Here is a 57671-nt window from a genome sequence, read left to right as displayed (position 1 = left end):
GCAGGCTGTCTTCACGAATCAACTGGTCGGTAATTTCCCGCTTTACGGATTTAATCCCATAGACAAAATCCCTTACCGTCCCTTTATGCACCACCAGCTCCACCGACGGCTCATCCTGTTGCAACAGGCAACGGATTTCTACGTCCATATTGTATTTTTCGGTCAATTCGTTTTTCAATTCCTGCATTGCCGGAAGCGCCGTATTTTTCATAAATTTGATGATATCGACTTCCTGCGTCTGATTCATCATTTGGCCAAGGCGTTCCCTCCAATGATCGCCCGACCAGAAAATACTGCTCGGATTGACGGCGGTTGCAAAATAGTTGGCATCGTTGTTCAGGGCTTTCCACAAAGAAACCATCATAAAAATCATCAACACCGCAAACGGCAGAGACGCAATCAGGGTCATGGTTTGCAAAATAGGCAACCCCCCGGCACCCAGCAACACAATAGCCACAGCCGAAATCAACACACCCCACATAACCGATTGCCACTTGGGCGAAGCCAGCCCTTTATCGCGCGAAGCAATATTGTTTAGCACATAAATGCCCGAGTCGGCAGAAGTGATAAAAAACAGCGCAATCACCAGCAATGCCACCAAGCTGCTGATGACCGGCCACGGCAGATAATTCAAAAAGGCAAACAACAGTTTTTCAGGCTCGTTGGTCAAGGCAGACAACGCGCCGTTTGCCACATGCGTGTCCAGCCACAAGGCCGAATTGCCAAATACAGTAAACCACAAAATACTCATCAGGCTAGGCACTGCCAATACGCCAAAAATAAATTCGCGAATGGTCCTGCCTCGTGAAATTCGGGCAATGAACAAACCGACAAAAGGCGACCACGAACACCACCAAGCCCAATATAACACCGTCCAGCCGGTAAACCATTTTGTATGCTCAGGCTCGTAGGTATATGACTTAAAGCTGAACGAAACGAAGTTACTCAAATAAGTGCCCAAATTGTCGCTGAATGCGAAAATCAAATACGTCGTCGGCATATTAAACAAGACAAACAACAGCAATGACAGTGCCAATACCAAGTTGGTTTCACTCAAAATTTTGACGCCTTTGCCCACGCCCGAAGTTGCGGAAAATATGGCAATCGCCATCACAACAACGATAATGCCGACCTGCAAAACATAGCTGTTGTCCTGCACCCAGCCCATCTTCAACAAACCTGAACCCATTTGTGCCGCGCCAAATCCCAAGGTTGTGATAATACCGAACAAAGTCGCAATCAAAGCCATCACATCAATGGCATCGCCCATTTTGCCGTTGATTTTGTCTTTTAAAATCGGATAAAAGCAGGAGCGCAACGCCAGCGGCAATTTATAGCGGAAACCGAAATACGCCAAGGCAAGCGCAATGATTCCGTAGATTGCCCAGGCATGAATCCCCCAGTGGAATACCGTATGCAGAATCGCCTCTTGCGCATTGCCTTTGGCAATCGGGGAAGAAAAATGCGATAAAGGCTCGGCCACACCAAAAAACATCAAGCCCACGCCCATGCCGGCCGCAAACAGCATGGCCAACCATGATAAAAACGAAAACTCAGGTTCGTCCTCGTTTGTACCCAGCCTGATACTGCCGAAGCTGCTGATGGGAAGCGCCAATAAGAAAATAAGGAATACAGAGAAAGTCAGAATGTAAAACCAACTGACATTTTGAAAGATAAACTGCTTCATTGCATTTAACAAAGCCTCAGTATTTTGAGGCCAAACCAAAGCAGCTGACAAAAGCAAAAGGACGAAGAAAAGCGTAATACCGACCACGCTTGGATTGAAAGAAGATTTGTTTTGAATAAATTGTTTGAATTTCATATCGGTTCCGTAGTTGATACAGCGCATATTTGAAGAACAAACGGGCTGCCGATTGATAAAGAAAGAAACGTTTCCGTATGCCTTCTCAAACTATTACAGAATGAGAGATATTTATTCTAATAATTCTTAAATTATATCACAAAATCAATAAGTTATTAAAATAGATGAAAATTATATTTAAAATCATGATGTTATACAATAATAAAGGCCGTCTGAAACACGATTGTTTCAGACGGCCTTTACATTCAAATCAGTTAATCAGTCTGCTTCCTGATTCAACTGCTTCTTCAGCCTCCTCATCGCCTGTCGGCGGCGTTTCCATCAAATCAGGCAACACCAGCTCGCCCAATTCAGTCAGCGGCGGCAATTCTTCCAAACTTTCCAAACGCAAATCGCTTAGGAATGTTGCTGTTGTCGCCCACAAAGCCGGACGGCCGACAGAATCACGGTGGCCGATGACTTCAATCCAGCCCCTATCCTGCAAGGTTTGCATGACATTTTGCGACACCGCCACACCGCGTATGCCTTCAATATCGCCACGCGTTACCGGTTGCTGATAGGCAATAATCGCCAGCGTTTCCATCACGGCACGGGAATAACGCGGCGCGCGCTGCTCTTGCAGGCTGCCCAGTCGTTCAAAGGCGGCTTGGGCGATTTGGAAACGCCAGCCCTCATGGGTATGCACCAGTTGCAAAGCCCTGCCCTGCCAGCGGGCCTTCAGTTGCGCCAACACGTCAATCAGCTTGTCTTGCGACAACGGCGGCACGCACAATTCGCGCATGGCTTTTTCGTTTAAGGGTTCGACTTGCGTCAACAGCGCCGCTTCAATCAGCGCATCGGGAGAAAGTTTTTCAGTCATAATAAAATCAATGTTCAGACGGCATAAACAGCCAAAAGCCGTCTGAAAGATAATATGGTCAACGGTTTGTTACGCGCTCAAATGCGCTTTCAGTTTTTCTTCGTCCAAAAACCAATGGCAGATTTCGGTATCGCCATCCAGCAAAACAGGCACCAGCTCATTGTACTTTTCTTCTAAAACCGGATCTTCATCAACATCGACAACATCCAGCCCAAATCCAAACTGCTCCTGATAAGGCTTTAATTGTTCGCGCATTTTGTGGCACAGGCTGCAATATTCCCGAAACATCAAGGTCAGTTTCATGGCGGTTACTCTCGGAGGGACAAAAGCGGCCATTGTATAGCAAAATGCCGCCAAACCATACAGGCATAACAAAGGCCGTCTGAACAGGCGCGAGATAACGCCTTCAGACGGCCTTTGTGTGTATTCTGAAATTAAGACTGAACGTTAATACCTGCAGTCACGGTATTTTGGGCACTGCTTGCTGTCAAAAATGACGCTGCCAATTCGCCGCAGCAACCGCAACAAGTCGCCACGCCTAATTGAGCCTGCAAATCGCTCATGGTGGTTGCACCGGCGGCGATGGTCTCTTTGATGTCGTGGTCAGTAATGGCGTTGCAGATGCAGACAAACATGATGTGCTCCAATAATTTTGTTACCCTCTGTAATTGAGAGTAGGATTTATTCTTGAACGTAAATATAAATAAAAACGGTTTGCATTGCAATATTGGCACTGTCCTTTTGTTTTGAAATTTTTCTATGTAAATTTGTATTTTGATTGTTATTTTATAAATAGTAAACTTTATAACCGTTCAGACGGCCACGATAACAAAAGGCGGCATCTTCGAGATGCCGCCTTTATTTATGAACGGGAATGGTGTTCATCGACCATGTTTTTCAAACGGATATTGGCAACATGGGTATAAATCTGCGTGGTGTTGATATCGGAATGTCCCAACATCATCTGGACTGAGCGCAAATCGACGCCGTGATTGACCAAATGCGTGGCAAAAGCATGGCGCAAACCGTGCGGACTGAGCGAAGCAATACCGACCGCTTCGGCATATTCTTTGACTATCATCCATGCAAGCTGACGGCTGATGCCGTTGCGTTTCTGGCTGACAAACACTTCGTCGCAGATTTTGTTTTTCAGCAACAACGGGCGCGATTCGTTGCAATAGCGTTCCACCCAATACGCCGCTTCCTGCCCTAGCGGAACCAGACGCAATTTGTCGCCCTTGCCTATGGTGCGGATACTGCCGCGATGTAAATCGATATCGCTGAGTGTCAATTTGACGGCTTCGGTCACGCGCAAACCTGTTGCATACATGACTTCAAGCAAGGCTTTGTCGCGCAGCCCGTGCGGCGTTTCCACATCAGGTGCAGCAAGCAGCGCGTCGATTTGGGCTTCGGTAATCAGCGTGGGCAGTTTGCGTTCCGATTTCGGCGCCTTGAGAAAACGGGTGGGATTGTCTGCTCTTTGGCCTGTTTCTTCCAACCAGCCGTACATACGCTTGCAAGCCGACAATGCCCGCGCTTGGGACGTGCTTTTTTCCCCCTCCGCATACACGGCATCAGACAGGGCAAATTCATCAGCACTCAACCAATCCTGCCCGCACTCGGCCAAACGCGCTGCGATTTTAACCAAATCACGGCGGTAACTTTGCAGCGTATTGTGGCTGAGCCGGTCTTGCAGCCAAAGGGATTCAAGCAGCTTGTCTATTAAATCGTCCATACTCATCAAACTGTATTGAAAGGCCGTCTGAACGGCATAACTTTACATCCGTTCAGACGGCCTTAGGTTTTCAAAGCCCTATCAAAAGACTTGAGAAATTGTATCCAACACTTCCTGCGCGTGTCCGGCCACTTTGACTTTGCGCCATTCATGAGCGATTTCGCCGTTTTCGTCCAGCACAAAGGTGCTGCGCTCGATGCCGAGGGATTCTTTGCCGTAAAGCTTTTTCAGCTTGATCACGTCAAACAGTTTGCAGACGGTTTCTTCTTTATCGCTCAACAATTCAAACTGGAAACCTTGTTTGGTGCAGAAATTCTGATGCGATTTGACACCGTCGCGCGAAATGCCGACAACGGTATAGCCCAATGCTTTGAATTGTTCCAATCGGGCATTGAAATCCAAGCCTTCGGTGGTACAGCCGGGCGTGCTGTCTTTAGGATAAAAATAGACAACCAACGGCAAATGTTCGGCGGAGTTAAAATCGCTACCGGAAGAAGATGGGAGTGTGAATTGATATTTTGACATATTATTCCTTTCAGACGGCCTAAACCTAGCCTACGTTTATTTTTCGCTTAAATTCAAATAACTGCGCGTACCTTGAAAATCTTCCAATGTACGCAACAAAAGCTGGAAGTAGTCGTCATTGCCGGCTAAATCCAACTCATCGGCATTGACAGTCAGCAAAGGCGCGCTTTGATACAAATGGAAGAAATGACTGTATTCGTCATGCACCCGTCCCAAATAGCCTTCGGGAAACAAGCTGATAATGCCTTCGTGACGTTTTTGCAGACGTTTGCGGTTGTTTTCGACAGCGGTTTGCAGATAAATCACCACATCGGGCTCCGCGTATTGCGGCAGAATGCGTTGCTTCATATCGGCAAAAAGCTGCTGCTCGTCATCATTCAAAACGATGGGCGTAAAAATACGGTCTTTTTCCGGCAAAAAATCAGCCACAACCATTCCGCCTTGCGCGCATTGGTCTTCAATAATATTCACGCTTTCAGCGCGGCGCATCAGGAAGAAAAGTTCGGCAGCCAAGCCATTATTGGAAACATTGCTGTAAAACTTCATGAGAAACGGATTGTGATCTGGATTCTCCGACAACAGCAACGCGCTGAAATGCTCTGCCAAGCGGCGGCTCAAAGCGGTCTTGCCGCTACCGATGGCGCCTTCGACAACAATATAACGAGGATTCATAGTAACTCTTTTTAATGTGTCTCCCAACAATATTTTATAGCAAAAAAGGCGTGTCCAACACGCCCTTTCTTGTTTTCGTCCGTTTTTTCAGACGGCCTTTATTCTTTCAACAGGTGAATACCCTGCTCACCCAAAGCCTGAGCCAAATCAGCCGCACGTCCATGCTCGCCCAACTCGAAATCCGGAAGGATTTCGGCCAACGGCAACATAACGAAACTGCGCCCATGCGCGCGCGGATGCGGCAAGGTCAGATGCGGGTCATCGCTGCGGATACCGTCAAAATCGATAATGTCCAAATCCAAGGTGCGCGGCGCATTGCGGAAGGTACGTTCGCGCCCAAATTCGGCCTCGATGCGGTTTAACTCTGCCAACAGCGCTACGCCATCCAATGATGTTTTCACGGTACAAACGGCGTTCACAAAATCGGGCTGATCGTCATAGCCGACCGGCGCAGTCAAATACAGGGAAGATGTTTTTTCGAGCCGAACATGAGGATGCGCGGCCAATTCGGCCAAAGCGGCGCGAATCTGTTCGGCAGGATTGGCGAGATTGCTGCCCAAAGCGACAACGGCAAAATGCGGATACATTTCAGACGGCCTCTTTTAAAACGGCAGCGTTTTGGTTTTGGCAAGGAAAACAATCGTGGCAACACACGACATGGCCAAAACGTAGACGATATAGAATTTCGGCGAACGCGGACGCGAACGCATCATAATCATGCCCAACACAATATAAACCAGCAACAGCAGGATTTTCATACCGAGCCACGGCGCATTGAACGGCGAAAAATGAGTAATCTTCATCAGCCACAAGCCGGTAAACAGCAACATGGTGTCGTTCAAATGCGGCATGGCTTTCCAAATGCCTGCCAACGGTTTCTCAGGATGACGCCAGAGCAGGAAAAAACGGATGTTGAACAACAGGATGGTAATGGCAACGAAAATCTGATGGCTGTATTTTACAAACAGATATTGCATGGCAGTTTCTTATGTTGAGGGTTGAAAAACAAAGCAGCTATTTTACCGCAAACATCTATTTCTGACGCAACTTTTCAATCGCCAGCAGATAGGGAGGCGCATTGCGGCGGTTGACAAAGCCATAGCGTAACACGGCAAAGGCTTCCTGCGGCAAAGTTTCCGTCCATTGCACAATCGCTTCAGCCTCTATTCGGCCGGCTTCATGTCCAGGATACAATACCGCCACGGCAAGCCCGCCCTCTTTCAGCAAACCCAAAGTATCCGTCAGCGCACGGATACTGCTTGCTGCTTCAGTTGTACAGCTTTTATCGCCTCCCGGCAGCCAACCGAAATTAAATACTGCGGCATCTAAAGGCTCGTCGATATAAGACAAAAGGTTTTCATGGCCGTCATGTATCAGGGCTACCCGACCATCTACGCCGTTTTCTTTCAGACGGCCTTGAGTCTGCGCCAGTGCCTTGAGTTGCACATCAAATGCCCACACCCTACCCGTCTCGCCAACCGACTGCGCCAACAGCAAAGTATCATGCCCGTTTCCGGCCGTCGCATCCAAAGCGCGGCCGCCTGCTTTTAAGGCTTGCTGTAACAGGGAGTGGGCAAAGGGAAGAATGTTCTCAAGCAGCATGATAAAGGTCGTCTGAAAATAAAAATACCCTACCGCAAAAGCGGTAAGGTATTGAAAAACAGGAATGCGTTACATCATTTATTCGGCAGGTTGTTGCACAGTCTCAACTTGAACCGGAGCAGCTGCGGCAGCGGCTTGAGGTTGTTTGTTTTCGTGTTGCAGGCTGACTGCGCGTGCAGGAACGATTGTTGAGATAGCGTGTTTGTAAACCATTTGAGTGACGGAAGTATTACGCAGCAGAACAACGTACTGGTCGAATGATTCCACTTGGCCTTGCAGCTTGATGCCGTTTACCAAGTAGATCGAAACCGGAACGTGCTCTTTACGCAACGCATTCAAAAAAGGATCTTGTAACATTTGTCCTTTAGCTGTCATATTCTTGAGCTCCATTATTATGATTGTAAAGACGCCAAAATCGGCGTTTGATGGGATTGTAGCCCCGAATAGGATAAATTACCAACTATTTTTTTCTATCACACCATTTAGGAATCCAGCAATAAGGGAACTTCACGTCAAACCGACTGTTTCATTTCCATATTCACAACAATCCCAAATCCAAATTGGATGTTTTTTAAAATTCGGCAAATCCTATCGAAAATATGCCATGAAGCTCTAACGAGCTGTTTTTCATTAAAAAAAGGCCGTCTGAAATTGTTCAGACGGCCTTTATGCTTATTTGCTGAATTGTTTTTTCACGCTGACTTTGGTTTTCTTCTTGAAGCGGTTTTTCTCTTCCTTGCGGCCTTCGCGTTTCTCAATACGGTTGCTCAAGCTGACACGGCGTAGCGGTTTTTTCTTCGGTTTGTCTTCCGCATTTTCATACGGGTTTTCCGAAACATTGTATTGAATTCTGAGCGGCGTACCTTGCAGATTGAAGGCTTTGCGGAACGTTTGGGTCAAATAGCGCGTATAGCTGTCAGAAATGGCGTGTAGCGAATTACCGTGTACCACAATCACCGGCGGATTCATGCCGCCTTGGTGGGCATAACGCATTTTCGGACGCACCAAGCCAGCACGCGGCGGCTGTTGACGCTCGATAGCGCTTTGCAATACGCGCGTGATTTTTGGCGTCGGCATCTTAATCATCGCCGCATTGTAGGCAGCCTGAATGCTTTCAAACAAACCGTCTATACCGCGTTCTTTCAATGCAGAAATAAAGTGGAACTTAGCAAAATCAAGGAAATACAGTTTGCGGTTGATATCGCGTTTCACTTGCTCACGGCGCTCTTCGCTGATGCCGTCCCATTTATTGACCGCTACGACCAAGGCACGGCCTGCTTCCAAAACGAAACCTGCAATCGTCGCATCTTGATCGGCGATATCTTGTTGCGCGTCCAATACCAAAACGGCAACGTTTGCCGCTTCAACCGCCTGCATAGCTTTGATAACGGAGAACTTTTCCACCGCTTCATCCACTTTGCCGCGACGGCGCACACCTGCGGTATCGATGATGGTAAACGGTTTGCCTTCGCGCTCAAAATCAATGTGGATGCTGTCGCGCGTCGTACCTGCCATATCGAAGGCAATCACGCGCTCTTCGCCGAGAATGGCGTTTACCAAGGTCGATTTGCCGACATTTGGACGGCCGATTACAGCAAAAACAGGATGTTTCGCTTCTTCCTCTTCCTTTTCAGGCTCAGGGAAGGTTTCCAAAATATCTTCAATCAGATAATACACACCATCGCCATGCGCACCTGAAATAACATAAGGGTCACCCAAAGCAAGTTCGTAGAACTCAGCGGCAAGTACAGCCCTATTGCCGCCCTCGCCTTTATTCACAGCCAAATAAACAGGACGCGGACTTTGGCGCAAACGGTCGGCAATAATTTTATCTTGCGGCGTCAAACCGGTACGGCCGTCCACTAAAAACACCACTGCATCGGCCTCATCGACAGCCTGCAAGGTTTGTTTTGCCATTTCGTGCAAAATGCCGCTATCGACAACCGGCTCAAAACCGCCGGTATCGATGACCAAATAAGGTTTGCTGCCGACTTTGCCATGACCGTAATGGCGGTCACGCGTCAGGCCGGGCAAGTCATGCACAAGCGCGTCTTTGGTGCGCGTCAAACGGTTGAATAAGGTAGATTTGCCGACATTGGGGCGGCCGACAAGCGCGATGGTTGGTTTCATGTGGAGTCTTTCTGTGTCAAGTGCCGCCTAAAAACGGGAGCGGAACACAAGCAGGTGTTTTAAAAACACGGTTGATAAGGATAAGTGTAGGCCGTCTGAAAAGTCATTGCAACTTCAGACGGCCTTGATTTCAAACAAACTTATTTCAAGCTGTCGATTTTCATTTGCAGCAATTCGCGGCCTACTGCGGTTTGCGGCATTTTGCTCAAAGCAGCTTCGTAACTTTGTACGGCTTCTTTGGTTTTATTTTGGGCAACGTAAACATCGCCTTTGGTTTCCAGCATCAAAGGCTCGAAGTCAGCCTCAACCTGAGTATTCAGGGCATTGATGGCGGCATCGTATTTTTTCTGCTGCAACAGGACAACGCCCAAACGCTGCGCTGCCAAAGCTTGAACCAGCGGTGCATTTTGGTTTTTCAGCACCCAATTCAAATGACCTTCCGCTACATCATAACGGCCGGCATCGAACTCAGTCGCCGCCACCATCAACGTAGCTTGGGCTGTCGAAATAGAATCAGGATAGTTTTTTTGCAATTCGGCCAAATCGGCGTTGATGGCTTTAGGGTCGGTTTTTTGCTGCGCCTTTTCCACCATTTGCGCCAATACGGCGGCGGCTTCCTGATCTTTTGAAGCTTTTTGGCCTTGGTAAATGGTGTAACCCAAATACCCCAAAGCCGCCACGATCAGCAAGGCAAAGATCCAACGGCCAGTGCGTTTCCAAAAATATTTAAAGTTGTCTAACTCTTGTTGTTCTTCCAAATGGGCTGCCATTTATGCGTTCTTCCATTGTTGAAAAGTGTCTGTCAAATCAGCGGCGGCAACGGTTTGTTGTTCGTGTTTGCCCTGCATATCTTTCAGGGTAACCGTACCGTTTGCCAGCTCATCCTGAGCCACAATCAGGGCAAAGCGTGCGCCACTGTTGTCTGCTTTTTTCATTTGCGCCTTCAGGCTTTGATAGCCGGAATGCTGCATCACATTGAAACCTTGAGCACGTAGAGCTTGCGCGTATTTCATCACCTGCAAGTCCGCACCTTCGCCTTGGTGCATTGCATAGACATCAGGCGCAGCGTTCACTTCCAGAGAGCCATATTCGCTCACCAAAAGCAGCAGGCGCTCAATACCCATTGCAAAGCCGATAGACGGCGCAGGTTTGCCGCCAAGCTCTTCAATCAAACCATCGTAACGGCCGCCACCGCACACAGTCGCTTGCGCGCCGAGTTTGTCGGTCGTCCACTCAAAAACCGTCTGATTGTAATAATCCAAACCACGGACCAAGCGCGGATTTTCAATATATTGGATACCCAAACCGTCCAACATCGCCTTGAAGCGTGCATAGTGGTTTTGCGAAGCCTCGCCCAAGTAATCCACCAAACGCGGCGCCGCATTGCAGATTTCCTGCAAATCAGGGTTTTTCGTATCCAAAACGCGCAAAGGATTGGTTTTCAGACGGCGTTTGCTGTCTTCATCTAGTTGCGCTTCATAGCGGGTCAAATATTCAACCAATGCCGCACGGTGTGCCGCGCGTTCCTCACGGTTGCCCAAACTGTTGATTTCCAAAGTCAGGTATTCGCGAATACCCAATTTTTCCCACAAGTCGGCAGACATCGCGATAATTTCCGCATCAATATCCGGCCCTTCAAAACCCAAAGCCTCGATACCAACCTGATGGAACTGACGATAACGGCCTTTTTGCGGACGCTCGCGGCGGAACATCGGCCCCATATACCACAGCTTTTGCGGGCTGTTGTAGAGAAGATTGTGTTCGACCACAGCACGCAGACAAGAAGCCGTACCTTCAGGACGCAAGCTCAAACTCAAAGAATCGTTTGAATCGGAGAAGGTGTACATTTCCTTGCCGACCACATCGGTTTCCTCGCCGATGGAGCGGACAAACAAACCGGTTTGCTCGACAATCGGCGTACGGATTTGCTGATAGCCGTAAGCGCGTGTCCAACGGCCGACCGTATCTTCAAACGCCTGCCAAAACGCAGCCGTCAGTTTGAAATCTTTTTGTTCGACAGGTAAAAGGTCGTTCATACCTTTTACAGATTGAATTTTTTGTGCCATTTCAATATGGGATAAGCGAAAATCAAATAGTTGGGCATTATAGCTGATTTTTAAGGGTTTGTGAGGTTGGAAACAAATCAAAAGGCCGTCTGAAAATTGGTTTTCGCATTCAGACGGCCTGTAAAGCAGATTACAGAATCATATTCAATGATTCCAACACTTCCCCTGCTTTTCAACTTAAATTTCTTAGAGACATATTCAATATAGATTCAATGCCGTTATACTTGGATTCTTTTCATCCCGTCCATATGCACATCATAAAAACACTGCACTCTCTTTTTGTTATCGGCTTGTTAACTACTATCTTCCCCTCACAAGCGACGGCTGCAAATAACGCCACAAACAATCAAACGAAAATAGATTTAGTCAAAAAGGTTTATCTGTCTAAAGTGGATTTAGGCTCTGAACATAATCGTGTTACTACGCCTGAACTACAAAAAATCATCCGACAATTCAATAAATTCGACACAAATATCCGTAAGCAACCCGATATGGAGATGGGATGTGACATGCCGATACATTACTACTTAGGCTTTGGTCAAGATCATCCTGATAACTTCCATAAAACCTTGCAAGTCAAAGTCACTTCTCCCCATACCGTCCGGGCAACATTTAAACAATTTGACGGCCATAGGGTCGGTGCAGATTTCACGTTGAAATGTACAGAAAACCGTTGTTTGATAGATGATTTTAAGATGATTGGCGATCAAACCGGCATCAAAACCGATTACAAACTTGTTTTGCGCAAACAAAAATGTGAGTGAGCCGACAAAACAAAAGGGCTGCCCAAACAAATGGAGCAGCCCTTTGATTTTGAAATCAAGGTCGTGAAGGATGCGGATTTAAGCGGACAGGCGGCAAATTAGGTTTTCCGTATTGGGAAACAGCTTGTCTGCCTGAAGCCACTTTCCCTGACTGCATGACGCCGCTATCGTTGCGTATTGGATGTGCGGCATACTCATCTTGATTTAATTGTGAACCTTCTTCATTGACTTCATGCTCTGCCACAAGTTCATACTCATTATCGTATGCCTTACTCTTGCCAAGCCGAACTTCCCCTCCCGCCATAGCGGATACGGAAAACGCGGATAACATGATGATTATGCCGATTTTTCTCTGCATAATATTCTCCTTTTCTCAAATATTGCTTCTTTATCATTTCTTTAATTTATGCCACAAAAGCAAGTTCAAACAAAACCAGTTTCTTTGGTCGGTTGAAGAATCTATTTAAGCACAAAACCGGCATCACTACATATCCGTTATTAGAAGTTTATTTTCCATATAAACAAGGCCGTCTGAAAAAATCCTAAAAAACGAGTACAATCCGCCGCATGAAAAAACGTACTAGTCCCCTACCCCTTTTAGACGGTGTCAAACCCAGCTACTTAGTTTTGCCACATAAAAAGCAATTTTACGGCTTGCCTCTGCTGCATTTTTTATGCGCTCATTTTCCCTTTGTCGGCGAAGAAAACTGGCGACGGCGGCTGAACAGCGGTTTTGTGGTGGGTGCGGATGGCGTACCGTTTGATGAAAATACTTTGTTTGAGCCCGGCAAGACGATGTTTTATTACCGTGAAACCAGCCGTGAGAGCGAGCCGCGTATTCCGTTTGAAGAAAAGATTTTGCATATTGACGAGCATTTGATTGTGGTGGACAAACCGCATTTTCTGCCCGTCATCCCCAGCGGCAGGTTTTTGCGAGAAACCTTGCTCACGCGCCTACGTCTGCGGCCTGAATTGCAGTATTTGAATGTTGAAGACATTACGCCGATTCATCGCTTGGATAAAGATACGGCTGGCGTTATGCTGCTTTCGCTCAACCCTGCCACGCGTCGCGACTATCAGACCATGTTCCAAGAAAAAAACGTCCGAAAAACCTATGAAGCGGTGGCGCCGACGAGGACGGATTTGGACTATCCGCTGGATATTTCGTCCCGAATGGAACGCGGCGAAAAATTCTTTCTCACGCGGGAAACGGAAGGCGAACCCAACGCCCACACAACCATCGAGCTTATCGAAAACCGCGGCGCATTCAGCCTCTACCGCCTCACGCCGCACACCGGAAAGAAACACCAGCTGCGCGTGCATATGATGAGTTTGAACATGCCGCTGATGAACGATGCGCTTTACCCTACCCCATTGGCGGCCGGTGATGAAGACTACGACAAACCTTTAAAACTTTTGGCCAAAAGAATAGAGTTCACCGATCCTGTCAGCGGAGAAATCCGCGTATTTGAAAGCGATTTTGCGCTGTAGTTATCCAGCCTAATAAAAAAGGCCGTCTGAAAAGTTTCAGACGGCCTTTTTGTCACAAAATCATTTGATTAGTGATGAATGCAGCTGCACTCTTTATTCATATCAATCACCATACGGCCGGTAATTTTACCTTCGCGCATTTCTTGGAAGATGGCAGGTGCTTCATCCAAAGCACGCAATTCGACTTTAGGCACAACCAAACCTTCTGCGCCGAATTGGAATGCTTCTTCCAAATCTTTACGGGTACCGACCAGAGAGCCGACCACTTCGATGCCGTCCAATACCAAACGTGGGATAGACAAGTCCATAGACTCAGGTGGCAAGCCAACTGCAACGACACGGCCGCCGGCGCGGACGCAGTTAACGCCTGAATTAAAGGCAGCAGCGGATACGGCTGTTACCACGGCTGCGTGTGCACCGCCGGTTTTCTCTTGGATGACTTGAGCCGCATCTTCTTTGGCGGCATTGATCACCAAATCAGCGCCGGTTTCTTTGGCAAAAGCCAGTTTTTCATCGTTGACGTCAACGGCAACAACGTGCGCGCCAAACACTTTTTTCGCGTATTGAACCGCCAAGTTGCCCAAACCGCCTGCGCCGTAAATCGCAATCCATTGACCCGGACGAACGCCGGAAACTTTAATCGCTTTATAAGTGGTCACACCGGCACAAGTAATGCTCGAAGCTTGCGCAGGATCCAAGCCTTCAGGAACTTTGACCGCATAATCGGCACTCACGATACAGTGGGTCGCCATACCGCCGTCGGCAGTATAACCTGCGTTCAATACGGAGCGGCACAAGGTTTCGCGGCCGGTATTACAGTATTCGCAAGAACCGCAGCTTTGGAACAGCCATGCGATGCTGACACGATCGCCGACTTTCAGATTTTTCACACCGTCAGCAACTTCTTTAACCAAACCGATGCCTTCGTGTCCCAACACGCGACCCGGTTTGTCGCCGTAATCGCCTGCTGCAACGTGCAAGTCGGTGTGGCACACGCCGCAATACTCGACTTCTACCAACGCCTCGCCGTATTCCAGCGGACGCAGTTCGCGTTCAACAACTTCTACATCACCTGCTACATCTTTATTTACTACCACAGCATGCATTTTCATGAGAGAGTCTCCTAGGGTGTTGAAAAACTGTTTAGCTATAAATGAGAATACTCCCCATGTTCGAAACCGTCAACCCATAATCTTTTTCAAAACAACGAGTTATGATGTTATACCATAACAAATCCTATTCAAACCATCTGAATCTTTAAATATATTAACAAATGCACTTTCATTTCAATCAAATCCTTTATTTTTCAGACGGCCTGCTACATGAAATAACATTACAAATGTAAATTTTGAGAACATTATCATTTTTAGTACTTGAACTTAAAAAGAAAAAAGCATAAGCTGTTTTTATGGCGCAGAAATACGCCTTCCCATTCATTAAGGAGACAGTATTATGGCAAAAGATTTAAATGTGTTTGATAAAGAATATGGTCTTTTAATCAACGGCGAATGGACGAAAGGTAGCGAAGGCAAACTTTTATCCTCTTACAACCCTGCCAATGGCGATGAATTGGCCAAGTTCACAGACGCAACCGACGCCGATGTCGATGCTGCCGTGGCCGCTGCCCAAGAAGCGTTCAAAACATGGCGCAAAACCACGACTGCCGAACGCGCGGCCATTTTGAACAAAATCGCCGACGTGATTGACGAAAACGCAGAATTGTTCGCCCTGCAAGAAACCTTGGACAACGGCAAACCGATCCGCGAAACCCGCGCCGCCGACGTACCATTGGCTTCCGACCATTTCCGCTATTTCGCCAGCGTGATCCGCGGCGAAGAAGGCACTGCGACCCAACTTGACGCCGAAGACTTATCCATCGTTCTGCGCGAACCGATCGGCGTTGTCGGCCAAATCATTCCTTGGAACTTCCCATTCTTGATGGCCGCATGGAAAATCGCTCCGGCATTGGCCGCAGGTTGTACCATCGTCATCCACCCTTCTTCCAGCACTTCATTGAGCCTATTGTCCCTCGCTCAAAAAATCAACCACTTGCTGCCTAAAGGCGTGTTGAACGTGATTACCGGCCGCGGTTCCAAATCCGGCGAATACATGCTGCACCACAAAGGCTTCAACAAACTGGCCTTTACCGGTTCAACCGAAGTCGGCCGCCGCGTCGGCATCGCCGCTGCCGAATTGCTGATTCCGTCCACTTTGGAATTGGGCGGCAAATCTGCCAACATCTTCTTCGACGATATGCCTTTCGACAAAGCCCTCGAAGGCGCGCAAAAAGGTATTTTGTTCAACCAAGGCCAAGTCTGCTGCGCCGGTTCGCGCATTTTTGTACAAGAAGGCATTTACGACAAATTCGTCAATGCTTTGGCTGAAGAATTCAAAAAAATCAAAGTCGGCCTGCCTTGGGAAGACGACACCCAAATGGGTTCGCAAGTCAACGCCGGTCAACTCGAGACCATTTTGAAATACGTCAAAATCGGCGAACAGGAAGGCTGCCGCATCATTACCGGCGGTAAAAAAATCGAAGGCGCATTGGGCAAAGGCGAATTTGTCGAGCCTACTTTGATTGAAGCCAGCAGCAACGAAGCCCGTGTTGCCCAAGAAGAAATCTTCGGCCCGGTTGCCACCGTGATTAAATTCAAAACCGAAGAAGAAGTCATCAAAATGGCCAACGACAGCGAATACGGCTTGGGCGGCGCAGTGTGGAGTACCGACATCAACCGCTGCCTGCGTGTTTCCAATGCATTGGAAACCGGCCGCGTTTGGGTGAACTGTTACAACCGCCTGCCTGCCGGCGCGCCGTTTGGCGGCTACAAAACTTCAGGTATCGGCCGAGAAACCCACAAAATGATGCTCGCCGCCTACACCCAAGTGAAAAACATCTACATCAGCACCCGTGAAGAACGCGAAGGCTTCTATTAATCCGCCGTTCCACATTAATCTGATTTAGAAAATATAAAGGCCGTCTGAAACCTGTTTCAGACGGCCTTGTTTTATTCTGTTTTGCAATAAATGCTTCATATCTTTCTCAAAAAAAGCCCCATTACTTTCTCTCCGGCCACCGCCAGCAAGGCTCCGGTCACAACTACCATGGCACCCACATAGCTGACGATATTCATATCTGAAGCGGCAAAATAATCGGGGGCGAGATGATGGCCGATGGTGGAAAATATCATGGTGAATACGGGAATCAGCGTGGTGACGATACTGACTTTTGAAGCGTCCCAATGGTTGAGCGCTTCGCCGAATGAACCGTAGCCGATCAGCGTGTTCAGGCAGCAATAGATAAAGCAACCCCATAAAAACGGATTGCCGATATGGGCGATTTGCGACGGTTCGGCAAACGGCAGGAAAACAAAGCTGCTGCAAAAATAGATCATGAGCAGGATTTGTTGCGAATTGAAATGTTTGGACAGAAGTTTTTGCACCACGCCGTAGCACACCCAGATCATACTGCCCGAAGCCGCCATCATTACGCCGACCGCATAGCTGCCCAAGCTGAAAAGTTCGCCGAATTTGTCGTTGAAAAACATGACCAAACCCGTCAGCAAAAGCATCAAGCCGATTTTTTGCCAATGCGTAAAGGCTTCTTTAAACACGCCTACGCCGACCAAAATCATGGTAAAGGGAGAAAGCTGCCACAACACCTGCGTGGTTGTCGGAGAAATATAGTGCAAGCCCATGGCAACAAGCACAAAGTTGGCGGAAATACCGATAATGCCCAGCATCAATAAAAATAAGGTTTGCTTGGAAAATTCCGACGGCCTCGGCAGCTTGCCGGTCAGCCCCAACAGCACAAACAACACCAGCGAAGCCACTAAAAAACGTATCCACACCAGCGTGGGCGCATCGACGGCTTTTAATGCCTGTTGGGCGATGACCGGCAGCGAACCCCAAGTCATGGTGGCAAGCAACGCCAATGAAAAGCCGAGCCAAGGTTTTTGTTTCTTCATTTTTCAGACGGCCTTTGTTTACGCGGCTTCCCAGTAGTCGATATAAAGCTGCAATTCGAGATTGTTCCGCCATTCGTTGGCAACGGGGCGGTACACCGTGCGGATGTATTCTGGAATGTCTTCGCTGCAACGCCAGAACATGGCTTCAAATTCGTAGCCGTCTTTTTGCAGCCAGACTTTTTTGTGTTTGCCTTCCGCACCCAACGGCTGCTGGCGGACAACATGAAATTCGTCAGTAAAACTCGGTGGCGCGAAGCCCTGCCCCCAAACGTGTTTAGCAAGGTTTTGCGCCTGTTCCAGCGTAATGTCGCGTGCAGGCAGGCTGCCGTCGGTGATGAAGGTTTGCGACAAATCGTCTTCGCACACCATCTCGCGCACGGCTTCTTCAAAGGCCGTCTGAAACGCGGGGATATTGTGTTCGAGTATGCTCAAACCCGCCGCCATCGCGTGTCCGCCGAATTTCAAAATCAAATCGGGATAGCGTTTGGACACCAAGTCCAAAGCATCGCGCAAGTGCAGATTGGGAATGGAGCGTCCCGAACCGCGCACTTCGCCGTAGTCGGCAGGCGCAAACACGATAGTAGGACGATAAAAACGGTCTTTGAGGCGGCTGGCAACGATGCCGACCACGCCCTGATGGAAGTCGTCGCGATACGCCACCAAAGTCGTCTGACCTGAAGGCAGGGTTTCAGGAAAAGCATTCAGCGCGTCTTGCAGCATAGACTGCTCGATTTCGCGGCGCTCGATATTGAGGTTGTTTAACTGCGCCGCCAGTTCCTGCGCCTCGGCATTATCTCGCGCCAACAGACAGGCAATGCCGACCGACATATCGTCCAGCCGTCCGGCCGCGTTGATGCGCGGCCCCAACGCAAAGCCCATATCAAAAGGCTGAGCCTTGCGCCAATCGCGCCGTGCCACTTCAAACAAGGCACGGATACCGGGGCGCATTTTACCCAAACGCATCCGTTTCAGACCTTGCGATACGAGGATACGGTTGTTGTGGTCTAGAGTGACGACGTCAGCGACGGTACCGAGTGCAACCAAATCCAAGAGGTCGCCCAGATTCGGCTCTTTCAGGCCGTCTGAAAAATAATTGCGGCGGCGCAGTTCGGCACGCAAAGCCATTAATACATAAAAAATCACGCCCACGCCCGCCAAGCTTTTGCTTTGGAAACCGCAGCCTTTTTGGTTTGGATTGACGATGATGCAGTCGGGCACGGTCTCGGCAGGCAGATGGTGGTCGGTTACAATCACATCCAAACCCAATTCCTGCGCGCGCGCCACGCCTGCAATGCTGGCGATACCGTTATCCACCGTCACCAATAAATCCACACCTTGCTCTGCCGCGATTTCAGCCAGCTCGGGCGTTAAGCCGTAGCCGTGTTCAAAGCGGTTGGGCACGAGAAAATCCACTTTCGCCCCCATCGCCGCCAAACCGCTCATACCGACGGAACACGCCGTCGCACCGTCGGCATCGTAGTCGGCGACAATCAGGATTTTTTCCTGACGCTCAACCGCATCCGCCAAACGGCCGGCGGCGGCTTCGCAGTTTGTCAGCGTTTGATACGGCAAAAGAGCTGCAAGCTTGTCGTCCAACTCGGCCGGACTTTGTACATCACGCGCAGCACACAGCCGCGCAATCAAAGGATCGGTACCGGCAGTGAGCAAGTCGTTAAAAACAGTCGGATTAATGGAACGTGTTTGGATTTTGACGGACATGGTGTGTGGGATTAAATAGAGAGAAATTAATATTTTTGAAGCGTTTATTTTAAGGGCCAGGCCGTCTGAAACCTGCAATCCGTTTTCAGACGGCCTTGGATATTATTTACGTGAAGCATCGATAATTTCACCGATCACGACATATGAGCCTGCTATCACTACACCGACTGCATCCAAAGCCAATGTGAATGGCGTTTTCAGGATATTCCCCGTCAACTTCCGAACGTCGGTGCTTTTTTTGGTTTCCACATAATAAATTCTGACCGGGACGGCAGTGTCAAAACGGCGGTCTTCGGCAACATTTTTCGGCGTCGCATAATAATGACCTTCGGTAGAAATACACCGTGTGTAGACAGTTTTACCATCGAGTTCAACCGGCTTGAACGCCAGCTGTTTTAACTTGGCAATCTCGGCAGCTTTTTGAGTATCGTAACGCAGGCAAAAATTCGAGCGGAAAGTTTGCGCTTCAGGGGATTTCAATTCAACAGGCAAAGCCTCATACACCTGTTTTGAATTTTGCCGAACCATTTGAAATCGTTTGCTCAGCTTAGCATCCAAAACCGCCTTCAACTTAGCCGAATCTTTAGGATTAACGACAAACCAATATTTTCCGCCCATCATGACCAAGCTGCCTGTTTCCAGTTGCGTATTGTCTTTGGCAACCACGCCAAATGCGTGAATATTGTCTTTGGCAACGGTTTTTTCAGTTGTGGTTTGATGGAAAGGGCTATTTCTTTCCCAAAGATCGGTAGTACATCCATTGAGGGTCAATACACCAACCAGCAGGGCGATTGCAGAGTGGCGAAATTTCATGGTCATCCTCCTTCGGTATTACGATACAGGCCGTCTGAAACCTGCAATCGGTTTTCAGACGGCCTTAAGGTTTATTCCTCCCAATCCTGCCCTTCTTCCGAAGCATCGGATTGACCGGCCTCCATCACTGCTTTAATTTCTTGGAACAGCGCGCGGAAGTTTTTCGGCGGTTTGTTTTGTTCCTGCTCTTTTTTGGTGTTGCGGATCAAGGTGCGCAATTTGCCGGCGTCGGCTTGCGGGAAATCGGCCATAAATTGGGTAATCGCGCCATCGTCTGCCAACAGTCGGGTACGCGCCTGCTCGACGCGTTGCAAAAAGGCATTGTGCGCCGTATTGTCGCCGCGCAGTTTGGCCAAATAGGCTTCGATGGGCGCAGGGTCGGTATCGCGCATCAGGCGGCCGATAAATTGGGCTTGACGTTTGAGCGCGCTGTTAGACGTGATTTTTTTATAGGTGGCAATCGCCTCGAACAGCTCTTCGTCCAAGCCGATTTTTTTCAGCGTATCGCTGGAAAGCTTGGTCAATTCCATACCCAAAGCCTGCAAATCGTTCATCTGCTTTTTCATTTGGGTTTTGCTGACCCATTCGTCTTCTTGTTCAAACATTGTGTTTCCCTGATTTTCTGAATCTGCCTATTTTATCAGTTTTCAGACGGCCTTTCCGTGCGATTTTTGCAGAGGCCGTCTGAAACGGTTAAAATGCCGCAAAACCCTGTCAGGAAACCTTTTTATGCTGTTTAACCACACACCGGACGAGCTGTTGCGCTTGTGCGGACACACGCTGGATTTGGCCAAACAATCCGGCGCCACCTCGGCCGAAGCCGATTTCAGCGAGTCGCTCGGTCAAAGCGTCAGCGTGCGCTTGGGCGAAATCGAACAAATCGAGTTCCAACAAGACAAATCTTTAGACATTACGGTCTATGTCGGTCAACGCAAAGGTCGCGCCAGCACTGCCGACTTTTCCGAACGCGCCCTGCAAGATACGGTCAAAGCTGCCATCGATATTGCACGCTATACCGCCGAAGACGATTGCGCCGGCCTTGCCGACGCTGCCTTGATGGCAACCCATATCGGCAACCTCGACCGCTACCACGAATGGGATTTGAGTACCGAATCCGCCATTGATTTGGCCAAGCAATGCGAACAGGCCGCGCTGTCAACGGACAAACGCATTGAAAATTCCGAAGGCGCATCGGTTCATACCGGCCATTACCAATACGTCTACGGCAACACCCACGGCTTTGCCGCACATCAGCAAAGCACGCACCACAGCATTTCTTGCAGCGTGGTCGCCAGCGACGAGCATGGCATGCAGCGCGACTATTGGTACGATTCTTCCTGCCGTCACGAAGACATGGACGCGCCCGAACTCATCGGTAAAACCGCAGCCGAACGGACTTTACGCCGTCTGAACAGCCGCAGCGTTCCGACCGGCAGCTATCCCGTACTGTTTGACACCACTGTCGCCGTCGGCTTAATCGGCCACCTTATCGGCGCACTCAGCGGCGGCGCGCTCTACCGCCAAAGCAGCTTCCTGATTGACAGCATCGGCAAACAGGTGCTGCCCGAGTTTCTCAGCCTGCGCGAAGAACCGCATATCCTACGCTCGTTCCGCAGCACTTATTTCGATGCCGAAGGCGTCGCCACGCAGCCGCGTTTTGTGGTGAAAGACGGTATCGTCGAAGGCTATTTCCTCAGCAGTTACAGCGCGAAAAAGCTCGGTATGCAGACAACGGGCAACGCCGGCGGCGCGCACAATCTGTATCTGAACCATACCCACGCCACGCAGGCCGACCTGTTGAAAGAAATGGGGACAGGTTTGCTGGTTACCGAATTGATGGGGCAAGGCGTCAACGGCATTACCGGCGACTACTCGCGCGGCGCGGCCGGATTTTGGGTGGAAAACGGCGTCATTGCCTATCCGGTTCAGGAAATCACCATTGCCGGACGTTTGCAGGATATGTACCGCGACATCATCGGCGTGGCAGACGACGCATTACGCCGTTCGTCCAACCAAATCGGCTCCATCTTGGTTTCTAAAATGACGGTTGCCGGCAATTGATTGAACTAAATATACAAAAGGCCGTCTGAAAGATATCTTTTCTTTTCAGACGGCCTCGCCGTTATCTACTTCCATAAAAACACATCATGCATATTGTCGTTATCCCCTCTTGGTATCCTTCTTCCGAAACCGACGTGGACGGAATCTTTTTCCGCCTCCAAGCCCAAGCCCTGCAACGCGAAGGCATGAAAATCGGCATGGTCGTACCCATGTTCCGCTACTTGAGAAGCCAGCCGAAAACCATCTTCTCGCGCTTCTACGGCCTGCGCCGCCATCAGCAAGGCGGACTCAACACTTACGCCTACGACAGCATGTATTTCTTCCCGCGCTGCCCGGTTGTCGACATCGACCGCATCCGCTGGGTCAATGCAGGCATGAAAGCTTTTGAAGCCTATATCGCCGACAACGGCAAACCCGACGTAATTCACGCCCATTGCGTCAACTATGCCGCCATTTTGGCCTGCGCCATCTTCAAAAAATACGGCATTCCCTATGTGATTACCGAACACAGCAGTGCCATTTCACGCGGCCTTGTCCGCAAAAACCAATGGCCGTCCATGCACGAAGCCGTGCGCCACAGCGCGGCACGATTCGCCGTCAGCCGTGATTTCTGCCGTATTCTCGAAAACACCTACGCCGGTACAGACTGGCAATACCTGCCCAATATGCTGGGCGGCAATTTTGAACAGGATTTCGAGTTCCCCGAGAAAAACAATCAAGACTTCACCTTCTGCAGCGTCTCCCACCTGCGCCACCTCAAAGGCCACGACCTGCTCCTGCCTGCTTTTGCCGAAGCACTCAAAACCTATCCGCAGCTCAAACTCAAAATTGGCGGCGGCGGCGCAGAAGAAGGCCGTCTGAAACAATTGGCAAGCGACTTGGGCATTAACCACGCTGTTACCTTTACCGGCGCATTGACCACCGACCAAACCCTAGACCTTATGCGCCACAGCAACGCATTCGTCCTCGCCAGCCGTACCGAGACCTTCGGCGTCGTCTATATCGAAGCACTGTCGCAAGGTTTACCCGTTATCGCCACACGCTGCGGCGGCCCCGAATCCATCGTCACTTCCGACAACGGCCTGCTGGTGCCAATCGAAAACATACCGGAACTGACCAAAGCATTGCTCACCCTCTACGAAAACCATGCACAATACGATCCCGTCCGCTTGCGCCAAGATTGCCTGCAACAATTCGGCAGCCGTGCCATTGCGCAACATCTGATCGACACCTTCCAAAAAGTGCTTAATAAGTAGACATAAACCATACAGGCCGTCTGAAATCCTTCAGACGGCCTGCCTGCTTCCAACAAGACAAATCTAGTGTAAAATTAAGACAATAACCAAACTTTTTGATTTAAAATCAGTCCAAAGAAAAACTGTTACCTATAATAATATCCCCACAAACATTATGCGCTATTACGGAACGATTACTCGCTGGAACAACAAGCGCGGCTTCGGTGCCGCTACCATAGAAGACACAGGCCAAGAAATCTTTCTTGCCCTTGCCGCCTTCACTACCCTTACCCGCCTTCCGGCTGAAGGGCAACACATCTCCTTCAACATCACAGAAGGCCGGCGCGGCCGCAAAGAAGCCGAAAACGTCTGCTTCGCCCTCGATTGCGCCGACTGCTTCGATGTCCTCGTCCCTCCCCCCGAAAAACCCCTTGCCGGCAAACAAGCCATCGTCGGCCTGATTGCCGTTATCTTCGTCTGCAGCATTTTCGCCGCCTTGTGGTACGGCCTCCACTTTTCCGACAACACACCGGAAGAGCCAGCCGTCAAAAAACAAGAAACCATGGTTCACGAAGTAGCCGCCAAAATCGAAGCCGAACGCAAAGCATGGCGCGATGCCGTCAACGGCAGCAACCAACGCTCGGGACAGTCTCAACGCGCCAAAGATAATACTTCAAAACAATAACGCTTTATCCAATACAAAAAGGCCGTCTGAAAAAATGGGAAGATGAAATTATAGATTTCTTCCTCATTCTTTCAGACGGCCTTTGTTCTTACCTCAATTCGGCTCTGCCATTTCCAACGCCTGTTTGATGTCCACGGCGACGACGCGCGAGACGCCTTTTTCCTGCATGGTTACGCCGACGAGCTGCTCTGCCATTTCCATGGTCAGGCGGTTGTGGGAGATGTAGAGGAACTGGGTTTGCGCCGACATTTCTTTGACCAGGTTGCAGAAACGCGAGGTGTTGGCGTCGTCCAGCGGGGCGTCGACTTCGTCCCAAAGGCAGAACGGAGCGGGGTTGAGGCTGAACAGGGCGAACACGAGGCTCATGGCGGTGAGGGCTTTTTCGCCGCCGGAGAGGAGGTGGATGGTGCTGTTTTTCTTGCCGGGCGGACGCGCCATGATGGACACGCCGGCGGTCAGGAGGTCGTCGCCTATCATTTTGAGGGTGGCTTCGCCGCCGCCGAACAGGGTCGGGAAGAAGGTTTGGACTTTGTCGTTGACGGCGTCGAAGGTTTCTTTGAAACGCGCTTTGGTTTTATCGTCGATTTGGGCGATGGCTTCTTCCAAAAGTGCGATGGCGGCCTGCACGTCTTCGCTCTGGCTGCGGTAGTAGCCGTCGCGTTCGCGCGCTTCTTCGAGTTCTTGCAGGGCGGCGAGGTTGACGGCACCGAGGGCTTCGATTTGCTGGGTGAGGCTGCCGATGCTGCTGTTCAATACTTTCGGCGATTCTTTCGCCAAGGCTTCGAGCGCATCCAAATTGGCGGCACGTTCGGTCAGGTTTTGATGGTAGCGTTTGGCGTTGATCAGGGCTTCCTGCTGCTGCAACAGGGCGGTTTGGGTGGCTGCCTGAAGCTGCGGCAGCTTAGTTTGCAGGGTTTGTACGCGGGCGTATTGTTCCCTGCCTTGCTCCTGAATCTGCGCAAGTTTTTCTTGTACGACAATATATTCTTCATCCAAGGTCTGTACGGCTTCGCTCAATTCTTCAAGCTTGATGTGCTGCTCGTCGTTTTGGAACTCGGTTTCATAGGCGAGGGCAAGTTCTTGTTGGCGTTCCTGCCAGTCGAAGGTTTGCTGTTCAAGCTGGGCGATTTGCTGCTGGTAGTTTTGTTTTTGCTGGTTGAGCTTGTGGACGGCGACTTCGGCAAGCCCGTATTGGCGGTTGGCTTCCAACAGGGCAAGCTGCGCCTGTTTCAGACGGCCTTGCTGCTCTTGGCGGCTATGTGCGGTGGTTTGCTGTTGGTGTTCGAGTTCGGCGGCGGCTTCCTGCAAAGTAACGATGTCGTCTGAAAGCCCGTCGGACGTGTGTTGCAATACGGTCTGTTCTTTCGCCAACTGCGCCAGTTCGCGCTCGATGTGTTCGCGGCGGATTTGCCCTTGGTTGGTGCGCGCCAAGAGTTCGGCGGCGCGTTGCTGCGCTTGACTGTATTGGCGCGTGTGCTGCTGTTGCTGCTGCATCAGGTTTTTGTGCTGCGTTTCGGACGAGCGCACGGCAACCTCCGCCTGTTTGAACGCGGCTTCGGCGGCAGAAAGTTCGGGGGCGAGGCTTTCCAGTTCGGACGCGATGCCGTCGAGACGCGCTTTTTGGGTAATCAGGCTTTCCTGCGCAGGTTTGGCATAAAGCAGGACGCTGACTTTATCGACCTGATGGCCTTCGGGCGTAAGCCAGATTTGATGTGCGCTCAAATCGCTTTGATGCGCGAGGGCGTAGCTCAAATCGGGCGCGCACAATATGCCGTCAAGCCAGTGGTGCAATGCCGTCTGAAACGGCGGCTGCGCTTGGATTTGGTTCAGCAATGCCTGTACGGGCAGGGATTTCTTGATACCGCCGGAGAGGTCGTCTGAAAGCCATGCAGCCTGCCCCTGCGGCAAAGGCGTGGGGGGAACGAAGCTGTGCGGTACGGAGCGGGCGTGCAGGCGTTCGGCAAGGATGACGGACAAGGCGTGCTGCCACTCGGCGGGTGCGATGATGTGTTGCCACAGTTGCGGCGCGGTGGCGTGGTCGGTTGCCTGCCAGAAGTCGGCGGCTTCCTGCTGTTGCGACAGGATTTGCGACAACGCCTGCTGCTGCGCCTGCAAGGTGATGTGTTGCTGCTTCAGGCTTTGGAAGCGGTTTGAGGCCGTCTGAAACGCTTCGCGGGCGGCGTGTAGGGCTTCTTCGGCGGCAATGATTTGTTCTTCGTAATGCTCTTGCTGGCTTTGCAACAAGGCGGAGGCTTCCTGCGCGGCGGCGGTCTCGGCTTCGTCGGGCAGGTTCAGGGCTTGGTTTTCCTGTTTCAGACGACCTTTGCGCTCTTCGTGTTTGGCAACGGTTTGTTCGGCATGGGTAAGCTGCTGCTGTTTCAACGCCAGTTCGCGGCGGATGCGGTTTGCCTCGTCCTGCTGGGTTTGGAAGGCGGCGTTGAGCGTGGCTTGTGCTTCTTCCAATTCGGGCAGACGCTCTTCGTGTTCGGCAACCTGCATCGCCCATTCCGCCAACTCGGTTTGCTTTTCTTCGACCTGCAACTCGTTTTCTTCCAGCTTGACGCGGATTTGCTGCTGTTCTTGATGGATGCGCTGCAACTGCGCCTGCGCTGCCTGCTTGTCGCGTTCGATGCGTTGGTGCAGGTTTTGCTGATGGCGGATTTGTTCTTCCAAACGGGCAATCTGCTCGCGCAACACACCGCGTTTGTTGCTCAATTCATGTACCGCCTGCTGTTGCGACTGTTCGGCGGTCTGCAAGGTGTGTACTTCGTCGTTTAATGCCTGAACCTGCGCGGCGGTTTCGTCCTGCTGCGCCTGCAAAGACTGATGCTGCGCGGTCGCTTTGTCGGCAGCGGCAAGCGATTGCTGCCATTGGGCGTAATCGAGCAAATCCTGTTGCTGGTTCAACTGCGCGGTCAGGGATTTGTAGCGTTCGGCGGTTTCCGCCTGTTTCTCGAGCTTTTCCACCTGACGCGCCAACTCGTTCTGCAAATCGCCCAAACGCTGTAAATGCTCGCGTGTGCCTTTCAGACGGCCTTCCGTCTCCTTACGGCGTTCCTTATATTTGGACACGCCCGCCGCCTCCTCGATATAGGCGCGCAACTCCTCCGGCCGCGCTTCGATGATGCGTGAAATCATCCCCTGCTCGATGACGGCATAACCGCGCGCGCCCACGCCCGTACCCAGAAACAAATCAGTAATGTCGCGGCGGCGCACGGTCTGATTGTTGATGAAATAAGTCGATTCTCCCTGACGCGTTAGCTGTCGCTTGATGCTCACCTCGGCATACTGCCCCCACGCCCCCTGCAAACTGTGGTCGCTGTTGTCAAACACCAGCTCCACCGAAGCCCTCGGCGCAGGACGGCGCGTCGCCGCACCGTTAAAAATCACGTCCTGCATACTCTCGCCGCGAAGCTGCTTCGCCGAAGCCTCGCCCAACACCCAGCGCACCGCGTCAATCACATTCGACTTGCCGCAGCCGTTCGGCCCGATGACCGCAACAAGCTGCCCCGGCACATGAATCGTAGTCGGGTCGGTAAAAGATTTGAAGCCGGAGAGTTTGATGTGGGTAAGGCGCATGGCAATGTTTCGAATCGGAAAAGAAGGCGTATTTTAACGGAAATACGCTTATCCGTTGAGAGAAAAGCATCCATAAAGTCCGACTGCTTTTTTATCTTCAAAAGGCCGTCTGAAAAGTTTGTTAAAAAGAAACAGACTAGCTATAGAACTCACTAAAATATTCAAAATAAATTCATATAAAACAATTAACTAAGAAAATATCCACCCAACCATCTTCCCTTTGATTAATTTTTGTACAGAAATGCAAACAAACTGTTTATTTTTTTATGATTTATGGTTATTATCAGATATTAAAGGTTTAAAAATCAGATAAACGATCTCTCCGACCTTTTAATCAAGCGAATAACCATACAGGGAATCTCATGTCAAACATCCAAACCAAACTTAAAACCATCGTTTTTACAGCCATCAGCGCAGCCATCTTGTCCGCATGCGGTGGTGGCGGAGGCGGCGGTTCATCTGCTTTAAGCACCGGCGCAACTCCTACCAATAATACCGGCAACTCTGCTGGCAACAATGGCAATCCTGCCAACAACAGCAATGCCAACACTCCGAAAGCTCCGTCTACTACGCTTACTAACAGTGCCGACAACCTTGCCGAACTGACCGATGAAGCTCCAATCGATCCGGCCAACGTTACCCAGCCTTTGCACACACATTTCATCTCTTCCAAAGGTGCACAGCAATCCAACCCTAACGTACAAATCCGCAAAGATGCCGCAGGCAAAATGTTCCAAACGGACAATCAAGACCGCAACCAAAATGGTCTGATCAGTTCTATTGACTTTAACAGCAATGATGAAGTCAAAATGGACGGCGTTGTATTATTTAATAAGACCTCTAATGGCAACGCAACCCAACCTACATGGACAAGTTACGCTTCTGTTATTGCCAAAGTATATTCAAAAGGCAATACTCAAACTGATGTCAGCGAACAAACGGGCAAGGAGAAAAATACCGAATTCGCATACGGCAAATCAACTTTGGATGACAAAATTGCTGAAGATTATAAAAAATTAAAGGCTGAAGAAGAAAAGCTTGAAAAAGAAGAAAATCCAGAAGCAGGTCCAGTTAACAATAAAAAAGTAACGGAGATCAAAGCAAAGATTGAAGAATTAAAGACTTCACACGCTAAAAATCTTGAAAATCGAACTAAACTAGCAGAAATTAATGAGAATGTTAGCAATAATCTAGCCTATTTCCGTCCAGACCAAGATGGCTTGGTATTCGACAAACAATTCGACGGTGTCTATGTCATCAATTTTGGCGATGGCACAGAAATTGTGTTGCATGATCCTTCTGCGGCCGGCTGGACATATCAAACCTTCGCGCATTACACCGACCCTAAAGGACATGTATACCAAGGCTACCAAAGCCTGGGCGATGAAACTGTCTTCACGACCCTGCCTGCTAAAGGTACAGCCACCTACAAAGGTATTTCTACTGCCTATGTGGTTACCGATAATAACAATCGTCAGTTGACTTCCAATGTCATGGCTATCGTTGATTTCGGCCTCAAAGGTATCCGTTTTGAAACATCAAACTCACACTTCCATACTTTGGAAAATGGTAAGCGCGTATCCAAAGCAGATAAAAACTACGATTTCAAAGGTACGGCAAGCTGGAAAGACGGCAACCTCTTCTCCGGCAAAGTCAGCACGGCCGATGACAAGTTAAGTGGCAACCTGAACGGCAAATTTTACGGCCCCAATGCTGCAGAAATTGGCGGCACTTACGGCTTGAAAAACAAAGATGCAACCGAACACTTAATCGGTGGCTATGGCGCGAAACGTCAATAAATCTACCTAAATAAAAAGGCCGTCTGAAGTTTCAGACGGTCTTTTGTTTTTTAACTTGGATTACACCGATACGGCTGCTTTGATGTGCGGATGCGGATCGTAGCCTTCCAATTCGAAGTCTTCAAATTTGAAGGCAAACAAGTCTTTGACTTCAGGGTTGATTTTCATGGTCGGCAGTTTTCGGAAATCACGGCTTAATTGCAGCTGGGCCTGCTCGATATGGTTGCTGTACAAATGCGCATCGCCAAACGTATGGATAAACTCACCGGCTTCCAGGCCGCACACTTGCGCCATCATCATGGTCAACAATGCGTAGCTGGCGATGTTGAACGGTACACCAAGGAAAATATCGGCGCTGCGTTGGTAAAGTTGGCAGGATAGTTTGCCGTTGGCAACGTAAAACTGAAACAGCGCGTGGCAAGGTGGTAAGGCCATTTCGTCGACCAAAGCCGGATTCCATGCCGATACAATCAGACGGCGCGAGTCGGGATTTTTCTTGATTTGTTCCACCACGTTGGCAATTTGGTCGATATGGCGGCCGTCGGGAGCGGGCCAACTGCGCCATTGGTAGCCGTAAACCGGGCCTAAATCGCCGTTTTCGTCCGCCCATTCGTCCCAAATGGAAACGTTGTTGTCTTTCAGGTATTTGATGTTGGTATCGCCTTTGAGAAACCAAAGCAGCTCATGAATAATCGAACGCAGATGCAGTTTTTTGGTGGTCAACAGCGGAAAGCCTTCACTCAAATCAAAACGCATTTGGTAACCGAACACGGACCGCGTGCCGGTGCCGGTACGGTCGGATTTGTCGATACCATTGTCGAGAACATGGCGCATAAGGTCGTGATAGGCTTTCATGTGTTTCCTTAATGTATGTGTTGTGGGAATTTCGTGTGTATTGTACCGAATTTTCAGACGGCCTGCCTCTCTGTCTTCAATGGGGCAACCTTCCCCATATTCGCGTAGTACACTCATTAACAATGTTGACAATTTAGCGCTAATTTACATAAATTTTTGAGCTGAATTAAATTTTTACAAAAAAATTTCAACATTTTCTAGTTTAATTACTAAGCATTTTATTTTTATTAGAATATATTTAATAAAATATTTTTAAATATTTTTGATTAAATTTGAAATATAATTCCATTTTTACAAATTGGTAAAAAAATAATGTCAACAATCCAGGCAAAATTCTTCTTGGCAAGTAAAATTTTTACAGCTATATTTCAAAACATAAATATTGAAATATCTCACTCAATAGGAGTAGAAAAATGACCGACCTGAACACTCTATTTACCAATCTCAAACAACGCAACCCCAACCAAGAACCCTTCCACCAAGCCGTTGAAGAAGTGTTCATGAGTTTGGATCCGTTTTTGGCAAAAAACCCGAAATACACCCAACAAAGCCTGCTTGAGCGTATTGTTGAGCCAGAGCGCGTGATTATGTTCCGCGTCACTTGGATGGACGACAAAGGCCAAGTCCAAGTCAACCGCGGCTACCGCATTCAAATGAGCTCCGCCATCGGCCCTTACAAAGGCGGCTTGCGCTTCCACCCTACCGTCGATTTGGGCGTATTGAAATTCCTCGCTTTTGAACAGGTCTTCAAAAACGCACTGACCACCCTGCCTATGGGCGGAGGCAAGGGCGGTTCCGACTTTGATCCTAAAGGCAAATCCGATGCCGAAGTAATGCGCTTCTGCCAAGCCTTTATGACCGAACTCTACCGCCACATCGGCGCCGATACCGACGTTCCTGCCGGCGACATCGGCGTAGGCGGCCGCGAAATCGGCTATCTGTTCGGCCAATACAAAAAAATCCGCAACGAATTTGCTTCCGTCCTGACCGGCAAAGGCCTCGAATGGGGCGGCAGCCTGATTCGCCCTGAAGCCACCGGCTACGGCTGCGTGTATTTTGCCCAAGCCATGTTGGAAACCCGCAACGACAGCATTGAAGGCAAACGCGTGTTGATTTCCGGCTCCGGTAACGTGGCGCAATACGCTGCCGAAAAAGCCATCCAACTGGGTGCAAAAGTATTGACCGTTTCCGACTCCAACGGCTTTGTCCTCTTCCCTGATAGCGGTATGACCGAAGCGCAACTGGCCGCTTTGATCGAGCTGAAAGAAGTACGCCGCGAACGCGTGGCCACTTACGCCAAAGAACAAGGCCTGCAATACTTTGAAAACCAAAAACCGTGGAACATTGCGGCCGAAGTTGCCCTGCCTTGCGCCACCCAAAACGAATTGGATGTAGACGCTGCCAAAATCCTGCTGGCAAACGGTTGCTATGTGGTTGCCGAAGGTGCGAACATGCCGTCAACTTTAGGCGCAGTCGAACAATTTATCAAAGCCGGCATCCTCTACGCTCCGGGCAAAGCCTCCAACGCCGGCGGCGTAGCAACTTCAGGTTTGGAAATGAGCCAAAACGCCATCCGCCTGTCTTGGACCCGTGAAGAAGTCGACCAACGCCTGTTCGACATCATGCACAACATCCACGAATCCTGCCTGAAATACGGCAAAGTCGGCGATAAAGTAAACTATGTCAACGGTGCGAACATTGCCGGTTTTGTCAAAGTAGCCGATGCTATGTTGGCACAAGGTTTCTAAACCTCTATCCAGCCAAACCAAAGGCCGTCTGTTTTCAGACGGCCTTTTTCTTTTCATGCAAATTTTATACGCCCAAATAACCTTCCCTGCTGGAAAGCCATCTTGCCAAATGCGCTTCGACGATTTCAGGGTTTTGTTCGATTAACATGGGCGCGATTTCGCGCGCTTGTTCCAAGAGGTGCAGGTCTTCTTCAAGATTGGCAAAACGCAGCATGGGGACGCCACTTTGGCGCGCGCCGAGAAATTCGCCGGGGCCGCGAATGTTGAGGTCTTGGTGGGCGATTTCGAAGCCGTCGGTGTGTTCGTAGATGACTTTCAGCCGCGCTTTAGCGAGTTCGCTCAAGGGTTCGGCAAACAGGAGGACGCACACGCTTTCTGCCGCGCCGCGCCCTACCCGCCCGCGTAATTGGTGCAGCTGCGCCAAGCCCATGCGTTCGGCGTGTTCGATCACCATCAGGGCGGCGTTGGGTACATCTACGCCGACTTCGATGACGGTGGTGGCGACCAAGACGTTCAGATGGCCTGCGGCAAACTGAGCCATGACTTCGGCTTTTTCGGCGGCCTTCATGCGCCCGTGTACCAAGCCGATGTTGAGTTCGGGCAAGGCTGCCTGAAGCTGGGCTAGGGTTTCGGTGGCGGTTTGCAGTTGCAGGGTTTCGCTTTCTTCAATCAGCGGGCAGACCCAGTATGCCTGCTGTCCTTTGCGGCAGATGTTGAGGACGAAGCCTTCGACTTCGGCGCGGCGGATGTTGTTGACTAGGCGGGTTTTAATCGGGGTGCGCCCGGGCGGCAATTCGTCGATGACGGACACGTCCAAGTCGGCGAAGAAACTCATGGCGAGCGTGCGCGGGATGGGCGTGGCGGACATCATCAGCTGGTGGACGTCGCGCCCTTTGCTTTTGAGGGCGAGACGTTGGGCAACGCCGAACCGGTGTTGTTCGTCCACAATCACCAAGCCCAGATTTTGGAACTCGACGTCGTCTGAAAACAGGGCGTGCGTGCCGACGGCGATTTTGACGGTGCCATCGGCGAGTTTGGCTTTGGCTTCATCTTTGGCTTTTTTGCGCTGGCTGCCGGAAAGCCAAACGACTTCAAGGCCTAACGGCTCAAGCCATTGTTTGAACTTGATAAAATGCTGTTCTGCAAGGATTTCAGTTGGTGCCATTACAGCCACCTGCGCGCCAGATTCAATGGCGGTCAAAGCAGACAAGGCGGCAACGATGGTTTTGCCACTGCCGACATCGCCTTGCAGCAGGCGGTGCATGGGGTGGGTTTGCGCCATATCGCGGCAGATTTCGGACACGACTCTTTCTTGGGCATCGGTCAGGGCAAACGGTAAGGCGTGGCGCAAGGCTTGAGTCAATATGCCGTCGCCGCCCAATGCCGTGGCTGAGCCGCTGACACGCTTCTGCCGCGCCAAGCGCATGGAAAGCTGTTGCGCCAAAAGTTCGTCGAATTTAAGCCGCTGCCATGCGGGTAGCGCGCCGTCGGAAAGCTGGTGGATGGTGAAACTCGGCGGCGGCGAATGCAAAAGGCGCAGGCTTTCGGCAAGGTGCGGTAGTTTCAGACGACTCAATAAGGCATCGGGCAGCGTGTCGTGTAGCGGCGTAACGTCCAACGCCGTCTGAATGATGCGACGCAAAGTGGGCTGGTTCAAACCATTTACGGTCGGATAAATCGGCGTGAGGCTTTCCGCCAAACCGCTGCTCTCGGCATCGCGGATTTTGGGATGAATCATCTCGTCGCCGTGAAACCCGTGTTTGATTTCGCCCACGGCTCGGATGCGTTTGCCGACCGCCATCTGTTTCTGGTTGCTGGCGTAAAAGTGGATGAAACGCAAAAAAAGGACGCTGCCGGAACCGTCGGCGATTTGGACAATCAGCTGCTTGCGCGGTTTGAACGTGACTTCCTGATGGATGACCTCGCCCTCAACCTGACACGGCACGCCGATCGGCGCATCCTTAATCGGCATGATGTGCGTCTCGTCCTCGTAACGCAGCGGCAGGTGCAACACCAAATCCCATGCGGTATGGAGGTTGAGTTTTTCGAGCTTCTTAGCAGAGACATCGGTAATTTTGAGCTGTTTTTGGGTTTCGGGCGTCATCTTAAAAGGCAGCTGATTGAAAGTTTGCTGTATTTTATCCGAAAACAAAAAGGCCGTCTGAACGCAATGTTTCAGACGGCCTTCAAAGCTGAATACTTGAAACGAATTAATATTTGAAAATACGCCGGCTATCGAATCAACTTCAGCCATTGTTAGGAAACAGCTTTCAAAAAAGAAGGATATTCAACCCATACTTTTATGAATTTAGCCAATAATGTTTACATACCCAATCATTATCCATTCTCTCTAGAAATGCCAATCCAATTTCAGTTTAACTGTCCGCGGTTCGCCATAGAAATTGTTTTGACCTCGCGTACGGTTGTAGTTATTTTCAAAATACGTCCTGTCAGCCAGGTTAGTTCCTATCAGGCTGATTCTGCCGTGTTTGTGAAAGTCATATTGAACAAAGCCATCTATAAGTCCGTAGCCTCCTTGGCGAATATTGTAAAGGCTACTTGTACGACTTTGTGCAGATATTCCGCCACCCAAGGTTAACTTAGTTTGAGGCAAGCGGTAGCTTGTACCGAGGCGGAACATATGTACCGGCGTGAAGTTACTGAAGTTATACGGGTCGGCAGTCGTATTTTTCTCCAACCGCTCCGCATTGACTTCTGCCGCATTTTTATACTTACTTTTGTTATATGTGTAGCCAACAAAAATACGCCAGTTTTCCGACAATTCGCCAGCCAATTCAAGTTCTGCACCGCTGCTCTTAACCTTACCCACAGGTTTAGCGATGGTTTGGAATGAGCCTCCGTTACTACTAGTATCAGGAACAAATCCGAAATCGACAACGGTACGGTTTTTCTGCTGTAAAACAAACAAGGCAAGCGAAGCATTCAGACGGCCTTGCAAGAACGACCCTTTCCAACCTATTTCATAGTTAGTCCCGATGAGTGGTGGAAGAACGGATTTGCTGGTTACATCAACGTTATCCTGTTGTTTAAAAATCTTAGTATAGCTGGCATACAAGCTTTGTTGCGGTGTCAGGTCGTAGGTAATGCCAGCATATGGCGTAAACCTATGGCTTTGCATTTTTGAGGTGTAATGCTCTTTGTCGATTTTGTTACTGCTCTCAGTTTGGAATGCCGTAGCAGGCTGGCCGTAGCGTACAGGCATTTCTTTGGCTTGTGTGGTTTCATAGCGCGTATAGTGCATACCACCCAAGAGATGCAGACGGTTGGTCGCATTAAAGCGCGTGCTGACAGTCAAAGAATGTGTTTTATTCGTGTTAAGGTATTTCGAATAATTGTATAACGCCGGAACATGATCATCTGCAACCTGAACAGTTTTCCACAGCGGTATTTTCAGATATTGGTTTGCCCATTTCAAATTTCCCTCTTCATCCCGCTCCTGTATTTTGTTTCCATTTGCATCCAATTCATAAACAGGATCTTGCACCATTACGCGCTCACCATTGTCGTTGACTGTCCAGACAGGCTTGCCCTCCGCATCCAAACGGGGAGTATATTTGGTAACATGCGCGCCACTGCATTCCGGCACATAGATTTTGTTATTACCTTTTTCGTTATAAATATGCCAATCTGGTTCGACAATGCCTTTTTCTAAAGGATTACGCTCCGGACCATCGGGATGAATGCCGCAACTGCCTGCACCTGCATAACCTTGAGGACGGACAAAATAACGGTTTTGATATATTTCCGTATAGGCAGAACGGATTTTTTCATTGTTATACGCATAGCCGACAAAGAAATCATGTTCACGCCCAAGCAGGCGGTAGTTACCTGTCAGATCCAGCTTAAAGCCCCATTGCACATCATGTTTGGTATAGTGCAACGGCATGAAGTTGTAACGGCGGTTGTATGTGTGGCGAAGATTGTATGCTGAGTCGTATAGACGGTTGGGAAACAGGCCTTCTGCATTGTTAATAATGCCTTGCTTTGCAAGCTCCTTATCAACAAACTCTTTTTTATCTACTTCTACACCCGGATCCTGCCAGTCGTTGCACAGGAAATCCAAACCAATGTCCTGCATACATTGATCAAAACCTGCCCGACGTGCTGCCGCTCTTTGGGAGCGATATTGTTCAAAAGCAGATGCATCGAAACGATGGGCAACATAATCTGCTTTTTTCTCTTCATATGTTTTAGTGACACCATCACGATATTCTTTTAATTTTGCCAACGCCTTGTCTTTAGGCTCAAAAGGAATAACCTCCCCCTTCTCGGTTAAGAAACCCGTTGCCTCAGATGCTGAAATACCTGCCGCGTGTTCGTTTTTCAGAAAAAATTGTCCGACTTTGGCATCTGAATCATTATGCGTATAAGAAATTTCTGCATTGAGTTGCCATCCATTGTCAAAGACATGTTTGAAACCGGAAAAAATATTGTATTTATCAGCATTCAGGCGTGACCATGAGGTTTCACCCAAATAAGTTTTACGTGGCAATTTCAAAGGATTGTTACAGGCAGGACTGGAGCTGAAGGCCGCAGTTTTTTGATCCTCACAAGGTAAAATCACGCCGGCAAAATCGGGAATGTCTTTATTTTTCTGATAAGTGCCGCCCAATGTCAGCATACTGTTATCACTCAAATCCGTATCGATCACGCCATAAACCATGTCTTTCTTGTTCCATACACCCTCTTTAAAAGAACGGTGGTCCTCATGAACACCAACCAGCCTACCGCGTACCGTATGTTCATTATTCAAGCTTCCAGATACATCCAAAGCCAAACGCTTGCTGCCCCTATGGTCAGTGCTGATTTCACCTGTATGCTTAAACAGAGCTGTTGGCCGCTTACGGATTAAATTAATGGTTCCACCCGGTTCGGAATTGGATTGAGTAAGACCGGTTGCACCTCTAACAACCTCAATGTGATCATAAACAGCAAGGTCTGTGCTCGGTGAGACATCGATTTTTGCCGTATAGCCCGAACGTCCAGACACATTCGTGGTAATACCGTCTTCACCAATCTGATCAACATAGAAACCACGAGACAAAAAACGAGTTTGTAGACCCGAATCCCGAACCACGTTGATTCCCGTAGTGTTTTTCATTGCCTCTTCTAAAGAATATATTGCTTTATCATCTAGCTGCCGACGCGTCATTACGCTCACCGACTGCGGCGTATCCTTACCTGAAATACGCAAGCCAGTCGCCGTTGCCATCGTTCCGATTGTATAAGACTGACTGCGCTCGGTATTCCTTTGTGCCTGCCGTTTGCCACTGACCTTGACCGTATCCATGTCTACATGTTCCACTTCTTGATGTCCCGTATCTGCAAAAACAGTTTGGCAAGGCAGCACTAATAACAAACAAATTGTTTTCATTTGAAAATCAGGTTTCACAACTATTTCCTTAATTAATAGAATCTATTTATCTGCTAGATAAAAATTACAATTTATTGATTTTAAATGGTATATAACCTATAAAATTTAAAATTAGATCGTAATGATAAACGATATCATTATATACTTATTGCATTAATATATGAACTTTTTGTTATAGATTTTTTCTTATGTCCTGATTTTTAGATAAAAAAAGGCCGTCTGAACGCAATGTTTCAGACGGCCTCAATTTAGGTATAACGCGATTAAGCGTTAGCTTCCTGTTGTTGTTGGTAGATTGCTTCGAAGTTGATCGGAGCGAGTAATACAGGTGGGAAGCCGGCGCGGGTTACGCTGTTGGAAATGGCTTCGCGTGCGTAAGGGAACAGGATGTTTGGACAAGCAACGCCCAGCAGCAGTTGTACGTCTTCTTCAGGAATGTTTTCCAGACGGAAGATGCCGCTTTGGGTAACTTCGTTCAAGAACATGGTGCGCTCTTCGTTCAGTTTGGCAGTCACGGTAACGGTAACGTCAACGCTGTAGAAGCCGTCTTCCAGTTTGGTGTTGCCGGTAGAAACGCGCATATCGACTTCAGGCTCGCCTTGTTCCAAGAAGATTTGTGGTGCATGAGGCACTTCCAAAGACAAGTCTTTTACATACAGACGCTCAACGCTGAATACGGGTTGCAATTCTTCGCTCATTTTATTTTCCTAAGTTAAGGGTTAAGGATTCAGTAATTCGTCCAACTTGCCTTCCTGCTGCAAGCGGTACAAATCGGTAAAGCCACCGACATGGGTATCGCCGATAAAAATCTGCGGCACGCTGCGCTGGCCGGAAAGCTGCTGCATTTCGGCAAAAACTTCCGGATTGCCGTCGATGCGGATTTCGTTGATTTCTTTCACACCCACCGCCTGCAACAGCCTTTTCGCCATGGTGCAGTACGGGCAATATGGACCGGTATAAACAGTAACGGTTTGCATGATTTCTTCCAAAATACCAATGTTCATGACTATATGGGCATAAGCGTTATTTTACAAGTGTTCCCGCCGTACGGTTGTAAAAAACATTCAGACGGCCTCTTGGCCATAAACATTTGTGCAGATGCGGAAAAACCATAATTAAAGTATGATAAGCGCTTTCGCAGAATGACTTTTGCCATTTGTTTTTTGGAGAAGGACACATCGCAAAAGTTTTTCTATTCAAAATCAGGTATCCCCATGCTTTCAGGAATTCCCATCCCCAAGGACGCCGTGCGTCCGTCCGAAACCGTCCTCGTCAACATCACGCCGCAAGAAACGCGTGTGGCCGTTTTGGAAGAGAACAATATCTGCGAGCTGCACATCGAGCGCAACAGCGGCCACAGCTTGGTCGGCAATATTTATTTGGGCGTCGTCAAACGTGTCCTCCCCGGCATGCAAAGCGCGTTCATCGATATCGGATTGGAACGCGCCGCATTTCTGCATATCGTCGACGTCCTCGAACAACGCCGCAATCCGGACGAAACCCAACGCATCGAACACATGCTCTTTGAAGGCCAGTCTGTCTTGGTTCAGGTCATCAAAGACCCCATCAATACCAAAGGCGCGCGCCTATCCACCCAAATCTCACTGGCCGGCCGTTTCCTCGTCCATCTTCCGCAAGAAGACCACATCGGCATTTCCCAACGCATTGAAGACGATGCCGAACGCAGCAGTTTGAGGGAGCGCCTCAACAATCTGCTGCCCGAAAACGCCTGCCACGGCTACATCATCCGCACCAACGCTGAAAACGCCTCCGATGAGCAACTGCAATCAGACATCAACTATCTGACCAAAGTGTGGGAACACATTCAAAAACAAGCAAAAATCCAGCCGCCCGAAACCCTGCTCTATCAAGATTTGCCTTTGAGCCTGCGCGTTTTGCGCGATATGTTCAGCCTCGATACGCACAAAATCCTGGTCGACTCCACTGAAAACCACCGCCGCATGACCCAGTTTGCCGAACAATACGTTCAAGGTGCATTGGGCAGAATCGAACTGTTCAAAGGCGAACGCCCCCTATTTGAAACCCACAACATCGAGCAGGAAATCGCCCGCGCCCTGCAACCGCGCGTCAACCTCAACTTCGGCAGCTACCTCATCATCGAGTCCACCGAAGCCATGACCACCATCGATGTCAACACCGGCGGCTTTGTCGGCGCGCGCAATTTTGATGAAACCATCTTCCGCACCAACCTCGAAGCCTGCCACACCATCGCCCGCGAACTTCGCCTGCGCAATCTCGGCGGCATCATCATCATCGACTTCATCGATATGGCGCAGGAAATCCACCGCGAAGCCGTCCTGCAAGAGCTTGCCAAAGCCCTCAGTTTCGACCGCACCCGCGTCACCCTCAACGGCTTTACCAGTTTGGGCCTTGTCGAACTGACCCGCAAACGTTCGCGTGAAAACTTAAGCCAAATCCTCTGCGAACCCTGCCCTTCCTGCCAAGGCCGGGGCCGTCTGAAAACGCCGCAAACCGTGTGCTACGAAATCCAACGCGAAATCGTCCGCGAAGCGCGCCGCTACGATGTCCAAGCCTTCCGCATTTTGGCCGCTCCGAATGTCATCGACTTGTTCCTAGACGAAGAATCACAATCGCTGGCAATGTTGATAGACTTTATCGGCAAGCCGATTTCACTGGCAGTCGAAACCGCCTACACGCAGGAACAATACGATATTGTGTTGCTGTAAAGATAAGAAGGCCGTCTGAAAACTTTTCAGACGGCCTTCTTGTTTGAGCAAATAAAGATTACGGTTTCACTACTTTACCGTTGATTTTGACGGAAGTCAGTTTCAGGTTGTAGGTTTTACCATCATCGGTATAGCTGATTTGCGCAGGGATATTGTCGATATCGGAAGCAAACGAGTAAGTAACGGTATCGTCACCGCGGCGGACGCGATATTTGCTTACAGGCGTTGTACCGCCGTTCAGTTTATAGCTTTCGCTGCCGATTTTGTTCATGCTGCCGACGGTGTACAGTTTTTTACCGTTGGTAATTTTCAAACCTGACGGCAGGCGCACGTCATTGGCGGCCAGTTGCCATGCCAAAGTGAACAAGTCCATGGCTGGGCCGGATTTTTCGGTTTTCAAATCACCTGCTTTGCCGTAAGTGATGTTGCCGCCGGAGAATTTGGCCTCGGCATACAATTTACCGCCGCGTACATCTTTGTAGTAAGACGGATGCAGGGTCGTGCCGTTGATGCTGCCGCCGGATTCAAAGCGGATATTGTAAAGCGGTACTTTGATGGTAGAGACGATTTTGTATTGGTTGCCGCTGCGTGTAAAGGTCATGGTCGCAGGAATACCGTAGCTGCCTGAGTATTGTAAAACGGCAGATTGCGGCAATTCAGCGGCTTGCGCGCCGACGGAGGCTGTGAACAGGGAAAGTGTCAGCAAGGTTGTTTTAATCGGATTCATGATGTTTTCCTTGTGTGTATGGTGTTTCAATCAAGCCAGCAGGCTTTGACCGGCGGCATTGTGTTGTGCATTCAAAACGCGGTTGCCTTCGATTTTCAGACGGCCTGCAACAAAATCGGCAACGGCTTGCGGAAACAGCTGGTGTTCAACCGTCAGCACGCGTGCGGCAACGTCGTCGGCAGTATCGCCGTCCAAAATAGGCACAATGCCTTGCGAAATAATCGGGCCGCAATCCAGCTCAGGGGTTACGAAATGGATGGTGCAGCCTGCCACTCGGCAACCTGCTTCCAATGCGCGCTCATGGGTATGCAAACCGGTAAAGGAAGGCAGGATGGACGGATGGATATTGATCAGGCGGTTTTCATAATGGGCGCAGAATTCGGGAGTCAAAATGCGCATAAAACCCGCCAACACCACCAAATCCGGCTGATAGGCATCGATTTTTTCCATCATGGCCTGATCAAATGCCAGACGCGAGTCGAAGTTTTTATGGTTTAAACTGTCGGTGGCTATACCGCGCTCTGCCGCCCATGCCAATCCGGCTGCGGTCTCGTTGTTACTCAATACGGCTGCAATGTTGGCATCAAGAATATCGGCATTCACAATCGCCTGCATATTGCTGCCGCGTCCGGAAATAAGGATGACGATGTTTTTCATCATAATTCCTTGTTGGTTTGGAACAAAGGCCGTCTGAAACGGAATTTTTTCAGACGGCCTATTATCCGTTGTTTAAGGGCGTAAGCCTTGATTCGGATTATTGAACTTTTTGTACGTCAACTTGTACTGGTTGTTGTGCAGCAGCATCAGGAGCGCCGACTTTAACCAGTTTCACGTCGAATACCAAAGTAGCGTTCGGGCCGATTTTATCGCCGGCGCCCACTTCGCGGTAAGCCAATTTAGCCGGGATATAGAATGTTGCTTCGCCGCCTTCTTTCAAGAGTTGGATACCTTCAGTCCAACCTGGAATCACTTGGCTTACAGGGAAGCTGACTGGGCCGCCGTTGGCTTTGCTGCTGTCAAATACGGTACCATCAATCAGACGGCCTTCGTATTCAACGGTAACCATGTCGTCTTTAGTTGGTTTTTTACCTTCGCCTTCTTTGGTGATTTTGTATTGCAGACCGGAAGCGCTGGTTTTCACGCCTTCTTTAGTCGCGTTTTCTTTTAAGAACGCTTCGCCTTTTTCCAAGTTTACTTTGGCATCTTCAGCACGTTTGGCAGCCGCTTTTTCTTGTTGCTCTTGCAGGAATTTCATCATCACTTCCTGAGCTTGAGCTTCAGTCATTTTAACTTCTTTACCTTCAAACATGGCCTCCATGGCTTCGGTGAAGACTTTCAAATCAATTTCCGTACCTTGGTCTTTCATTTGTTTCAATGAACGGCCGATGTCCACACCCATTGCGTAGCTGGCTTGTTGGGCAGTAGAACCGATGGCAGAAGCATCTGCAGTCGCATTTGAAGCTGCGGAAGCAGCAGGGGCGTCTTTAGCGGCAGTGTCTTTTTGGTTGCAAGCAGTCAGTGCCAACAAAGCAGACAAAGCCAATGCGCTGAATTTGAAAGTTTTGTTCATGATTATGTCTTTTCCGGAAAGGTCAAAAAAGGGGATTATAGCTGAGTTTGATTGAAATGGAATCAAGGTGGATTAAAATTTGTAAAGGCTCTTATCAAAAACATTAAGGCCGTCTGAAAACAGGTTTCAGACGGCCTACTCTTAGCTATTGGTCAAACGATTAATACCAGCCGCGCAGTTTCATTGCCTTTTCAACACGACGGATACTCATCATGTAAGAAGCGGTACGCAGGTCGACATCGTATTCTTGAGCCAAGTTCCAAATATCGCGGAACGCACGGCGCAGAACCACGGTTTCTTTCTCTTGAACTTCGTCAAACTCCCAGTAGTAGCCTTGCAGGTTTTGTACCCATTCAAAATAGGACACAACCACGCCGCCGCAGTTTGCCAAAATGTCAGGAACAACCAATACGCCGTTTTGACGCAGAATAACGTCGGCTTCAGGAGTAGTCGGGCCGTTTGCGCCTTCAACCACGATTTTCGCGCGGACTTTGCCTGCATTTTCGGAAGTCAATTGATTTTCCAATGCACAAGGGGCGAGTACGTCCACATCCAAAGCCAAAAGTTCGGCATTGCTGATTTCTTTACCGTAGCCGGCTTCATTGGTGATGAAACCTTTGGTTTGGAATTCTTTAATGATTGCTTCCATATCCAAGCCGTTTTCGTTGTAGATGGCAACGTCAACAGTAGATACGGCAACGATTTTCGCACCGGCTTTGTGTGCATAGTAACCGGTGTGGTAGCCCACATTACCGAAACCTTGAATGGCGTAAGTGGCACCTTTCACGTCTTTGCCCAGTTTTTCCAAAGCTTGGACGGCGGCGAAGTTTACGCCGTAACCGGTGGCTTCGGTGCGCGCCAAGGAACCGCCAAACTCAACCGGTTTGCCGGTAAACACGCCCGGTGCAGAATGTTTCACGACGTTTTCATAGGCATCAACCATCCAAGACATGATTTTGCCGTTGGTGTTCACATCAGGGGCGGGAATGTCGATTTTCTCGCCGATCAGCGGAGAAATGGCTTCGGAATAAGCGCGGGCGATGCGTTCCAATTCTGCTTCGGAATAGTTACGCGGATCCAAAGTAATACCGCCTTTACCGCCGCCGTAAGGAATACCGGCTACACAGCATTTGATGGTCATCCAAATAGACAGTGCTTTGACTTCGTCCAGATTTACATTGGGATGGAAACGCACGCCGCCTTTGTAAGGGCCGACGGCGTTATTGTGTTGGGAACGGTAACCGGTGAAATTTTCTACTGTACCGTTGTCGAGTTTGACAGGGAAGTTCACTTCCAAAACACGTTGCGGCTTTTTCAAGATTTCAAATACTGCCGGGTCGGCATTCAGGCGATCGCAGGCAATTTTTACTTGTTTTTGTGCAATTTCAAACGGATTCAGTGTTTCTTTAACAGCAGATGCGGACATGTATTTTTCCTTTTCATACACATGATTAGACGAGAGCCATACTTGTTACTATATACAAAAACAGGAAAAAATGTAATAGCATGTAGTCGATAAAAAGCAAATCCATTCATTTATATATAAATTTAGTTTGAGGCCGTCTGAAAATATCGGTACGCCGACCAAAAAATTTTCAGACGGCCTAGTATAAATGCTCATCAAACCATTCAAAAAAACACTCAAACCCTTTGTTTTTTAATGCCTACCAAACCGCCCTTTTTGTTGACAAAATCCCTTCCACATTACCAACAGACGGACAGACTTACACCAGCAAAAATTGTTAACAATTTAAACAAATATCCCATTAAAGAATCAGCAAAACATCGGCAAATCAGGCAAACAATGTTAAAATAAGCGCTTAAATAATATGACAGAAAGCTACTCAATGACCACTGCTGCCTTAGAACACGTTCAAGCCGTTGCCTTTGATTTGGACGGTACCTTATGTGATTCCGTTCCCGATTTAGCCGCAGCAGCCCAAGCCATGTGTGCGCACTTGGGTTTACCTGTTTTGCCTACCCAAACGGTTGAAAGTTATGTCGGCGACGGCATCAGCAAGTTGGTTCATCGCGTCATTAGCAATGATCGTGAAAAAGAAGCCGATCCTGAAATCTGGGAAAAAGGTTTTGTGTTCTTTATGAAATATTATCGCGAGCACTTGAGCGACTTTACCCGCCCCTACCCTGAAACCGAAGCCGGTCTCGGCCTGCTCAAGTCCTTGGGTATTCCATTGGTTGTCATTACCAACAAAAACGAAGTGCTGGCAGCCGAGCTGCTGAAACAGCTCAATCTCGACGGCTATTTCAGCTTGGTTCTTGGCGGAGACAGCCTGACTGAGAAAAAACCCAGCCCATTGCCGCTTCAACATGCGGCTGAAGTTTTGGGCATCGATGTTGCGAATATGCTGATGGTGGGCGACTCCAAAAATGACATTATTGCCGCCAAAGCGGCCGGTTGCTTCAGCGTCGGCATAACATTCGGCTACGGCGACATGACCTTGCTCTCTCAAGACAAAGCGACCAAACCTGATTTGTTGATTCGCGCCCTGCCTGAAATCTACGAAAATCTGCAACCGCAAAAAAACAAAGACAAAGAATAATTCGGCTTTATTTTCAGACGGCCTTTTCGGTGCTTTCACCTAATCAGGCCGTCTGAAATGTAATTCAATGTAGTTAAAATCCCTCCCCTTCCATATCCCATGAAACCTCCCAAAACCTTACGTTCCCGCGCCTTGGATATTCTTTCCCGTCAGGAAGTCAGCCGTGTTGGCTTGAAACGCAAACTGGCTCCTCACTCAGAAAGCGAAGAAGAATTGGAAAAGGTTTTGGACGAATTTGCCGAACGGAATTGGCAATCCGACCAACGTTACGCAGAAGCCTATATTCACAGCAAAAGCAACCGTTACGGCACACTCCGCCTCAAGCAAGCTTTGGCGCAACAAGGTATCGATGCAGATGACTGTCGGGAGTTCCTACCCGATAGGGAGGACGAGCTGCAAACCGCCATTTCCGTCTTGCGTAAAAAATTCAAGCAAGAAGCTCAAGATTTGAAAGAAAAACAAAAACAGGCGCGTTTCCTTGCCTATCGCGGCTTTGGTGCTGACACCATTCAGACGGCCTTAAAAACCGCGTGGAATAAAGACGAAGACTTCTATCAATAATCATTCCCACTTGAAACTTTGCTTCTATCGGCGTACCCTTACGCTTTTATTCAATAATTCAATCAGAGCTTCATCATGTCCGACAAACCGCACGATACACCTAATCCCCTACTCGAAGATGAACGCAAAAACCCTGTTTACCGCTTGGGTCAGGCAGTAGCCGGATTCATGTTGCTGGTTTGGGCCGGCGTTTTGGCCTTAGTTTTCTTCTTGGTTTTCCGTTTTTGGTTGAGTTAAATCCAGCCTGAAGCATTATTTTTCTTCAAAACAAACTGACAAAGTTTGTTTGTACATACTCAAAAGGTCGTCTGAACACACTTTCAGACGGCCTTTTCTTATCATGCTGATCACAGATTATCCTCGAATCACTTTGCGGATATTCGGATTGGCATGCATTGCATGAATAATCTGATTAACCTGATCCAAGTCTTTGACTTTAATTGTGAATTTAAATTCTACAAAACCTTCCGTTCCTGCTTGCGCTTTGGTCGGCGTATCGACAGATTCGATATCCGCACCGGAATTGGAAATCGCTTGCGCCATTGAGGCCAACAAACCATGAGCATCTTCGGATTTAACGTTGAGGATGGTGCGGTACGTTTGATTGCGCAAACTGTCCCAGCCCGCATCGAGTTGCTCTTCCGGATCGGCTTTGACCAAAGTTTGACAGGTATCACGGTGGATAATCATACCCTTGTCTTTGACCAATAGGGCGCGGATCGCATCGCCGGGAATCGGATGGCAACATTCGGCAAAATGAATCCGGCCGGTTTCCTGATTGTTGACTTTGATCGGGCTGAGTTTGACCGCGCTGCCAAAATGTTGGCCCGCCAACTCAGCAATGTGCATGGCAACGTGTACCGGCAAAGTATGCCCCATACCGACATTGTAAAGAACCTCTTCAAACGAGGTTTGTTTGGTGTTCAAATCGGCAAGGTATTTTTCTTTGAGGTCGTCTGAAAGCAGGATGTCTTTAGGCAACAGGCTGGATAAAGCTTTTTGCAGCAGGTTCTCACCCAAAACAACGGCATCGTGACGATTCAGATTTTTAATGTATTGGCGGATGGCACTGCGCGCACGGCTGGAAACGGTAAAATTCAGCCATGCCACATTAGGCTTGGCGTGTTCGGAAGTAATGATTTCTACCGTATCACCGGTTTTCAGCTTGGTGCGCAACGGCATCATGACGTTATTGATACGCGCGGCAACGGTTTTATGACCGATATTGGTGTGAACGGCATAGGCAAAGTCAATCGGCGTCGCACCTTTAGGCAAGGTAAGGATATCGCCTTTCGGGGTAACGATATAGACTTCGTTGGGGAACAAATCGACTTTGACATGCTCCAGAAACTCGATGGCATTTGAGCTGCTGGCCTGCAGGTCAAGAATATTTTTCATCCATCGGTTCATATGGAGGACGGCTTGGTCCGGAGTATTTTCACCGGATTTGTAAATCCAATGGCCGGCAATACCGCCCTCAGCCACAGCGTCCATTTCACGCGTACGGATTTGCACTTCGATCGGTAAACCGTAAGGACCGACCAAAGTCGTGTGCAGGCTTTGGTAGCCGTTGCTTTTCGGAATAGCGATATAGTCTTTAAAACGGCCGGGCTTGGGGTGGTATAAATTATGCAATGCACCCAACGCGGCATAACAGGCAGGAATATTGTTTACAATGACCCGAAAGCCGTAGATATCCATTACTTCGGCAAAACGCAGTTTTTTAGCCAGCATTTTTTGATGAATGCTGTATAAGTTTTTCTCGCGGCCTTTGATTTTGGCTTCAATATTGACACCGACCAAACGCTGACCGAATGCACGCAACACTTTGCCGACAACATCGCGGCGATTTTTGCGGCTGTTGTCCATGGCTTTTTTCAGGGTTTCGTAGCGTCTTGGGTGGAGGTTTTGGAACGATAAGTCTTGAAGCTCTTGATACGCATTGTTCAGGCCAATGCGATTGGCGATTTGAGCATAGATTTCGAGGGTTTCTTTGGCGATGCGGCGGCGTTTTTCCGGACGCATAGAGCCAAGGGTGCGCATATTATGCAATCGGTCGGCCAGTTTGACGACGATAACACGCACGTCTTTAGTCATGGCGAGGATAAGCTTACGGAAACTTTCCGCCTGATGCTCGGCATGATCTTCAAATTTGAGTTTTTCCAGTTTGGAGAGGCCGTCTACCATTTCGGCAATGGTATCGCCGAATTCTGCCGCCATTTCGACTTTGGTTACACCCGTATCTTCCAATACATCGTGCATAACGCCCGCGCAAAGACCTTGAACATCCATATGCCAAATCGCAAGCTGCGTGGCAACGGCGAGAGGATGGGTGATGTAGGGTTCGCCGCTTTTACGGGTTTGTCCGTCATGGGCGTGGAAAGCGTAGGCAACGGCTCTTTCAAGCTCGGCCTGCTCATTGGTATTGAGATAGGATGCGGTGCGAAACAGAAGCTCGCGCGCTTCTGCTGTCAGCGGGTCATAGGGGGCGGTAGGCAGTGGGGCTGGCATTTTCAGACGGCCTTTTATGGCTATTTTTTTAAGCCGTCAGACTGTATCGGTTGTTATATCGCACCGATACAGTCCGCGCGGCGGTTTTATCGGTTTGCCGGTTGGTTTACTTATTGCGGGTCAGCAGCTCGGTTCCGATTTGTCCAGCAGCGATTTCGCGCAGGGCGGTTACGGTTGGTTTGTTGTTGCGGATGTCGTCAACCAAAGGCGTATTGCCGTTTTCGAGCTGGCGTGCGCGACGGGCGGCAACGAGGGTAAGGTCGAAGTGGTTAGGGATTTTACCTGTGCAGTCTTCAGTAGTAATACGGGCCATGTTTGCTTGCTTTCTTTCTATGTTTCAAATAAACGGTTATTTTCGCTGTTTTTTACGAATTTTCCAACAGGTTTGAAATAAATCCCTGTTGAGAGGATTTTTTCAGACGGCCTGCTTTAATAATGTGGAACAAATCGGCTTCGGCACGATCCAAATCGTCATTCACGACGACGTAATCGAACAAAACGGATTGCTCAATCTCATGTCGGGCTTTTGAAAGACGTGTTTGAATAACTTCTTCGCTGTCTGTACCACGGCCGATCAAACGTTGTGCCAATACTTCAAAGGAAGGCGGCAGGATAAAAATACTGCTGGCTTCAGGCAATGATTTACGCACTTGCGCCGCACCTTGCACATCAATTTCCAAAATTACATCATAGCCCTCTTCGCTCAACGAATTCACGCCGGCAATGCTGGTGCCGTAATAGTTGCCGAACACATTGGCGTGTTCCAAAAAGGCTCTTTGATCAATCAGTGATTCAAATTCTTCTTTGGGAACAAAGTGGTAATGCACGCCATGTGTCTCACCCTCACGTGGCTGGCGCGTGGTATGAGAAATGGAAACACGGATGTCGTCATGATTTTTCAACAGGCGCGACACCAAGGTCGTTTTACCTGTGCCGGAAGCGGCAGAAATGATGTAAATATTGCCTTTTTTATGATTTTGCATGGTGGTTCAGCCGATGGTATGTACCTGTAAATTATAACACAACACAATGTTTCTCGGAATTTCAGACGGCATGTTGCAAAATTTGGCTATTGTATCGATTAATTTGGCAAGTCCGCATATGACCGCTACAATATCGTGTTAAAAACTTTTTGATTTCGGAATGTCAAGATGTTGATTCATCCTGAAGTAATGGGCGTAGAGGCTTTGGCGGACAAAATCCGTAAAATTGAAAACTGGCCGCAAAAAGGGATTTTGTTTCATGACATTACTCCCGTTTTGCAAAGCGCAGAATATTTCCGCCTGCTGGTCGATTTACTGGTTTACCGCTATATGGGGCAAAAAGTTGATGTCGTTGCGGGCTTGGATGCGCGCGGCTTCATCATTGGCGCAGCTTTGGCCTATCAGCTGAACGTCGGCTTTGTCCCCATCCGCAAAAAAGGCAAACTGCCGTTTGATACGGTTTCTCAAAGTTACGCTTTGGAATATGGCGAAGCAACGGTAGAAATCCATACCGACGCCATCAAGCCGGGCGCACGCGTTTTGTTGGTAGATGATTTGGTGGCAACTGGCGGCACAATGCTGGCAGGTGTCGAGCTGATCCGCAAATTAGGTGGCGAAGTAATCGAAACGGCTGCCATTCTGGAATTTACCGACTTGGACGGCGGCAAAAAAATCCGTGAAAGCGGCGTGCCGTTATTTACCCTGTGCCAAAACAAAGGCTGTATGTAATAAAAAACCGCAAGCTAATCAGCCTGCGGTTTTTTATAATCAAAATTATTCGAGAACGTATCCGTCCGTATCCCAGAAAGTTTTTTTCACCAACTGGTCGTCTTTATAAACTAGCTCAGATTTCTTCGCACCATCATCATACCAATCCAAAATAATGCCACTGCGTTTACCGTTGCGAATACTCAATTCAGACACGATGCGGCCATTTTCATCCCAACTAATGATCTCCGTCGGTTTGTCATTGCTCATCATCATTTCAGTTTTCGGACTGCCGTCTGAATACCATTGTTTCCAATGGCCATTGGCTTTATCATGCTTAAACTGAATTTCGCTTTCTTTCACGCCATTTCGGTAATAGCGCGAACCCACGCCCTCACTCAAGCCATTTTGATAAGGCATTACTGCGGATTTTTTGCCGTTTGGATACCAGTTGACCCACTCGCCATGCGGTTTGCCGTTGCGATAGCTGCCAACCATCTTTTTCTGACCGTTGAAATGCCACAGGGTTAATGTGCCATTATCCAACGCCGGCACAAAAACCTTAATCTGACCGGCAGGTACTTCATAAGGATCAGAATATTTTTTCATCGATGGATAGTAAAAATCCTGCACCTGTGCCTTACCTGCCTCAATCTTGTATTGGCGGACATAAGCAACCGAAGGCATGGTCGCCGTCAGTTTACCGTTTTGATTGAAATAAACGGTATGTTGCTGGGCAAAGGCGGCAACGGGCATACTGAACAAAGCAGCAGCCAACAGGCCTGATTTTAAATAATTATTCATAATATGGAGTTTGGCAGTATATGTTCTACAAAAAGTCAGTAATAAAAATCTACCGGCATTTAAATCTATGACAAATATTATAAGCCATAGTTTCAAAGCCTGCTTGGATTTCATATTCGGCATACCATAGGAATTTGTATTTTCTTAAAATATTAAAAATTTTATAAAACAAAGGCCGTCTAAAACTTTTTCAGACGGCCTTTATTTTATTTATATCAAAATAATCTATTCTTCACCCAATAATTGCTCGCGGGTCAACAAGAATACAAACCCATCGCCACCGCTGGTTTCCAACCAAGTAAACGGTAATTCGGGATAAGCCGCTTCCAATACTTCACGATTGTGACCGATTTCAACCAGCAATACACCTTTTGGATTCAAATATTTCGCCGCTTGCAGAATGATTTGACGTGTAGCGTCCAAACCATCTTCGCCACTACCCAAAGCCAATTCCGGCTCGTGCAGGTATTCATCAGGCAACGCTTCCACTGATTCCGCGTCGACATAAGGCGGATTGGAAACAATTAAGTCGTATGTTTCATCCAAACCTTCGAATAAATCGGTATGCACCAAGCTGATGCGGTCTTCCAAACCATAATCTTCAATATTGATGGCGGCTACTTCCAGCGCATCCAAGCTTAAATCAACGGCATCGATTTGTGCATCGGGATAGTGATGCGCCATTTGAATGGCCAAACAGCCGCTACCGGTACACAAATCCAAAGCACGATGCACCAATTCATCGTGTTCAATCCAAGGACGGATACCGTCGCCAAGCAATTCATAAATGAAAGAACGAGGCACAATAACGCGCTCATCGACATAAAAATCAAACTCGCCCTGCCATGCCTGATGCGTCAGATACGCGGCAGGAATATGCTCAACTGCGCGACGTTCAATAATGGACAACACTTCTTCCTTCTCACTTTGCAACAATTTGGCATCCAAATAAGGCTCCAACGTATCCAAAGGCAGGTTCAAAGTGTGCAAAATCAGATAGGCTGCCTCGTCATGGGCATTATCACTTCCGTGTCCGAAAAACAGTCCGGCATCATTAAAACGGCTGACGGCGAAACGCAATAAATCGCGAACAGTGGTCAGCTCTTGAGCAGCTTGGTTGAACATAATGTTTTGTCTTGTCAATTTAAGAATGTTGAAATTATAACAGAAAGGCCGTCTGAAAACTTTTCAGACGGCCTTCGATTTAATTCAGCTTAAGATTATTTATCGCGGCTGAATACGATTTTGGTAGCTTGGATAGCAACGCAGACAGCACCACCGATGAAGATCAAGTCAGCAGCGGTACGAACCCAACGCAGAGTATCCAGGATTTCCATTTGCAGGAATTCTTCGCTACGTGCATACCACAGACCATGAGTGATAGAAGCGTAAGCTTGAATCACGCCGACCGGCAACAGGCTGATGGCAATCATACCGACCAGACCGCCGTTCAGCAGCCAGAAGCCCCAAGTCATCAGTTTGTCGTCAAATTGAGCATTAGGTTTCAGGTAACGTGCAACCAGCAATACGAAGCCCAGTGCCAAGAAACCATACACACCGAACAGAGCCGCGTGAGCGTGAACTGCAGTAGTGTTCAGACCTTGGATGTAGAACAGGGAAATCGGCGGGTTAATCAGGAAGCCGAATACGCCGGCACCGATCATGTTCCAGAAGGCAACTGCTACGAAGCACATCAGAGGCCAACGCAGACGTTTCGCCCAGTCGGACAAGTGTTGGTAAGACCAGTGTTCGTAAGCTTCACGACCCAGCAGAACCAAAGGCACAACTTCCAAAGCTGAGAAACATGCACCGATTGCCATAGAAGCAGAGGTAGAGCCGGAGAAGTACAAGTGGTGCAATGTACCTGGGATACCGCCCAACATGAAGATGGCGGCAGCAGCCAGAGTAGAAGCAGTAGCAGTACTACGGCGGACAAAGCCCATGTTGTAGAAGATGAATGCGAAGGCGGCAGTAGCGAACACTTCGAAGAAACCTTCTACCCACAGGTGAACCACCCACCAACGCCAGTATTCCATCACAGCGATTGGAGATTTTTCACCGTAGAACAGGCCAGGAGCATAGAACACACCCACACCGACCATAGAAGCTACGAAGATAGCCAACAGGTTTTTGTCTGTACCTTTTTCTTTAAAGGCAGAGACAGTACAACGCAGCATCAGGAACAGCCACAACAGCAAGCCGACCATCAGCAACAGTTGCCAAAAGCGACCCAGATCCAAGTATTCGTAACCTTGGTGACCGAACCAGAAGTTCAGCTCAGGCGGAATGATGTGGGTCAAAGCAAAGAAGTTACCTGCATAAGAACCGCCGACTACGATGAACAGGGCGATGTACAGGAAGTTCACACCGGCACGTTGGAATTTAGGATCTTTACCGCCGTTCACAATCGGAGCCAAGAACAGACCTGCTGTCAGAAAGCCGGTTGCAATCCAGAAAATAGCGGATTGGATGTGCCAAGTACGGGTCAACGCATATGGGAACCAGTCGGCCATTTCAAAGCCCAGTGCGGTATCGATACCGTAGAAGCCTTGACCTTCGACAGTATAGTGAGCAGTCAAACCACCCAACAGTACTTGTACGACAAACAGCGCAACAGTCAGGAATACATATTTGCCCAACGCTTTTTGAGAAGGAGTCAGTTGTACTTTGGAAATAGGATCCTCAGTAGGTACTTCAACCTCTTCGTGTTTGGTCAAGAAAGAGTAACCCCACATCAGCAAGCCGATACCCATCAGCAACAATACCACGCTGGTGAAGGACCACATGTAGTTTTCAGTAGTCGGTACGTTGTTGATCAAAGGCTCGTGCGGCCAGTTGTTGGTGTAAGTGAAGTTCTCGTCAGGACGGTTGGTCGAAGCAGACCAAGAAGTCCAGAAGAAGAAGTTGAACAGTTTTTCACGCGCTTCTTGGCTTGGCAATGTGTTGTTTTTCATTGCAAAGTGTTCGCGAGTGGTTTGGAACTTAGGATCGTCGCTGTACACGCCGTGGTAGTAAGGCAGAATGCTTTCGATCGCTTTCACGCGGGTATCGCTGATAACGACAGAACCGTCTTCCTTAATACGGCTTTGGTTGCGGTATTCGTCAGCCAAACGGGTTTTCAGAACAGCTTGTTCCTCAGGAGAAACTTCGTCAAATTTTTTGCCGTAAGTTTCTTGCGCAGTCAGATCCAACCATGCAACCAGCTCGCGGTGCAGCCAGTCGGCAGTCCAGTCCGGAGCTTGGTATGCACCGTGACCCAATACAGAGCCAACTTCCATACCGCCGGTAGTTTGCCATGCAGATTGACCTGCCAAAATATCGTCTTTGGTCATCAGGACTTTGCCGGATGCAGAAACGACTTGTTCAGGGTATGGCGGAGCCTTTTTATAGACCTCGCTACCCATATAACCAAGAATGGTAAAGCATACTGCCAGTACGGCAAACAGCAAGTACCAAAGCTTCTTGTACTGTCCCATTTTGAGTACTCCTTGATTTTGGTAAAAAGTGGTTGGGTATTAATTCATCAAATATGAATGTTAAAGATTGTATCACGGTTTTAAAAGTAAAGAAATATTTTGTCAATAATATTCCTTTAAAACCATTAACTTACATGATATTGATTCCTATTATCCTGTATAACTCCTCCTTTGTTATATTTTGTGTTAAGCCCACACTAACATTTTCACACAAAAATAAACTTTTCGGTTTAGTTTTTTATACTACTAAAGGAGTATTTAAGGATTAAAAGATTCATATTCATTGAACAATTTGATTTATGTCAAAATACACCCAAACAAGCGCCTACATAATCATACAAAATTTCAAACCATCCTATCAGGATACTTAACTTTTCTTACAATAAGGAAACTTTAAACATGAAACGCCAAACCTTAGCTGCACTTATCGCTTCTGTATTTGCACTGGCCGCATGCGGCGAACAAGCTGCTAAACCAGCTGAAACTCCGGCTGCCACCGCTTCTGCCGAAGCTCCTGCTGCTGCTTCTGACTCACAAGCTGCTGCAGAGACTCCTTCTTCAGAATTGCCTGTAGTCGATGCCATCATGACTCACGCTCCGGAAGTTCCACCTGCAATCGATCGCGATCATCCGGCTAAAGTACGCGTTAAAATGGAAACCGTCGAAAAAACCATGACTATGGAAGACGGTGTTGAATACCACTACTGGACATTCAACGGCGACGTTCCGGGCCAAATGATCCGTGTACGCGAAGGCGATACCGTAGAAGTAGAATTCTCTAACAATCCTTCTTCTACCGTTCCTCACAACGTTGACTTCCACGCTGCTACCGGTCAAGGCGGTGGTGCAGAAGCTTCCTTCACTGCCCCAGGCCACACTTCTACTTTCAGCTTTAAAGCTCTGCAAGCCGGTTTGTACATTTACCACTGTGCCGTTGCTCCTGTAGGTATGCACATCGCCAACGGTATGTACGGTTTGATCTTGGTTGAACCTAAAGAAGGCCTGCCTAAAGTAGATAAAGAGTTCTACATCGTACAAGGCGACTTCTATACTAAAGGTAAAAAAGGCGCTCAAGGTCTGCAACCTTTCGACATGGATAAAGCCATTGCCGAACAACCTGAATACGTTGTATTCAACGGTCACGTAGGCTCTATCGCCGGTGACAACGCCCTGAAAGCCAAAGCTGGTGAAACTGTTCGTATGTACGTTGGTAACGGTGGTCCTAACTTGGTATCTTCTTTCCACGTTATCGGCGAAATCTTCGACAAAGTATATGTTGAAGGTGGTAAACTGATTAACGAAAACGTACAAAGCACTGTGATTCCTGCCGGTGGCGCCGCCATGATCGAATTCAAAGTCGATATTCCAGGCAGCTACACTATAGTTGACCACTCTATCTTCCGTGCGTTCAACAAAGGTGCTTTGGGTCAATTGAAAGTTGAGGGTAACGAAAACCCTGAAATCATGACCAAAAAACTGAGCGACACCGTTTACCAACCTGCCGGTGCTGCCGCTTCTGCCCCAGCCGCTGCGTCTGCCGCACCTGCTGCTTCTGAAGCCGCTAAATAATCCCTCGGTTTAATACGCCAAGCCACTGCTACTCTTCTCTTAGAGTCGCAGTGGCTTCCATCACAATTAATCTTCCTATTCAATCAGACAGATTGATTTTTCAGACGGCCTTGTTATGATTAGGCTATCTTAAAAATAAATTTTCTGTTTTCAAACGATAATAAGGGCGTACCATGAAACTCATACGACTCCTCCTCTTAGGCAGTGCCTTAATCTGCGGCAATACATTTGCAGCCGAAATGGTAAAAATCGAAGGAGGCAGCTATCGCCCTCTCTATCTCAAAAAAGAGACTTCCCTTATTAAAGTCAAACCCTTCCAACTTGACAAATATCCTGTAACCAATGCCGAATTTGCCGAATTTTTGAAAACACATCCACAATGGCAAAAAGACAAAATCAGCTCCAAACAAGCTGAAAAAGCTTACCTGAAACATTGGGTAAAAAACGGCAGCAACAGTTATGCGCCTAAAGCCAGCGAACTCAAACATCCGGTAACCAATGTTTCATGGTTTGCCGCCAATGCCTACTGCGTTTCCAAAGGCAAACGCCTGCCGACTATTGACGAGTGGGAATTTGCAGGCTTGGCCTCTGCCACTCAAAAAGACGGCTCTGCCGAACCCGGCTACAACCGTACCATCTTGGATTGGTATGCAGACGGCGGCCGCAACGGCCTGCATGACATCGGTAAAAACAAACCCAACTACTGGGGCGTATACGATATGCACGGCCTGATTTGGGAATGGACTGAAGACTTCAACAGCAGCCAACTCTCAGCCGGCTCATCCAACACACAAATGTTCTGTAGCGGCGCATCCGTAGGCTCAAGCGACCCATCCAACTATGCTGCTTTCTTGCGCTACGGCATCCGTACCAGCCTGCAATCCAAATATGTTTTAAATAACTTAGGCTTCCGCTGTGCAAGCAAATAAAGTTTAGTTTTATCACCAAAGCAGCTTTGGCGGTACTGGAAGGTATCGCCGCTTTTTTTGGCCGTCTGAAAAGATGTGGCACACAGAGACAAATTGTGGCATAATCCGCCCGTCTTTATAAAAAGGCGCTTAGGAGTTTGCTTAGGTCGTTTGGCTTGGCAAACTTGTCCGAACCTGAAAAGGTTCTTTTATTTTCGGAGTTATCCATCATGGCATTGACCGTAGAACAAAAAGCACAAATTGTTAAAGATTTCCAACGCAAAGAAGGCGATACCGGTTCTTCTGAAGTACAAGTCGCTCTGTTGACTTTCCGCATCAACGACCTGACTCCTCACTTCAAAGCCAACCCTAAAGACCACCACAGCCGTCGCGGCCTGTTGAAAATGGTTAGCCAACGTCGTCGCCTGCTGTCTTACCTGCGCCGTACTCAGCCTGATACTTACCGTTCACTGATTACCCGCCTGGGTCTGCGTAAATAATTTATGCTTAAAATCAACACCGCCTTCGGGCGGTGTTTTTTATTAACATACCGATGCCGTCTGAAACACAGGCCCACGCTCTGTGTTATACTTCCACACGCTTAAGCAGCAAGGCTTAAACTTCCAATCACTCCTTAAAGCTCCCATCAAAGCGAGAATCTGAATTGTCTGTTCATTCCATGTTGCACTCAGGAAAATTTTGGCTGAAATCCCTGGTTTTCAGCATTGCCGTGCTTTTATGCCTCGCGGCGGTATTGAGTGCCTTAATGTTCCGCATATTCAATACAGAAAACATCGACGCATTCATACAGAAAAACTTTTCTGCCCATGGCTGCCAAGTCAAATACAACGCCAATATCAGCAGAAAATGGCTACCGCGCCCTACGCTGATTTTAAAAGACCTCAGCCTTTCCTCTTCCGAACCTGACACGCCGACGCTGAACATCGCTGAGTCCGAAATGGGCTTTGGTTGGAGCAGCCTATGGTCGGATGCGCCCATACTTGAGAAATGGATTCTTTTAAACCCGACACTGACACTGGACTCAAAACACCATCTGCCCGCCTG

53 protein-coding genes (2 of these 53 running past the window's edge) are annotated in these 57671 nt (G+C 48.7%); 17 read left to right on the top strand and 36 right to left on the bottom strand.

All coding sequences use genetic code 11. The features are described 5' to 3' along the window. From ACTHTG_RS03330 to hisS, 14 genes are all read right to left on the bottom strand, one after another. A protein-coding gene (locus ACTHTG_RS03330) for a BCCT family transporter (protein WP_308538364.1) crosses the window boundary here: on the bottom strand, positions 1–1822 show its 5' portion. It extends 194 nt beyond the left edge of the window; only the first 1822 of its 2016 coding nucleotides appear in the window; the start codon lies at positions 1820–1822; its stop codon lies beyond the left edge, outside the window. Between the two features lie 250 nt (positions 1823–2072). Further along, on the bottom strand, positions 2073–2681 hold the full coding sequence (gene scpB / locus ACTHTG_RS03325; RefSeq protein ID WP_004519443.1) for an SMC-Scp complex subunit ScpB: 609 nt from the start codon (positions 2679–2681) through the stop codon (positions 2073–2075). A 69-nt stretch (positions 2682–2750) separates the two neighbouring features. Continuing rightward, positions 2751–2984 carry a glutaredoxin family protein gene (locus ACTHTG_RS03320; RefSeq protein WP_050787142.1) on the bottom strand — a complete coding sequence of 78 codons (234 nt, stop codon included), beginning with the start codon at positions 2982–2984 and terminating at the stop codon, positions 2751–2753. A 131-nt stretch (positions 2985–3115) separates the two neighbouring features. Continuing rightward, entirely contained in the window at positions 3116–3316 is a 201-nt protein-coding gene (locus tag ACTHTG_RS03315) for a (2Fe-2S)-binding protein (RefSeq protein ID WP_003681978.1), read from the bottom strand. A gap of 227 nt (positions 3317–3543) precedes the next feature. Beyond that, the gene (xerD, locus tag ACTHTG_RS03310) at positions 3544–4422 is read right to left on the bottom strand and encodes a site-specific tyrosine recombinase XerD (protein WP_293203686.1); all 879 of its coding nucleotides are present in this window, start codon (positions 4420–4422) and stop codon (positions 3544–3546) included. Positions 4423–4497: 75 nt separating this feature from the next. Beyond that, complete coding sequence (locus ACTHTG_RS03305; protein WP_440360528.1) at positions 4498–4941, bottom strand: peroxiredoxin; 444 nt, start codon at positions 4939–4941, stop codon at positions 4498–4500. A 36-nt stretch (positions 4942–4977) separates the two neighbouring features. After that, entirely contained in the window at positions 4978–5613 is a 636-nt protein-coding gene (locus tag ACTHTG_RS03300) for a deoxynucleoside kinase (RefSeq protein WP_004519439.1), read from the bottom strand. Positions 5614–5711: 98 nt separating this feature from the next. Then, positions 5712–6200 (bottom strand): 2-amino-4-hydroxy-6-hydroxymethyldihydropteridine diphosphokinase, encoded by a 489-nt coding sequence (gene folK / locus ACTHTG_RS03295; protein WP_004519438.1) that lies wholly within the window; start codon positions 6198–6200, stop codon positions 5712–5714. Positions 6201–6215: 15 nt separating this feature from the next. Then, positions 6216–6590, bottom strand: coding sequence for a SirB2 family protein (locus tag ACTHTG_RS03290; protein WP_003681989.1), 375 nt, complete (start codon positions 6588–6590; stop codon positions 6216–6218). A gap of 55 nt (positions 6591–6645) precedes the next feature. Continuing rightward, positions 6646–7215: a tRNA (mnm(5)s(2)U34)-methyltransferase gene (locus ACTHTG_RS03285; RefSeq protein ID WP_004519437.1), complete on the bottom strand. Its 570-nt coding sequence runs from the start codon at positions 7213–7215 to the stop codon at positions 6646–6648. A 78-nt stretch (positions 7216–7293) separates the two neighbouring features. After that, positions 7294–7590: an RNA chaperone Hfq gene (gene hfq / locus ACTHTG_RS03280; protein ID WP_036493792.1), complete on the bottom strand. Its 297-nt coding sequence runs from the start codon at positions 7588–7590 to the stop codon at positions 7294–7296. A 297-nt stretch (positions 7591–7887) separates the two neighbouring features. Further along, positions 7888–9345, bottom strand: coding sequence for a ribosome biogenesis GTPase Der (gene der / locus ACTHTG_RS03275; RefSeq protein WP_004519434.1), 1458 nt, complete (start codon positions 9343–9345; stop codon positions 7888–7890). Between the two features lie 140 nt (positions 9346–9485). Continuing rightward, entirely contained in the window at positions 9486–10115 is a 630-nt protein-coding gene (locus ACTHTG_RS03270) for a YfgM family protein (RefSeq protein ID WP_004519433.1), read from the bottom strand. Further along, positions 10116–11411: a histidine--tRNA ligase gene (gene hisS, locus ACTHTG_RS03265; RefSeq protein ID WP_004519432.1), complete on the bottom strand. Its 1296-nt coding sequence runs from the start codon at positions 11409–11411 to the stop codon at positions 10116–10118. Positions 11412–11659: 248 nt separating this feature from the next. On the opposite strand from hisS, the gene ACTHTG_RS03260 reads away from it, so the two are divergent. Further along, complete coding sequence (locus ACTHTG_RS03260; RefSeq protein WP_004519431.1) at positions 11660–12175, top strand: hypothetical protein; 516 nt, start codon at positions 11660–11662, stop codon at positions 12173–12175. 55 nt (positions 12176–12230) lie between these two features. On the opposite strand, the gene ACTHTG_RS03255 is transcribed toward ACTHTG_RS03260, so the two are convergent. Continuing rightward, entirely contained in the window at positions 12231–12533 is a 303-nt protein-coding gene (locus ACTHTG_RS03255) for a hypothetical protein (RefSeq protein ID WP_004519429.1), read from the bottom strand. Between the two features lie 209 nt (positions 12534–12742). On the opposite strand from ACTHTG_RS03255, the gene ACTHTG_RS03250 reads away from it, so the two are divergent. Beyond that, positions 12743–13666, top strand: a complete 924-nt coding sequence (locus tag ACTHTG_RS03250; RefSeq protein WP_049335484.1) for an RluA family pseudouridine synthase — start codon at positions 12743–12745, stop codon at positions 13664–13666. A gap of 68 nt (positions 13667–13734) precedes the next feature. Here the strand turns inward: ACTHTG_RS03250 and adhP are convergent, their stop codons facing one another. Beyond that, positions 13735–14778, bottom strand: coding sequence for an alcohol dehydrogenase AdhP (gene adhP / locus ACTHTG_RS03245; RefSeq protein ID WP_079453675.1), 1044 nt, complete (start codon positions 14776–14778; stop codon positions 13735–13737). Between the two features lie 340 nt (positions 14779–15118). Between adhP and ACTHTG_RS03240 the strand changes: the two genes are divergently transcribed. Continuing rightward, complete coding sequence (locus tag ACTHTG_RS03240) at positions 15119–16600, top strand: aldehyde dehydrogenase family protein (RefSeq protein ID WP_049335482.1); 1482 nt, start codon at positions 15119–15121, stop codon at positions 16598–16600. A 95-nt stretch (positions 16601–16695) separates the two neighbouring features. Here ACTHTG_RS03240 and ACTHTG_RS03235 read toward each other — a convergent pair whose 3' ends face one another. The 4 genes from ACTHTG_RS03235 to yjgA all read right to left on the bottom strand — a co-directional run bounded on the left by ACTHTG_RS03235 (position 16696) and on the right by yjgA (position 20768). Then, on the bottom strand, positions 16696–17631 hold the full coding sequence (locus ACTHTG_RS03235) for a DMT family transporter (protein WP_440360529.1): 936 nt from the start codon (positions 17629–17631) through the stop codon (positions 16696–16698). 18 nt (positions 17632–17649) lie between these two features. Further along, on the bottom strand, positions 17650–19350 hold the full coding sequence (recJ, locus tag ACTHTG_RS03230; RefSeq protein WP_440360530.1) for a single-stranded-DNA-specific exonuclease RecJ: 1701 nt from the start codon (positions 19348–19350) through the stop codon (positions 17650–17652). Positions 19351–19452: 102 nt separating this feature from the next. Beyond that, complete coding sequence (locus ACTHTG_RS03225; protein ID WP_308538365.1) at positions 19453–20163, bottom strand: hypothetical protein; 711 nt, start codon at positions 20161–20163, stop codon at positions 19453–19455. Between the two features lie 71 nt (positions 20164–20234). Further along, complete coding sequence (gene yjgA / locus ACTHTG_RS03220) at positions 20235–20768, bottom strand: ribosome biogenesis factor YjgA (protein WP_070645101.1); 534 nt, start codon at positions 20766–20768, stop codon at positions 20235–20237. Between the two features lie 124 nt (positions 20769–20892). On the opposite strand from yjgA, the gene pmbA reads away from it, so the two are divergent. The 3 genes from pmbA to ACTHTG_RS03205 all read left to right on the top strand — a co-directional run bounded on the left by pmbA (position 20893) and on the right by ACTHTG_RS03205 (position 24144). Beyond that, positions 20893–22224, top strand: coding sequence for a metalloprotease PmbA (pmbA, locus tag ACTHTG_RS03215; protein ID WP_308538366.1), 1332 nt, complete (start codon positions 20893–20895; stop codon positions 22222–22224). 86 nt (positions 22225–22310) lie between these two features. Then, entirely contained in the window at positions 22311–23480 is a 1170-nt protein-coding gene (locus ACTHTG_RS03210; protein WP_308538367.1) for a glycosyltransferase, read from the top strand. 154 nt (positions 23481–23634) lie between these two features. Then, entirely contained in the window at positions 23635–24144 is a 510-nt protein-coding gene (locus ACTHTG_RS03205; RefSeq protein ID WP_308538368.1) for a cold-shock protein, read from the top strand. 93 nt (positions 24145–24237) lie between these two features. On the opposite strand, the gene smc is transcribed toward ACTHTG_RS03205, so the two are convergent. After that, the gene (gene smc, locus ACTHTG_RS03200; protein ID WP_308538369.1) at positions 24238–27723 is read right to left on the bottom strand and encodes a chromosome segregation protein SMC; all 3486 of its coding nucleotides are present in this window, start codon (positions 27721–27723) and stop codon (positions 24238–24240) included. A gap of 362 nt (positions 27724–28085) precedes the next feature. Here smc and ACTHTG_RS03195 point away from each other — a divergent pair, with 362 nt between their 5' ends. Next, positions 28086–29522, top strand: a complete 1437-nt coding sequence (locus ACTHTG_RS03195; RefSeq protein WP_004519414.1) for a transferrin-binding protein-like solute binding protein — start codon at positions 28086–28088, stop codon at positions 29520–29522. Between the two features lie 60 nt (positions 29523–29582). Here the strand turns inward: ACTHTG_RS03195 and ACTHTG_RS03190 are convergent, their stop codons facing one another. After that, positions 29583–30377, bottom strand: a complete 795-nt coding sequence (locus ACTHTG_RS03190; RefSeq protein WP_039861983.1) for a thymidylate synthase — start codon at positions 30375–30377, stop codon at positions 29583–29585. Between the two features lie 413 nt (positions 30378–30790). Here ACTHTG_RS03190 and gdhA point away from each other — a divergent pair, with 413 nt between their 5' ends. Continuing rightward, positions 30791–32125, top strand: coding sequence for an NADP-specific glutamate dehydrogenase (gene gdhA, locus ACTHTG_RS03185; RefSeq protein WP_039861980.1), 1335 nt, complete (start codon positions 30791–30793; stop codon positions 32123–32125). 64 nt (positions 32126–32189) lie between these two features. Here the strand turns inward: gdhA and recG are convergent, their stop codons facing one another. The 4 genes from recG to grxC form a co-directional block, all read right to left on the bottom strand. Next, entirely contained in the window at positions 32190–34229 is a 2040-nt protein-coding gene (recG, locus tag ACTHTG_RS03180) for an ATP-dependent DNA helicase RecG (protein ID WP_039862031.1), read from the bottom strand. A gap of 246 nt (positions 34230–34475) precedes the next feature. After that, positions 34476–37520 carry a TonB-dependent siderophore receptor gene (locus tag ACTHTG_RS03175; protein ID WP_004519409.1) on the bottom strand — a complete coding sequence of 1015 codons (3045 nt, stop codon included), beginning with the start codon at positions 37518–37520 and terminating at the stop codon, positions 34476–34478. 263 nt (positions 37521–37783) lie between these two features. Then, positions 37784–38218: a protein-export chaperone SecB gene (gene secB / locus ACTHTG_RS03170; RefSeq protein WP_003745844.1), complete on the bottom strand. Its 435-nt coding sequence runs from the start codon at positions 38216–38218 to the stop codon at positions 37784–37786. A 21-nt stretch (positions 38219–38239) separates the two neighbouring features. Then, the gene (grxC, locus tag ACTHTG_RS03165; RefSeq protein ID WP_003684090.1) at positions 38240–38497 is read right to left on the bottom strand and encodes a glutaredoxin 3; all 258 of its coding nucleotides are present in this window, start codon (positions 38495–38497) and stop codon (positions 38240–38242) included. Between the two features lie 237 nt (positions 38498–38734). On the opposite strand from grxC, the gene ACTHTG_RS03160 reads away from it, so the two are divergent. After that, complete coding sequence (locus ACTHTG_RS03160) at positions 38735–40228, top strand: Rne/Rng family ribonuclease (protein WP_049335464.1); 1494 nt, start codon at positions 38735–38737, stop codon at positions 40226–40228. 58 nt (positions 40229–40286) lie between these two features. Here the strand turns inward: ACTHTG_RS03160 and ACTHTG_RS03155 are convergent, their stop codons facing one another. From ACTHTG_RS03155 to ACTHTG_RS03140, 4 genes are all read right to left on the bottom strand, one after another. Next, positions 40287–40955, bottom strand: coding sequence for a membrane protein (locus ACTHTG_RS03155; protein WP_049335462.1), 669 nt, complete (start codon positions 40953–40955; stop codon positions 40287–40289). 30 nt (positions 40956–40985) lie between these two features. Beyond that, positions 40986–41612: a phosphoribosylglycinamide formyltransferase gene (gene purN, locus ACTHTG_RS03150; protein WP_049335461.1), complete on the bottom strand. Its 627-nt coding sequence runs from the start codon at positions 41610–41612 to the stop codon at positions 40986–40988. Between the two features lie 97 nt (positions 41613–41709). Continuing rightward, on the bottom strand, positions 41710–42525 hold the full coding sequence (locus ACTHTG_RS03145; protein ID WP_070504422.1) for an FKBP-type peptidyl-prolyl cis-trans isomerase: 816 nt from the start codon (positions 42523–42525) through the stop codon (positions 41710–41712). Positions 42526–42685: 160 nt separating this feature from the next. Continuing rightward, a complete protein-coding gene (locus tag ACTHTG_RS03140; protein ID WP_070504425.1) occupies positions 42686–43951 on the bottom strand; it encodes a Glu/Leu/Phe/Val family dehydrogenase in 1266 nt (421 codons plus the stop codon). Positions 43952–44372: 421 nt separating this feature from the next. Here ACTHTG_RS03140 and ACTHTG_RS03135 point away from each other — a divergent pair, with 421 nt between their 5' ends. The 3 genes from ACTHTG_RS03135 to ACTHTG_RS03125 all read left to right on the top strand — a co-directional run bounded on the left by ACTHTG_RS03135 (position 44373) and on the right by ACTHTG_RS03125 (position 45884). After that, on the top strand, positions 44373–45086 hold the full coding sequence (locus ACTHTG_RS03135) for a phosphoglycolate phosphatase (protein WP_049335455.1): 714 nt from the start codon (positions 44373–44375) through the stop codon (positions 45084–45086). A gap of 99 nt (positions 45087–45185) precedes the next feature. Further along, positions 45186–45647, top strand: a complete 462-nt coding sequence (gene recX, locus ACTHTG_RS03130; protein WP_049335453.1) for a recombination regulator RecX — start codon at positions 45186–45188, stop codon at positions 45645–45647. Positions 45648–45722: 75 nt separating this feature from the next. Continuing rightward, on the top strand, positions 45723–45884 hold the full coding sequence (locus ACTHTG_RS03125) for a hypothetical protein (RefSeq protein WP_039861975.1): 162 nt from the start codon (positions 45723–45725) through the stop codon (positions 45882–45884). 117 nt (positions 45885–46001) lie between these two features. Here the strand turns inward: ACTHTG_RS03125 and ACTHTG_RS03120 are convergent, their stop codons facing one another. The 3 genes from ACTHTG_RS03120 to gmk form a co-directional block, all read right to left on the bottom strand. After that, positions 46002–48158: a RelA/SpoT family protein gene (locus ACTHTG_RS03120; protein ID WP_440360531.1), complete on the bottom strand. Its 2157-nt coding sequence runs from the start codon at positions 48156–48158 to the stop codon at positions 46002–46004. A 106-nt stretch (positions 48159–48264) separates the two neighbouring features. Then, positions 48265–48471, bottom strand: a complete 207-nt coding sequence (gene rpoZ, locus ACTHTG_RS03115) for a DNA-directed RNA polymerase subunit omega (RefSeq protein ID WP_003682294.1) — start codon at positions 48469–48471, stop codon at positions 48265–48267. Between the two features lie 52 nt (positions 48472–48523). Then, the gene (gmk, locus tag ACTHTG_RS03110; protein WP_049335449.1) at positions 48524–49141 is read right to left on the bottom strand and encodes a guanylate kinase; all 618 of its coding nucleotides are present in this window, start codon (positions 49139–49141) and stop codon (positions 48524–48526) included. A gap of 168 nt (positions 49142–49309) precedes the next feature. On the opposite strand from gmk, the gene ACTHTG_RS03105 reads away from it, so the two are divergent. Next, a complete protein-coding gene (locus tag ACTHTG_RS03105; RefSeq protein WP_049335447.1) occupies positions 49310–49870 on the top strand; it encodes an adenine phosphoribosyltransferase in 561 nt (186 codons plus the stop codon). 45 nt (positions 49871–49915) lie between these two features. On the opposite strand, the gene ACTHTG_RS03100 is transcribed toward ACTHTG_RS03105, so the two are convergent. The 3 genes from ACTHTG_RS03100 to ACTHTG_RS03090 all read right to left on the bottom strand — a co-directional run bounded on the left by ACTHTG_RS03100 (position 49916) and on the right by ACTHTG_RS03090 (position 54129). Further along, positions 49916–50653, bottom strand: coding sequence for a toxin-antitoxin system YwqK family antitoxin (locus ACTHTG_RS03100; protein WP_003686026.1), 738 nt, complete (start codon positions 50651–50653; stop codon positions 49916–49918). A gap of 225 nt (positions 50654–50878) precedes the next feature. After that, complete coding sequence (gene prmB, locus ACTHTG_RS03095) at positions 50879–51778, bottom strand: 50S ribosomal protein L3 N(5)-glutamine methyltransferase (protein ID WP_063076008.1); 900 nt, start codon at positions 51776–51778, stop codon at positions 50879–50881. 95 nt (positions 51779–51873) lie between these two features. Further along, complete coding sequence (locus tag ACTHTG_RS03090) at positions 51874–54129, bottom strand: nitric-oxide reductase large subunit (RefSeq protein ID WP_308538370.1); 2256 nt, start codon at positions 54127–54129, stop codon at positions 51874–51876. Positions 54130–54528: 399 nt separating this feature from the next. Here ACTHTG_RS03090 and nirK point away from each other — a divergent pair, with 399 nt between their 5' ends. The 4 genes from nirK to ACTHTG_RS03070 form a co-directional block, all read left to right on the top strand. Then, complete coding sequence (gene nirK, locus ACTHTG_RS03085; protein WP_004519389.1) at positions 54529–55698, top strand: copper-containing nitrite reductase; 1170 nt, start codon at positions 54529–54531, stop codon at positions 55696–55698. Between the two features lie 173 nt (positions 55699–55871). Beyond that, complete coding sequence (locus ACTHTG_RS03080) at positions 55872–56627, top strand: formylglycine-generating enzyme family protein (protein ID WP_003745813.1); 756 nt, start codon at positions 55872–55874, stop codon at positions 56625–56627. A 209-nt stretch (positions 56628–56836) separates the two neighbouring features. Then, positions 56837–57106: a 30S ribosomal protein S15 gene (gene rpsO, locus ACTHTG_RS03075; protein WP_036491726.1), complete on the top strand. Its 270-nt coding sequence runs from the start codon at positions 56837–56839 to the stop codon at positions 57104–57106. A 179-nt stretch (positions 57107–57285) separates the two neighbouring features. Beyond that, positions 57286–57671: the beginning of an AsmA family protein gene (locus ACTHTG_RS03070; RefSeq protein ID WP_440360543.1), read on the top strand. Its footprint extends 1708 nt past the window's final position; only the first 386 of its 2094 coding nucleotides appear in the window; it begins with the start codon at positions 57286–57288; its stop codon lies off the right edge, out of view.

This window comes from Neisseria sp. P0017.S009 (assembly GCF_051957375.1).
Classification (GTDB): Bacteria; Pseudomonadota; Gammaproteobacteria; order Burkholderiales; family Neisseriaceae; genus Neisseria; species Neisseria perflava.
Note: the sequence above shows the minus strand (reverse complement) of the source record. Positions and strands in the feature narration are given on the sequence as shown.

What these genes read in the sequence shown, in the direction of transcription:
- ACTHTG_RS03105 (WP_049335447.1), top strand. Translation starts at nt 49,310, where the DNA reads ATGTTGATTCATCCTGAAGTAATGGGCGTAGAGGCTTTGGCGGACAAA.
- gmk (WP_049335449.1), bottom strand. Translation starts at nt 49,141, where the DNA reads ATGCAAAATCATAAAAAAGGCAATATTTACATCATTTCTGCCGCTTCC.
- ACTHTG_RS03135 (WP_049335455.1), top strand. Translation starts at nt 44,373, where the DNA reads ATGACCACTGCTGCCTTAGAACACGTTCAAGCCGTTGCCTTTGATTTG.
- smc (WP_308538369.1), bottom strand. Translation starts at nt 27,723, where the DNA reads ATGCGCCTTACCCACATCAAACTCTCCGGCTTCAAATCTTTTACCGAC.
- ACTHTG_RS03315 (WP_003681978.1), bottom strand. Translation starts at nt 3,316, where the DNA reads ATGTTTGTCTGCATCTGCAACGCCATTACTGACCACGACATCAAAGAG.
- recG (WP_039862031.1), bottom strand. Translation starts at nt 34,229, where the DNA reads ATGACGCCCGAAACCCAAAAACAGCTCAAAATTACCGATGTCTCTGCT.
- ACTHTG_RS03175 (WP_004519409.1), bottom strand. Translation starts at nt 37,520, where the DNA reads ATGAAAACAATTTGTTTGTTATTAGTGCTGCCTTGCCAAACTGTTTTT.
- ACTHTG_RS03290 (WP_003681989.1), bottom strand. Translation starts at nt 6,590, where the DNA reads ATGCAATATCTGTTTGTAAAATACAGCCATCAGATTTTCGTTGCCATT.
- purN (WP_049335461.1), bottom strand. Translation starts at nt 41,612, where the DNA reads ATGAAAAACATCGTCATCCTTATTTCCGGACGCGGCAGCAATATGCAG.
- ACTHTG_RS03160 (WP_049335464.1), top strand. Translation starts at nt 38,735, where the DNA reads ATGCTTTCAGGAATTCCCATCCCCAAGGACGCCGTGCGTCCGTCCGAA.
- ACTHTG_RS03205 (WP_308538368.1), top strand. Translation starts at nt 23,635, where the DNA reads ATGCGCTATTACGGAACGATTACTCGCTGGAACAACAAGCGCGGCTTC.
- ACTHTG_RS03145 (WP_070504422.1), bottom strand. Translation starts at nt 42,525, where the DNA reads ATGAACAAAACTTTCAAATTCAGCGCATTGGCTTTGTCTGCTTTGTTG.
- ACTHTG_RS03140 (WP_070504425.1), bottom strand. Translation starts at nt 43,951, where the DNA reads ATGTCCGCATCTGCTGTTAAAGAAACACTGAATCCGTTTGAAATTGCA.
- prmB (WP_063076008.1), bottom strand. Translation starts at nt 51,778, where the DNA reads ATGTTCAACCAAGCTGCTCAAGAGCTGACCACTGTTCGCGATTTATTG.
- ACTHTG_RS03125 (WP_039861975.1), top strand. Translation starts at nt 45,723, where the DNA reads ATGTCCGACAAACCGCACGATACACCTAATCCCCTACTCGAAGATGAA.
- nirK (WP_004519389.1), top strand. Translation starts at nt 54,529, where the DNA reads ATGAAACGCCAAACCTTAGCTGCACTTATCGCTTCTGTATTTGCACTG.
- recX (WP_049335453.1), top strand. Translation starts at nt 45,186, where the DNA reads ATGAAACCTCCCAAAACCTTACGTTCCCGCGCCTTGGATATTCTTTCC.
- ACTHTG_RS03285 (WP_004519437.1), bottom strand. Translation starts at nt 7,215, where the DNA reads ATGCTGCTTGAGAACATTCTTCCCTTTGCCCACTCCCTGTTACAGCAA.
- ACTHTG_RS03260 (WP_004519431.1), top strand. Translation starts at nt 11,660, where the DNA reads ATGCACATCATAAAAACACTGCACTCTCTTTTTGTTATCGGCTTGTTA.
- pmbA (WP_308538366.1), top strand. Translation starts at nt 20,893, where the DNA reads ATGCTGTTTAACCACACACCGGACGAGCTGTTGCGCTTGTGCGGACAC.
- ACTHTG_RS03155 (WP_049335462.1), bottom strand. Translation starts at nt 40,955, where the DNA reads ATGAATCCGATTAAAACAACCTTGCTGACACTTTCCCTGTTCACAGCC.
- scpB (WP_004519443.1), bottom strand. Translation starts at nt 2,681, where the DNA reads ATGACTGAAAAACTTTCTCCCGATGCGCTGATTGAAGCGGCGCTGTTG.
- ACTHTG_RS03255 (WP_004519429.1), bottom strand. Translation starts at nt 12,533, where the DNA reads ATGCAGAGAAAAATCGGCATAATCATCATGTTATCCGCGTTTTCCGTA.
- ACTHTG_RS03300 (WP_004519439.1), bottom strand. Translation starts at nt 5,613, where the DNA reads ATGAATCCTCGTTATATTGTTGTCGAAGGCGCCATCGGTAGCGGCAAG.
- ACTHTG_RS03225 (WP_308538365.1), bottom strand. Translation starts at nt 20,163, where the DNA reads ATGAAATTTCGCCACTCTGCAATCGCCCTGCTGGTTGGTGTATTGACC.
- yjgA (WP_070645101.1), bottom strand. Translation starts at nt 20,768, where the DNA reads ATGTTTGAACAAGAAGACGAATGGGTCAGCAAAACCCAAATGAAAAAG.
- ACTHTG_RS03270 (WP_004519433.1), bottom strand. Translation starts at nt 10,115, where the DNA reads ATGGCAGCCCATTTGGAAGAACAACAAGAGTTAGACAACTTTAAATAT.
- ACTHTG_RS03090 (WP_308538370.1), bottom strand. Translation starts at nt 54,129, where the DNA reads ATGGGACAGTACAAGAAGCTTTGGTACTTGCTGTTTGCCGTACTGGCA.
- rpoZ (WP_003682294.1), bottom strand. Translation starts at nt 48,471, where the DNA reads ATGGCCCGTATTACTACTGAAGACTGCACAGGTAAAATCCCTAACCAC.
- ACTHTG_RS03235 (WP_440360529.1), bottom strand. Translation starts at nt 17,631, where the DNA reads ATGAAGAAACAAAAACCTTGGCTCGGCTTTTCATTGGCGTTGCTTGCC.
- ACTHTG_RS03080 (WP_003745813.1), top strand. Translation starts at nt 55,872, where the DNA reads ATGAAACTCATACGACTCCTCCTCTTAGGCAGTGCCTTAATCTGCGGC.
- recJ (WP_440360530.1), bottom strand. Translation starts at nt 19,350, where the DNA reads ATGTCCGTCAAAATCCAAACACGTTCCATTAATCCGACTGTTTTTAAC.
- gdhA (WP_039861980.1), top strand. Translation starts at nt 30,791, where the DNA reads ATGACCGACCTGAACACTCTATTTACCAATCTCAAACAACGCAACCCC.
- der (WP_004519434.1), bottom strand. Translation starts at nt 9,345, where the DNA reads ATGAAACCAACCATCGCGCTTGTCGGCCGCCCCAATGTCGGCAAATCT.
- ACTHTG_RS03240 (WP_049335482.1), top strand. Translation starts at nt 15,119, where the DNA reads ATGGCAAAAGATTTAAATGTGTTTGATAAAGAATATGGTCTTTTAATC.
- hfq (WP_036493792.1), bottom strand. Translation starts at nt 7,590, where the DNA reads ATGACAGCTAAAGGACAAATGTTACAAGATCCTTTTTTGAATGCGTTG.
- ACTHTG_RS03305 (WP_440360528.1), bottom strand. Translation starts at nt 4,941, where the DNA reads ATGTCAAAATATCAATTCACACTCCCATCTTCTTCCGGTAGCGATTTT.
- ACTHTG_RS03195 (WP_004519414.1), top strand. Translation starts at nt 28,086, where the DNA reads ATGTCAAACATCCAAACCAAACTTAAAACCATCGTTTTTACAGCCATC.
- hisS (WP_004519432.1), bottom strand. Translation starts at nt 11,411, where the DNA reads ATGGCACAAAAAATTCAATCTGTAAAAGGTATGAACGACCTTTTACCT.
- secB (WP_003745844.1), bottom strand. Translation starts at nt 38,218, where the DNA reads ATGAGCGAAGAATTGCAACCCGTATTCAGCGTTGAGCGTCTGTATGTA.
- xerD (WP_293203686.1), bottom strand. Translation starts at nt 4,422, where the DNA reads ATGAGTATGGACGATTTAATAGACAAGCTGCTTGAATCCCTTTGGCTG.
- ACTHTG_RS03100 (WP_003686026.1), bottom strand. Translation starts at nt 50,653, where the DNA reads ATGAATAATTATTTAAAATCAGGCCTGTTGGCTGCTGCTTTGTTCAGT.
- grxC (WP_003684090.1), bottom strand. Translation starts at nt 38,497, where the DNA reads ATGCAAACCGTTACTGTTTATACCGGTCCATATTGCCCGTACTGCACC.
- ACTHTG_RS03120 (WP_440360531.1), bottom strand. Translation starts at nt 48,158, where the DNA reads ATGCCAGCCCCACTGCCTACCGCCCCCTATGACCCGCTGACAGCAGAA.
- ACTHTG_RS03320 (WP_050787142.1), bottom strand. Translation starts at nt 2,984, where the DNA reads ATGAAACTGACCTTGATGTTTCGGGAATATTGCAGCCTGTGCCACAAA.
- rpsO (WP_036491726.1), top strand. Translation starts at nt 56,837, where the DNA reads ATGGCATTGACCGTAGAACAAAAAGCACAAATTGTTAAAGATTTCCAA.
- adhP (WP_079453675.1), bottom strand. Translation starts at nt 14,778, where the DNA reads ATGAAAATGCATGCTGTGGTAGTAAATAAAGATGTAGCAGGTGATGTA.
- ACTHTG_RS03190 (WP_039861983.1), bottom strand. Translation starts at nt 30,377, where the DNA reads ATGAAAGCCTATCACGACCTTATGCGCCATGTTCTCGACAATGGTATC.
- folK (WP_004519438.1), bottom strand. Translation starts at nt 6,200, where the DNA reads ATGTATCCGCATTTTGCCGTTGTCGCTTTGGGCAGCAATCTCGCCAAT.
- ACTHTG_RS03250 (WP_049335484.1), top strand. Translation starts at nt 12,743, where the DNA reads ATGAAAAAACGTACTAGTCCCCTACCCCTTTTAGACGGTGTCAAACCC.
- ACTHTG_RS03210 (WP_308538367.1), top strand. Translation starts at nt 22,311, where the DNA reads ATGCATATTGTCGTTATCCCCTCTTGGTATCCTTCTTCCGAAACCGAC.